Below are 57671 nucleotides of genomic sequence, written 5' to 3' on the forward strand. Positions count from 1 at the left end.
TGTACTTGGTAGAATGGATACGAACTGACAAATACAATCCCAAGCGGAACAAGTTATGCTGCTACGGGGATCCGCGTGGTTGGAGGCAGTTCTGCAGGAACAGCAATTAGCAATGTCTCCGTTAGAAATTGTTATGTTCACGACGTCAATGGTGCGATCGATGGACAGACCAATTATAACAAAAGCTCTGGCGGGATTATCTTAGACGGTAAAATATACGGTGCTTTGGTACAAAGTTGCCACGTAGCCAATTGTTCCGTTGAAGGGATAAGGACCACTGGCGATAGGGCTATGGCAGCAAGATCAAAAGATATTATTATCGATAACAATTTGATTGAATATATCTACGGCGACGGAATCGTTATGTCCGGCGTGACGGGAGGAAGTAAAATCACACACAATACGGTCTATAAGGCATGTATGAACACAGGCTCTGAAAATTATGGGGGTATTTGGACAATTGGTAGCTTGAATACGCTGGTGGCTTATAATGAAGTTTACGGTATGACAGGCGGGGGCGCTAACGATGGAGTCGCGTTCGATGCCGATGGCTACGATACCAATTCAGTAACCGATGGAGATATTTTCGAATACAATTATTCGCATGACAACAACGGCGGATTTATGCTTTTTATGAACCAGTCTAAGAATATTAAAGTTCGCTATAACGTTTCTGTTAACGATATCGGTACAACACGGTTAAAAAAGCTCTTTTTGATCGAAAAAACGACATACGATTCCCGTGAGATTTATAATAATGTATTCTATATCAAAAATCCAACCGCCAGCCTGTTTAACGTCATGAATGGCGTAAGTTCAGGAAAGCCTTATGCAACATTTTCAAATAATATTTTTTACACGACCTCGACCATTAGTAGTTTGTCTACCCAAGCCGATAACGGACTGAAGTTTAACAATAATTGTTTATTCCCGTCGAGTACATTTACGTCATTGAACTGGGGAACTACCGTGCGGAACAACAATTTCTATGAAGATCCGGTATTTGTCAATCCAATCGGTGGAAACGGCCTTGACGCTGCAAAAGGTTATGATGTCGGTTCCAGTTCGGCCGCCCTTAATGCCGGTGTATTTATAAGTAAGAATGGAGGCGAGGATTTCGCTGGAAATGCGCTGCCATTGGGTAATCCAGACGTTGGAGCGTTTCAGCATGCTGTTGTAGCCAATGCCGGAAGCTCTCTTGCCGATGCCTATGTCCGCAACGGTACCTATGCAAGTACAAATTATGGAACTACAACTGATCTTGTCATCAAATCCGACGCTACATCTTACGCACGTAAAGCGTATACTAAATTTGATATTTCGATGATTACTAAACCTAAAGTGAGTTCGGCAAAATTAAAAATGTATGTTGCAGGAGTGAATACAGCACCACAACGTACTATTAATATTTATACAACCTCCACGACATCTTGGTTGGAAAATAGCATTAATTGGAACAATGCACCAATGTATACTGTACTTGTCGGTAAAATTCCTATTTCTGGGATAGGTTTACAGACCATCGACGTCACTTCGGCCATTAATAGATTGCTGACCGGCACTGATCGTAAAGCATCCTTTCTATTTTTAAATACAGCTGCGGCCTCTTCTACAAATGATATGTCTTTTAGTAGTAGGGAAGCTGCCGCCAATAAACCGACTTTGGAACTGCTCTATTAAGCTGGTACTTATTCAGGTAATTCTATCCTATTTGGAATAACCAAATCAAGAAGCCGCAGAGAATGCCAATTCTCTGTGGCTTTTTACGCTTTTCCAATAGCGCTTTATGCTATCACCCAAAAAAATCGGGCTAAGTAAACAAGACTGCTATTAATTTTAGTGTACCTTATTTTTGATGCGTCATACTATAGCCAGTTTTTGAAGTTAAATGGATGTACGGTGCTCACAAAAATTATTATTTCGTAAATTCATACTATGAAGCATCCGATACAGGAGTTGGATAGCTTCTTCATACTAATAAGAGGAATGCATGAAAAGCACGAAACGAAGGAAAGGTTTTCTTTTCAAACAATATGAAGAGCCGTTTCAAACGCCCTTTGATAAATTATTTGACATTTTCAAAGAACTGATTACCCATACCTCTGGTGATTTTGATGAAGCCATTGACTGGCTTAGGCAATTGGATAAAGAGTTCAAACTGACGACGCCAGCCTATACGATAGACGATTTCATTGCGGATCTGAAGAATAAAGGTTATATCAGGGAAAAAGTGGAGTTTGGTGGTGAAGGTGGCGTAGATATTACCTCAAAGCTGGAGAAAGCTTTGCGTCAGCATGCCTTGGACCAGATATTTGGGAAAATGAGGAAAGGGAAATCAGGCAATCATAAAACCAATCACCAGGGACGGAGTGACGAAAATATGGGCGATTTCAGAAACTATCAGTACGGAGATAGCCTGGAGAAAATAGTTTTGACGGAGAGCTTGAAAAACGCACAGATCAATCATGGGATAGGTGAGTTTGCCTTATCCGAAAATGATCTCGTCGTAGAAGATACACAGTTTAAGTCACAGATGAGTACAGTGTTGATGATCGATATCAGCCACAGTATGATTTTATACGGCGAGGATCGGATCACACCTGCAAAAAAAGTGGCGATGGCTTTATCAGAACTTATTTTGACCCGTTACCCGAAAGACTCACTTGACGTCATTGTTTTCGGAAACGATGCATGGCCTATCGCGATAAAAGACCTGCCTTATTTGCAAGTTGGACCATTTCATACCAATACCGTCGCGGGCTTAAAGCTAGCGATGGACTTGCTAAGGCGAAAACGGCATGCGAATAAGCAAATTTTTATGATAACCGACGGGAAACCGAGCTGTTTAAATATGCCGGACGGCACTTACTATAAGAATCCTATGGGTTTGGATCCTTTTATCACCAGCAAATGCTATAGTATGGCTGCGCAGGCTCGAAAGTTGGGAATACCAATTACAACCTTTATGATTGCTTCGGATCCTTATCTACAGCAATTTGTCGACGAGTTTACAGCTTCAAATCAAGGGAAGGCTTATTACACGGGACTTGGGGATCTAGGTGAAATGATCTTTGAGGATTACGAAGAAAATCGAAAAAAAAGAATACGATAAGAATATATGGATTACACGAAGATTACAACATTTGGTGCATTAAAAACTTCGGGTTATAAACCTAAAACAATAAAAGAAGAATTGCGTCAGAATCTGATTACAAAAATAAAGACGGGTGAAACCGTGTTCAATGGGGTACATGGTTATGAAGATACCGTAATTCCAGAACTTGAAAGAGCAATACTTTCCAAACACAACATTAATTTCTTGGGCCTTCGCGGTCAGGCGAAAACACGTCTCGCTAGGCTCATGGTCAACTTATTGGATGAATATGTGCCTGTGGTTCAAGGTTCAGAGATTAATGATGATCCGTTTAACCCCATATCGCGTTATGCGATAGAGTTGCTGAAGGAGAAAGGCGACGATACACCGATAAGCTGGCATGGTAGAGGTGATCGTTTTGCGGAGAAACTGGCTACGCCTGATGTGACAGTAGCTGATTTGATCGGTGATGTAGATCCCATCAAAGCCGCAAATTTAAAACTGAGCTATGCAGACGATCGGGTGATTCATTTTGGTATGATTCCTCGGGCAAACCGTTCTATATTTGTCATTAATGAGCTACCTGATCTTCAAGCTAGAATCCAGGTAGCCCTCTTCAATATATTACAGGAGGGAGATATTCAGATCCGCGGTTTTAAGTTACGCTTGCCGTTAGATGTACAATTTATATTCACAGCGAATCCGGAGGATTATACCAATAGAGGAAGTATTGTGACGCCGCTGAAAGATCGCATTGGATCGCAGATACTTACACATTACCCCGCATCGGTTGAGATAGCAAAGGCAATTACTGCGCAGGAGGCGAACTTGGAAGCGGCCCAGAAGGAGCAGATATATGTCCCGGAGCTGGCTAGGGAATTGATTGAGCAGATAAGCTTTGAAGCACGAAATAGTGAATATGTTGATGAAAAGAGCGGCGTGAGTGCGCGTATGAGCATTACAGCATTTCAAAACTTATTAAGTACCGCTGAATTACGCATGCTCCGAAGTGGGGAACAAGCAACTGCAGTACGGCTGAGTGATTTTATGGGTATTGTGCCTGCGATAACCGGCAAAGTTGAGCTCGTTTATGAAGGCGAGCAAGAAGGAGCGGGTATCGTTGCAGTGCAGCTGATAGAAAACGCGATTAAAAGCCTTTTCCCGATTTTATTCCCAAAAATTGAGAAACTGGAAAGAGAAAACGAGCGTTATCCCTACGATGATATTGTTCGTTGGTTTTCGGAATCAGAAGGAATCGAATTATCTGATGAACTCAACGATTTGGCGTACGGGCAGGTTTTGGATCAAGTGAAGCCTATCCATGCTTTAATTCAGCAATACCAACCGGAAACGAAACCCGAAGATCTCCATTTTCTGACTGAATTCGTTTTATGGGGACTTACCCTCAACAATAAATTAAGTAAATATAGACTGGGGTCCGGCCTTCAGTTTCAAGATAATTTTCAGGGATATCTGAGAAATAATCTGTAACAGGCAACGAGTAATAGGATGGGTAAGTTTACAGCGCAAACTTACCCATCATGTTATTTTAAAAGGTTTCACAAGGACGGAAAAAGGAGGATAACCTATCTTTTCATTAAAATTAAGTCTATCGATAGACCAATAATAACGACGACAACAGTAAATGACAGATAACCTAAAATATAAACAGCGAGCGCTTTTAAACAACTGGGTATTTTGTAGGGGTCGAAAAATTGTCCAATAGCCCAAACGCTATATACCATAGCGACGATGCTAGCCTGTTCCATAACACCTGTATGTGTTACACCTTCAACTAATGCAAAAATAGTATAGATCAACATCGTGATTCCCAAAATAAAACACAGCAGGATGACAATTTCAAAAAAATTAAAACCGTATTTATTAAAAAATAGTTTCGCCCAAAAAGCGAGAAACAATCCTATCATGATATTGGCGTAACCATAGTGATCCTGGATCCAGAGGTATATCGAACCCGTAGTAGAATGTTGGGATTCGTAATAGCTCACATATTTGTCGTTTACATGAAAAAAATGGCTTACTACAGAGTATATCAGCGAGGTGATGATGATAAAAATAATGGGTTTTACCAGGCGACTCCTGTTCTCGGCAATATATTTTTTTACATTTTTTCCGGGTGTGGTAATGAGTTCACGAATCGTGTACAAGATGCCGCGCTCGAAATGAAGGACATGTTCAATCTCGTGGACGATATAATGCGCATCAATTCTTTTAAGGACCGCTGGCTGTCCGCATTTCGGACAGAAATTCAGCGTTATATCTGTCCCACAGTTTTTGCAATTTGTCATGTTTATACTATGTTATAGGTAATAAATTTGTTAATATTTGAGGATTCTTTCCTTTCCATATTCTGAAAATCTTTGGCTTTAGCCTCCTATCGATTAGAATTTGTCCAAAAATATTATAGATTATGTCAATCAAGGCTACACCTAAGTGTAGTTTTATACCAACCAACTTCTCTCGTAAGGTAAATAGATTTATTGCGCTGTCGTGTAACCGCGCTGTTGGCAGAATCTTTTATTCTATTCGGCCATTTAAATAAAACTATTATATTTGCATAATACTTGAGTTGTCAAGTATTATGCAAATAACAAGAACAATAATATTATGAACGCGATTAATACGATTCTGAACATTGTAAAAGTTCAATCTGTCATCACCAAAAAGTTTGATGGGTTGAGCTTGCATGGACTAAGTCTGACAGACTTTCTGATCCTACATATTTTAAGCCAGGTTCCCGGTAACCGGCTACGGCGAATTGATCTGGCTGAAAGTACCGGTTTAACAGCCTCAGGAATTACACGGATTATTTCCCCCATGGAAAAGATGGGGCTTGTTGTAAAAGAGCACAATGATAGAGATGCCCGGGTCAGTTATGTGAAGCTTACGGCGGCTGGTGATCGAATTTTAAAGGAGGCGACTGTTACAGCTGAGCACATCGCCAATAAGCTATTGGACGGAATGGCCGTAACAGATCTCCTTATTTTTGCTGCGCAATTGAAGTCATTGGGCGGAGATTTATAATTTTAATTTAAAAACACATGAACAAAATAGATAAAAAGCAATTGAAAGCCGAATTCTTGGACAGTAAACCATTGATGGGAGTGTTAACAATTTACAATAGGGTCGAAAATAAAACATATATCGCAGATAGCCTGAATTTAACGGCTCTTTCCAACAGAATCAGATTTATGTTAAACATGGGGCAATTTGACAATAAAAACTTACAGGCGGATTGGAACCAATTGGGCGAGGGAAATTTCCTGTTTGAAAATGCAGTTATTATTCCATTTGAAAACGACAAAATCATTGATTATAAAAGAGTTGTACATCATGCTGCAACTGAGTTGAAGAGTAAAGTGAGTGAAACAACAAGTATCTATTGATATGGCAAGAAAGACGTATTTGTATCCGAGTTATGAAGCCGGAAGGAATCTGGCATTGAAAAATATCCAAGGCCCCATTGTCAATCTCAATTTAATTCAGTTGAGGAAAATCGCGGACTATACTAATTTTCCGGAGATTGCGCCAATCAAAGAAATTTCGGGATACGATGCTTTCATGAATTATATAAAGCTAGCCAAACCTTTTGTGGAAGAAAGCGGCGGTGAGCTACTTTTTGTTGGGCATGGTGACCAGTTTCTGATAGGCCCCGATCAGGAGCAGTGGGATATTTGTCTGCTGATCAAACAGCGAAGTGTGTCCGATTTTTTTTCATTTGAACAAAATCCAGCGTATATGAAGATTATAGGGCATCGTACTGCAGCAATCTTGGATTCAAGACTTTTACCCCTGGAAAATGTCCCGTTTTAAACGGTACTTACCATAAAAATATCGCCTATTTAAATAATAAATGTATATTTGACATTAATAAAAGTAAACCTCGTATCGTATTCTTCTACAGCTTCGTGGAAAAGTGTTTTTGAGCAAATTTAAATTTGTGTTGAATATCCCTTCGATCAAGATAATTTGGAATTTGTGCATTAAATAATCCATGGTTAAGGTGTAATAAAGAAGGTTTACTTGGCAAATGAGCATTTAGAAAAACCTAAAAATTGATCAAACATGAAACTAAAACAAATAGGGGTATTGAGTATTGCATTAATGAGTTTTACCAATGTCATAGCGCAAAAAATATACAATGCAGATAAGGAGGCGGGTTATCTTTTTGCATATTTTGAAGGTTCGGGGGATAAAAATACACAAGAGCAATTGCGATTTGCAGTCAGTCAGGATGCGCAAAACTGGGTTGCATTAAATAACAATAAACCTATTTTGTCATCGGCGGATATATCCCAAACGGGAGGGATTCGTGATCCGCACATCCTTAGGGGAGAGGACAAAAAGTCATTTTATATGGTCGCAACTGATATGTTTACGATAAAGAATGGGTGGGGAAGTAATCCGGGTATTATTTTGATGCGATCTGATAATCTGACGGACTGGAAACACAATACTGTTGACCTGGCAAAGTTATACCCTAAAAAATTTAAGAACGTAAAATGGGTATGGGCACCACAGACGATCTACGATCCGGCTGAAAAAAAATACCTGGTGTATTTTACGGTGAAATCGCATGAGAATGATAAACTTGATTTTTATGCGGCCTATGCGAATAAAGATTTTAGTGGCTTTGAAAAGGAACCTACTTTATTGTTCAGTCCAAAATTTGGCGGTATTGATGGCGACATTGTCTATAAAGATGGGCTATATCATTTTTTCTTTAAGGGTAATACAAAAGATGCTGCCGGAAAAGAAGTAAAAAATGGAATTCAGCAGGCGACAAGTAAATCCTTAAAAGGACCATGGAGAGAAGACTTCCGGTATCTCGATGCCTACGCAGACACGTCTGTTGTTGTCGAAGGATCTAGCCTTTTTAAGTTGAATGGAACAAACGATTATATCTTGATGTACGATTTGTATGCGAATGGAAGATACGAATTTCAGCGCACAGATGATCTCTTTAATTTCTCTTCAAAACCTGAACCTTTTCATAAGAATTTTAATCCGCGACATGGAAGTGTGATTTCAATCAGCAAGGAAGAGTCTCGTCTTCTGAACAATAAATGGGGCGGTGTACCTGGTGAATTGCTAGCTCCTGTGGCTGCGGATGACCGGTATCATTTTACCGCAAAGGGAAATCCGATTATTAAGCATCATTTTACGGCCGATCCGGCAGCATTAGTTAAGGGGGATACACTTTGGTTGTATGCAGGTCATGACTTTGCAGGAGGTCAGAAAGGCTATAAGATGAAAGACTGGATCGTTTATTCTACAACGGATTTAAAAAATTGGACGGAATATCCCGTGTCTTTGCGCATAAGTGATTTTACCTGGGCAAAAAGCGGCGATGCATTTGCGGGACATGTTACCGAACGTAATGGAAAATATTACTGGTACATCAGTTCCAATTGGTCCGGAATAGGGGTTGCTGTCGCAGACAGACCCGAAGGTCCCTTTAGCGATGCATTGGGAAAACCCTTATTGACCAACAAAGACTGTTTTGCTTCTTCCCATTCCTGGGCCTGTATCGATCCAGCTGTTTTTATTGATGATGATGGTCAAGCCTGGATTTTCTGGGGCAACCGCGAGTGTTACTACGCAAAGCTCAAAGAAAATATGGTTGAGATTGATGGCGAAATAAAACAGGTGAATTTTGAAGGACTAGCTTTTACGGAAGCACCATGGGTTCACAAGCGCAATGGAAAATACTATTTGAGTTATGCCACGGAATTTCCGGAGAAGATCGCTTATGCCATGGCCGATAAGATCGAAGGCCCCTATGTCTATAAAGGAATTCTGAATGAAATAGCAGGCAACAGCAATACGAACCATCAAGCAATTGTCCCTTTTAAAAACCAATGGTATTTCATTTACCATAATGGGGGAATTAATCCAGATGGAGGCAGTTTTAGCCGTTCGATATGCATAGACACCCTAAATTACCGTCCAGATGGTACAATCCATAAAATTAAAATGACAACGGAAGGAACTACCGGAGACTAAGCATGAAAAAGCCGGCGAGCAAGCTAAAGTGGCTGCCGTAGAAGGTGGGGTAAAGACCGGTTTAATAAATTAAAAATGTGGAACGACAGCGTCGTTCCACAAAATGTTTTTCAGTGTAGTATTGTAGGATTCTTTTTACAGTATTCTTATCGAATCAATTCAGAAATTTAAAATGATGAGATAGGCATCTCCATTCATTTCGGCAATTACTTCTCTTGAGTCAAGTTTACTTATGGAACAAATGTAGCTTAGAACAGCAGTAGAAAGAATATGAAAAAGATACTTTTTTATGTGAAAATGGGAATATTTGAGTTTTATATAAATACGGTTGTTGCAATATGATACATTGTATCAATTTTACGTCGATTTGTTCCACCATGCTTAATTGTCATAAAAATTCTGTTGATTAGGTCTTTGTTCCAGTTCTATTCCATATAACCACATGAAAAGACAACATCGTTACGTTTTTTTAAATTCTATTGTTTTAAGCAGCACAGCCTTTTTGGTTCTAGGTGTTCTTTTTTCCTGTTCGAGTAACCGCGGATTTTCTGGGAAGCAGGAGTCGATATATCAGCTTGAACTTGATCGTTTAAAGGAAGTGGCGAAAAATAATCTAACAGATAATATAAAGGAGTTCAATGCTTTCGAGCACCGGCCAAAATCGGACGGAGCTTTTGACGAATCCAACAACAAAGACTTTTTAGTCAATAATATTCCGTATTTTGAGAGTTCCAACGATACCCTAAATCGCGTGTATAATTATCGTTGGTGGATGATCAGCAAGCATCTTCGGGATTATTACGATCCACATGATTCAAAGAAATATTGGGTTATAACAGAATTTTTCGGGTATCCCGCCTGGGGATCCTTGAGTGGAGCGATTACCTGCCCAACAGCGCATCAGTTTTACGATGTACGTTGGCTTCGTGATCCAAAATACCTTCGATCTTATGCCGAATATTTTATGCTTGGATCAGCTTCCAAATTAAATCAACGGGAAAACGGTAATTTTTTGACCCATTTGAGCAGGCCCGAAAGTGTTCATTTTTCCAGCTGGATGGTCGATGGTATTGAATCATTTTTAAAAATTCATCCCGATCAGGCCTGGACGCAAAAGATGCTTCCCGCGATGGAGAACCATCAGTACCTTTTGGATAGCCTATTCACTGTGAAAAATCCCGATGCGAAGACCAACGGCATGTACAAAATTCTGGATCTGTACGATGGTATGGAATTCAGCCTTTCGGCGGTGCTTGGCTTGATTGAGAGTAAAGGGCCCTATGCTATTTATACCGATAGTACATGGAGAGATCTTTATTTAGGTTGGGGGACGACAGAAAAGGCTGCAAATACGACTGCGGCGAAAGACTTTCCATTGGCCTTTACCAAAGGTTATCCTGATTTTTATCTGGTGCGCCCATCCGTTGGAAGCTATTCCTTTGGGAATACCAACGCATTGTACAATCTCTATAGACAGGAAGAGCAACATCATCCTTCGATTAAGAATAAGGCGAAAGCAGATTACTATAAATTCAGAAGCCAGGAAATACAGCGGAAATTTCTCAGGACACTTTGGAATGCAGATGATGGTTTTTTTTATACCTTGACAGCCGGAGACAATGCCTATGGTGTACGGGATTACGAAGCGCGGGTGCGGGAATCCGTTGGTTATACCCCGTGGTATTTCAATATGATACCGCATGCGGATAATAAAATGTATGAGGTAGCTTGGGCGATGTTTACTTCCGAAAAAGGTTTCAATAACCATAAAGGAATGAGCACGGCCGAAAGACAACATCCCTATTATAATGAGCAGGCTTATGCCTGGAACGGCAGAGGATGGCCTTTTCAAAACTCAGTCGTCTATAAAGCATACAGCAACTATTTAAGAAATTATAAAAATCAAATCACTGCGCAGGACAAAGAGACCCTGTACGAACAAATTATGAAGCTTACACGGCTCCACGGTTATGCCCACCCAAATATCGGTGAATGGTATATACCAAGTGATGGTGAGCAATTTGGCGGGCAGAATGATTATTTTCATTCAACCTATCCAGACATAATCATAGCGGATCTCATTGGATTTGAGGCATCCCATCACAACAGCTTTCAGGTTCAGCCGCTGATACCTGCTGGCAAAATGGATTATTTTTACCTCGGAAACTTAGCCTATCACGGGAAAACAATAGACATTGTCTGGAAAGAAGACTGGGATCAAAACAAACCTGGAAAACAGTCTATGTTATGTATTTGGGTAGATCATGTTTTAAAGGCAAGCAGCAAAGATCTTGGTGTTAAAATAGACGTAAATTTAGACTAATATTAACAGGTGTTTAACGAATTTAAAATACATCGATTGGAAGAATCTATTTTAACGGAATTTTAAAAAATAAGACTCGATTGCACAACCGTCATTTTAAGTATACGGAACTCAATCGTTAAATTTGAGAAATTGAGCGGTACAATGGTAAATGATTACAAAAAATATGAGCTATTTGGAAGACCGATGATGCAGAAAATCGCATTGAAGGCACCATTTACGTTTGAATTTCCAGTAGCGGAACAGGCTTGCTTCCTCTATGTGCTGGAAGGGGAGATGCAATACCAGGCAAATGACGAAGAGCTAACTATTGCGAAACATTATTCCTTATTGCTGAATTGTATTAATTCTGGAAAGCGAATCCACGATGTGAATCCAACGCGTGATTGTCAGCTGTTAATCGTCACTTTTTATCCAGATACCTTGAAGAAAGTTTACGATAGAGAGTTGCCCTCGTTGCTGCTTGAACCTGAAAATACCATTTCAAACCAATCAAAAGAAAAAATTGACAATAATTTTCTGATCCAGAAATATGTGGAAGGCTTGCTGTTTTATTTTGAAAATCCTTCATTGATCAATGAATATATACTGGTGCTCAAATTAAAAGAAATTATATTGCTCCTGTCCCAAACGAGAAACGCGTCGGTCATACGGGTGATATTATCACAGCTTTTTTCTTCAAATACCTATTCGTTTAAACAGATCATTGAAGCCAATCTGTTTTCCCAATTAACCATTGAGCAGCTTGCGGAACAGAATAATCTGAGTGTTTCTTCATTTAAAAGAGAGTTTGCCAAATTATATCAGGATACACCTGCCAGTTATATCAAAAATAAGAAGCTCGAAAAGGCGGCAGAGCTCCTTTTAGTTTCCGATCAGCGTGTTTCCGAAATTGCCTTTAACTGTGGATTTAACGACCTCGCAACATTTACAAAGAGTTTTAGTGACAAATACCACATATCGCCAACAAATTATCGTCGACAGCTTAAAAGCAACTAAAAACCAATGGTGACTTGTATATAGTATTCCATTTTGATCGAGGGGACCAAGTTTTCTCCAAGAAGATTGTAGTCCTGTTTTTTGAACTAAAACATCAAATCTTTGAACGAAATCAAAAAACCATTTTCCTTATTCTATTGCAACTTTGTAGTGTTTCATTAAAGGGTAGTTATTCCATGGACTGTACCGTGAAAGCGTGACAACGACCTTACATTACAGGAACATTTATTTGAAATTATCAACGTTAAAAATAGAAAAAATGAATTTATCAGGTTTAGGAGTTTTCCACACAGTTATTGGTCTTACAGCACTTTTAGGCGCTGTATTAGGATTTATCAGCTATGGTAAGATCAATCTTACAGTATTATCGGGGAAGTTATATTTTTATGCGACAGCCATCACTTCTCTTACGGCATTAGGAATTTCGAAACAGGGCGGCTTCAATGCTGGACATGTTTTTTCACTCTTCATCTTGGTTCTTGTCACGGTAGCCTATTGGCTGCACGCAACGAAGAAAAGTAGTACGAAGTCTCAGTATTTTGAGAATTTTCTATGGTCATTTAGTTTCTTCTTGTCGCTGGTGCCTACTGTTAATGAGACCTTTACCAGAGTTCCGGTCGGACATCCCTTGGCAAAGGATATAAATGATCCAATTATTGGACAGACCCTTCTTGTCCTCTTTGTGCTTTTTATTATTGCGGTCATTTTTCAATACTTCAAACAAAAGAAAATTAACACTGAATTGGGGTCAGAACTAAAAAATCGAATCCAGTAGATCTATTTGATCCGGGCCGTTCCCGAACGATCATCTTTAGCGCTTTTCGATTCATGTGATGCTGTAATCTAGTTGTACACTATTTAAAATATGACAAACTAATCTTTTGCTTTTTTTGTTTGGTCTTGTAGAAGTTTAACAACATAATCATTTTGAAATATATGCTTAATTACGATTGTCTAAAGAATTTAAAGATGTGCAATGGAAAAAATAATTCAACGGGATTACTTCTCGCAATGGTGGCGGGAGCAGCAGTTGGTACATTGGTCGGTCTATTAGTGGCACCGAATAGTGGAAAAAAAACGCGGAAAAAAATCAAGGAAAAAACAAGAGACCTCAATGAACAGGCAAAACACACATTCGAAGAAGTAGCCGATAAAGTGAAAGAAGAGTATGATCATGTGTCATCCTCGATTAGCGAAACAGCAGGCCATGTGGCTGATAAGGTCTCAAATGAATTTGATAAGTATAAAGATCAAATAAGTGAAAAGACCGCCGAAGAAACGAAAGCGATTAAAGATACAATTAAAGATCATAAAGAAAAATAAGCTTTGTTGTTTCAAACAGCAGACCGGATAATAGCTATTGCTTGGTCTGCTGTTTATTTTTTGATCTCCGCCCCTAAAATTATAATGTCCATACCTAGATGGACCGTTTTACTGAATCCAACGGCCATTCGATGGTCACGGTTAGCTTTCACTAACTTAGTGAAAGCCCGCTCGAAATTCCAGGGGCGAAAGTTTGGTTTTTGTTTTAAACAAGATCGCCACGGATTACCTGAGCACCTAAATTGGTGATTATTTCTGCTGATTTTTCTGAGCGTGCTAAACCAGATACTTGATGTCCCGCATCGATCATTTCTTGAACAACTGCTGAACCTATGAAGCCCGAAGCTCCAGTTATAAATACTTTCATAATCTTTTTTTTCTTGAGACAAAGTTCTGTGTAAAGTTGACGGCAGATGTATCCAAATGTCAGAATGTTGTAGCCATCTTTCAGAAAATCGATGATCTCGTATTTTGCAAGCCGCTGTACCGTTCAAAAAAGATCCTCTGCCACGAAATAAATACAGTATTCACGAAATAAGTAGGGTGTTAAAGCTTCGGGATGATCAGTCAAACTGTCCCATATACAAACGATAGTATTTACCTTTTTGCTTTAGCAATTCTGTATGCGAACCGAACTCTGCGATTCTCCCTTTTTCGATCAGACAGATGACGTCGGCATTCTTGATGGTCGAGAGTCTATGGGCAATGACGAAGCTTGTTTTGTTTTGCATTAACCCGTCAATACCTTCCTGAATAGCGATTTCAGTTCGTGTATCGATCGAGCTGGTCGCTTCATCCAATATTAAGATTGGCGTATTGGCAATAGTTGCCCGGGCGATGTTAATTAACTGCCGTTGTCCCTGACTCAGATTGGCTCCATCATTGGTCAATTCGGTTTTATACCCTTGTGGCAATTGCATGATAAAGCTATCCGCTGCGGCAAGCTTCGCTGCCGCTATCACTTCATCATCTGTTGCGCTGAGCCGGCCATACCGGATGTTTTCCATAACCGTATCGGTAAACAAATGGGTGTCCTGAAATACAATAGATAGTTTTTTACGCAGTTCATTGCGGTCCAGCTTAAAAATCGATGTCTTATCTAACAGAATATCCCCGGATAGCAAAGGGTAGAAGCGAGGCAGCAAATTGATAATTGTCGACTTGCCAGCACCAGTTTCACCCACAAAAGCGATCTTTTGACCTGGTTTTACGTCGATGTCGATATCAAATAAAACCTGTTTTTCCGGTACATAACCAAAATTTACATGCGATAGTGTCACTTGGCCCTGCACCGGTGCCGGCATTGGCTGCGGATCGACGGTTTCACTTTCAGGAGCCGTGTCAATAACGGCAAAAATACGTTCTGCGCCCGCCAACGCTGCCTGTAGGCTATTGTATTGACTGGAAATCTCATTGACAGGCCGTCCAAATTGCCGTGCATACTGTAAAAATGCAGTTAATCCCCCTAAATCGAATCCACGTGTGATCACTAGAATACCACCTGCGATGGTAGTCAGCGCGTAGTTAATGGTGCTCATATTCGCCATCAAAGGCATCATCATGCCAGAATAAAACTGTGCCTTTGTTGCTTTTTCCCGGAGCACTTGATTAAGCTGTTCAAATTGTTCGATGGCGGCGTTTTCGTGCCCGAAGACCTTCACCACTTTTTGTCCGCTGATCATTTCCTCTACATAGCCATTGGCATTGCCGAGTGCAGCTTGGTTGGCGGCAAAAAAACGCTTGCTTTTGTTGATGATCAGTTTCGCCAGATATAACATAAGGGGGATCATGATCAATGCAATAATAGATAGGATAGGGCTGATATACAGCATGAGGGCGAGTGTCCCCAACAAGGTAATTGAGCTGATTAAAAGTTGTGTAATGCTATTATTTAGGGCGTCGCTTACGGTATCCATGTCATTGGTGAAGCGACTCATCAGATCACCATGTTGATGGGTATCGTAAAACTGCAAAGGTAGGTACTGCATGCGGTCGAACAGCTCATTTCGGAGGTTGGAAATCGTTTTCTGTGCAACTTTTATGGTCAGCCGGTATTGCAACATGTTGAAGATTCCTGTAGCGATATAAATTCCGATCATGACGAGGGCGATATGTCCTAGACCAACAATATCTTTTTTAAGTACATAATTGTTGATTGCAGGCCGTAAAAGGTAGTTGCCCGCTAGTGTTCCCGCAGTTCCCAGCAAAAGTGAAATTAAAATCAGCAGAAGCATCAGCCGTTGCAAAGACAGGTAGCGCATCAATCGCCATAAAGCCCTAAATCCCTGTTGGGGCTTTTCATTTTTAATGCGTCTTGAACTTCCGGGGCCGGGTAAACTCACGGGGATGGATTTGTTTGAGGTACTCATTAGGCTTCTTCTTTTTGCAGGTGTTGGGACTGATAAATTTCCTGATAGATGGTATTTGTTTGCAGAAGTATCTCGTGTGATCCGGAACCGACAATGCGGCCTTCTTCCATGACCAATATCTGGTCGGCGTGCATGACGCTTGAAATACGCTGTGCAATAATCAATTGTGTGGTATCCTGCAGATAATTTTTTAAACCTTCACGTATTTTTCGGTCGGTGTCGATGTCCACAGCACTTGTACTGTCGTCCATAATTAAGATTTTAGGTTTCTTCAATAAAGCCCTGGCAATACATATGCGTTGTTTTTGTCCTCCCGAAACATTGACGCCCCCTTGTCCTAGTAGCGTGTGATATCCGGTGGGGAAGGAGCGTATAAAATCGTCTGCACAGGCAGTCCTGGCAGCAGCATAAATATCCTCATCCGTTGCCTGCTCATTTCCCCATTTGAGATTTTCTAAAATAGTTCCTGAAAAAAGTTGATTTTGCTGCAAGACAATCGCAATCTCGCTGCGCAGTTCCTGTAGTTGGTAATTTCTGACATCGATGCCATCGACCAACACGCTACCTTCTGACACATCATACAGTCGTGGGATTAATTGTACCAACGTGCTCTTTCCGGAACCTGTGCCACCTATGATAGCTAAGGTACTCGCAGGCTTCACGTCGAAGCTAATGTTGTCGAGGTTGGGTTTCTCACTTTGTTTGTTGTACCGAAAAGTGACTTGCTGAAAGGCGATCCGTCCTGCTGTGATAGCGTATCTGTTTTGGAGACCTTCCACCGTATCCGATAAGGAAGGCTGTTTCTCTAAAACTTCTTCAATTCTATCACCCGAAGCGATTGCCCTTGAAATCATCATGAAAGTCAATGAGAGCAACATCAAAGAAATAAGGATCTGCGTGATATAACTTAGAAAGGACATCAGTCCACCAAGCGCAAGCGTTCCGGTCATTACTTTCTGTCCGCCAAACCAGGTCACGGCAACAAGCGACAAGCCCATCACCAATTGCATAACAGGCATAATAAGGACAACGATGCTTGAAGCTTTGGTCGCAACATCCATCAAGTCGAAATTGACTTTGTCGAATTTCTTTTTATCAAAATCCTGGCGGACAAAAGCTTTTACCACCCGCACATTGAGTAGATTTTCCTGCACAACACTATTGACACGATCGACCGCCTGCTGCATCTTGATAAAAAAGGGGAGCCCTTTGCGTAATAATATGAAAATGCTTAAGGCTAATATAGGCAACGCAATGGCCATTACGATCGACAGATCCTTATTTATAGAAACCGCAAAGATAATGGCAAAAACCATCATAAGGGGTGCCCTTAGGAGCATACGCAAGCACATCATCATGACTTGCTGCATCATATTGGTGTCGTTGGTGAGCCGCGTAGTAAGCGACGCCGAACTGAAATAATCGGTATCCGCAAAAGCAAAAGATTGTATTTTTCGAAACAGGGCAGTCCGGAGATTCGTCGCAAAACCCACAGATGCATGTGCAGAGTAATAGATGTTGCACAAATTGGCAACGATGGCAACGATGGCTAACCCGATCATGGCCAATCCAATTTTCAAAATGTAGTTGATATCTTTATGCAAGATTCCGTCATCGACAATAATAGACATTAGACGAGGTTGTACAATTTCGCAAAACACATCAATTACAACGAAAAAGGGAATAATCAAAAAAGCCTTTCTAAATGACTTGGTATAAGGGGTAAACGTGGAAAGCTTCATCTACTTGTATATCCATTAAATCATTTAGTCCAGTTTGTATGCCTGAACGCTGTTACTCCTAACGGTAGGCACATAAAGCATACCCGAAGATTTGTCGTAACCGATATCGGCAGCATTTATCTTCTTGTCCCGTGTATCAAGCAATACCGTATTGGAGCCGTCAGGTTTGACATGATAGATCAGTCCTTGCCAGCCCGAAATTACAAATTCGTTGGGTTTAATTTGTACGACACCGTCCAATCCACCTTCCATACCTTTCGATATTACAGTGGTATTTTTATCCTGATCTATCTTAACAAGAGCACCATCCGATAACACATACAAGTCTTTGCCGAAAGCCAGCAGTCCGTTTGCACCTTTGAGATTTTCGGCATATAGCATAGGGGTGTCATTTTCAATGCGATATACTTTTCCAAGTCGCGTATCACTCACATAAACAATACCCTTTGAGTCAACTGTAATGTCATTGAGCAGCTCAGCACCATCGATGGTAATTCTTTTAACGATGCTTGCTTTATCTATATCGATGACGGCAATCGATTTAGCGAATGCTTCCGCTGCATAGAGCCGGTTTTTGTAGATTCCTATGCCCAAAACAGCATTTAATCCTGTCACCCAATCTTTTTTGATAAATTTTCCGTCCATATCCAGTTTACTAATGAATGCCGTTGTGTTAGGTTCGAAGGCAATCGTATTTGAAACATAGAGTACTTTGTTTTTGGCATCTACCCAAACGGACTCTGGAGATCTTAGGGTAGTGTCCGATTGCCATTGAGGCGTTAAAGACTTCTGTCCAAACAGGACTTGTACAAACATGATAAGGGTTAATGTTAACGTAATTTTCATAGAAAATCGGATTGGTGTTTATATTAGTTTAATTTATTCGAGTTAAAAAACGACTACTCAAATGAACTTTTGGTCTTCTGTTAAAGAATAAATAGTTGTAGTCAAAAAAACCGACCATTGAGCTCCTTTAATATACAGCATTTAGATCGTATTGTTTTCTTTTTCGAAAGAAAACCCCATCAGATCGCTTAGATCAATACTTCTTTATAGATAAATTGCTGTAATATTTCTTTTCAATATACGGCAAAATTGCTTTAGGCCCACCAATATATTTATAAATAATTTTTCGTTTCATACCCATTTATAGAAGCTATTAATTTCTTGTTAATAGTTCATTAATGGTACCTCATAACTTTGATTTCGAGAATAAGCCCAATAAAATTTTTGGCCTTTCAAAACAGCGAAGCAGTATGGGCACCAGCATTGAAATAAACCAATATGTATAAACCAGTTTCAACCATTTATAAAAAAAATCACTTGATTATGAGTATTAAAAAGCAAACAAAATTATGTGCGGTCTTCTTGTTGGCAACTTTGCTGGCGTCCTGTTCGAAGAGCGAAAAGATGATGGAGCAACCGCTCCCGAAAGAGGAGGCCAAAAAGGCAAATGGCAATAATGGAGTTTCCGCGACAGGCGATGTTGTTGGCCAGATTACTGTGGGATACCAGGGCTGGTTTTCCTGCGCTGGCGACAATTCTCCCATGGGAACACATTGGTGGCACTGGACCGAGGCCTGGCAACAGACGCCGTCCCAGGGTAATTTCCATATTCCTTCTTGGCCCGACAATAGTGAATACCAAAAAAAATACAACAGCAATTTACCGGCGTTGGGCAATGGTTCACCTGCGTCTTTGTTTTCTTCATTTGACGATCGGACAGTCAATGTCCAGGTTAAATGGATGAAGGATTATGGTATCCACACGGCGGCATTGCAGCGATTTAATCCCACAGGGATAGAAGGTCCCATTCGCAATGCCATTACCGCTAAAGTTAAAACTGCCGCCGAGCAACACGGTGTCAAATTTTATATCATGTATGATGTGTCGGCCTGGGTTAATATGCAGGCTGAGATAAAAAATGATTGGCTAAATCTAATGAAACAATATACTCAGTCTCCAGCCTATGCCAAACAGAATGGCAAGCCTGTGGTCGGTATTTGGGGATTTGGTTTTAATGACAACAACCATCCCTGGTCGGCGGCCGTCTGTCTGGATGTGATCCAGTGGTTTCGCGACCAAGGCTGTTATGTCGTGGGCGGCACGCCAACACATTGGAGGCTGGCACAAGCAGGGGGAGATTCGAGGCAGGGCTACATCGACGTTTACAAAGCATTTGATATGTTGTCGCCTTGGATGGTAGGACGTATCGGAACCATTGCAGACGTGGATCATTATGCACAGCATATCCAAAATGCTGATCTACAGTTTTGTAATTTAAATAACATAGACTATCAGCCCTGTGTATTGCCGGGCTCACTGCAGGAGGGGCAAAGAAAACATGGTGATTTTATGTGGCGACAATTCTATAATCTGACTTCGCTCGGTGTCAAGAGTATGTATGTGTCTATGTTTGATGAGTACAACGAATCCAATCAGATCGCGAAGACTGCTGCAACCCAACAGGATGTTCCGGTTGGGCTGGGGATTAAATCCATGGATGAAGATGGGACTGCTTGTTCTTCGGATTACTATCTCCGGATCACAATGGACGGTGGAAAGATGCTAAAGGGACAGATACCGCTGAACCCAAATAGACCAACCTCCCCACAATAAGTCAACTTTTAACGAACACAATTGGTTTATATAGTTTAATAGTGCGGCCGAATCTTCGTTATGAAGATTCGGTTTTTTATAGGGTTTTATTATCCGATCAGAAAAGCACTTTTCATTTTCAATTCAGACTTTCTTTAGTAACTTTAATCTATGATGAACGTTGCGCTTACCGTTTATAAAACTTCGCAGCATACGTTTTGTCTTGTACAGCGTTGGTCGGCAAGGTTGTCATGTACCATCCTTGGTCCTAGGTCCAAGGGTATTCATCGACCTAAATTCAGACGATGTTGGGGTGGTTTCGTGTAGCTATAGATTGTCATGTTTCAAAAAAAAATAAAAAAAATGCTCTTTATAATTTTATTCATCGTGGCGGTAATCGCAGCAGGTGTAGCCTATTATTTATTCACCAATGGTAATGTTAAAGTAGATATGGCCTTGAAGTCAGCTACGCTATATGATTTTAAAGTGAAGGGGTTGGATGGCTCGTCCATCGATTTTGCGCAGTTTAAAGGTAAAAAGATACTTGTTGTAAACACCGCTTCTAAATGTGGATTTACACCACAGTACGAGGGACTCGAACGCTTGTATAAAAGATTTAGTGATAAGTTGGTCATTGTAGGTTTTCCATCAAATGATTTTTTAGACCAAGAACCTGGTAAAGATGCCGAAATAGCTGCTTTTTGTCAACGGAATTACGGCGTAACTTTTCCGATGGCAGCAAAGATTGATGTTAAAGGAAAGCGGCAAGCGCCTATTTATCAGTGGTTAACAAATAGAAGCTTGAACGGCGTAGAAAGTTCTGCTGTCCTGTGGAATTTTCAGAAATATCTGATCGATGAAAACGGCAGGCTTATCAAGCATTTTCCTCCAAAAACAGATCCCGAAGATCCAGCAATTGTAGCGCTGATCGATTAGTTAGACAGCGTTCATTCAACTTTCTTTAAACAGTTGAAAGTCCGCGGTAGTGGCTGGCTGCAGAATGGGAGAAATTCTTTTTTAACTTATTTCTTCACCGCCACTTGCTTACCTGCAGTACTTTTTCATCCAGCTGCGCAGCCAATGATTTCACCCGCGCTTTTAAGATCAATTTTCTACCAGCAATTGTTTGGGTAAAAATTAATTCACAATTCCCTACATGTGCTTCCCACTGCACGGTATCCGATTGAAGAAAAAGTTCACAAAACCGTTGTATCCATTGGTTACGGATTGCACGTGTCGGTGCGAGAATTAGCGTTGGTTTATTGATGCGTATAGCAACTTCAAGCCCCAGGACCGTCTTACCTGAGCCGGGAGGTGCCACCACATGTAAATGACCATCTTTAAGATGCTCCTGTAATTCTTCAAGTACCCGTAATTGGTATTTACGCCATGGATATTTGAATTTAATTGCTTTAGGGTACTCAGTCAATAGATTCGGATAATTTAAAATTTACACCATATTGCAGCGCAATATACCAATTTAGTTGAAATTACGATTTGTTGGAGAGGCTTGTGAAATTACCTCTATTGACCTCGAATTTAGGCGACGATATGGAGACTATGTTTTCTTTAAGTTAAATATTGTATATGCTCGCCGAGGGAAAAAAACAACCATTTTATCCACGATAGAGATACTTTCATAGTGCGTTTAAAGCACTTTCAAGGCACTAACCCCTTGTACCCGAACAGTGGTATATCCGTGCTTTATCTGTGCTTAGCATGTGCTTCATCTGTGCTTGATCTGTATAGCCTCCAAAAATGGGCTCTTTTTAAGCCCTGAATTTCAGCAGGTGGTTAATTAAAAGTTGAAAATAAGCAGGGTGGATTTTGGCTCCGTTTTGTCTGCTGTTAGGCTTATTAGATGGCATAATAATTACTATTCGCCGAGATTGACTTTATATTCGTGTATCAGTGCCAGAAAATAATTTGATATCTTTGTAAGCGTACTTGAAGGAGTTGTCAATGCATAAACAAAACGTTATCTCGGTTATATTATTCATAAAACCAAGAAATCAGCAACAGCAATTGTAAAATACGAAGTAATATGGGAAAAATTATATTCAGATTTTGGTTGGTTAATGTATTGATAAGTGTCGCGCTATTTATACTGTACCGACTTGTTATCGCAGAGACGGATACGGCTGCTACGGGATTTCTCGAGACAATCATCGTTATTCTGGATATTATTGTCAATTTGGGTTTTTCAACAATTTATCTTTTCGCGGTGATTTTATGTTCCTTACTATTTTTTCTAAATCATATCGAAAAAATTCGCCGTAATAAAGGATTATCGTTTTTGACATTTTCGGGAATACCGGCTGTTTGCCTGATCTTACTGATCATTTATATTTTGGTTGGATTTTATAGATATCATATGGTTCTTGACCCGTTAAAAATGCTGCTTCTGTTCTCCGTTATTTATCTAGCCAGCACCATCTTAGAATTTATCCTGTTCCGGAAAATAATCGAAAAACAGCAGGCTGACCCGAAAGTTCAGCAATAAATCGCGTTGTTGTCGTTGGTCGCACTAGTTCTTTAATCAAAATTGGCTGAGTTCAGATAACCCGATGATCTGAATGTTTCTAAGATGTGATTTGCTTCAGCTTGATCCATATCATTCGCGAACTTTATTGTTTTAAAACCATATTCAAATCGAATAGTACCTCTATTTTTAAAACGGTGATAAATCATTCCTGCGGCTTAAAAAAATGAACTCAAGAGGTTCTTCCTCAACATGAAAATGCTTTACTTCGCGTAGATCAAATGCCTTGTCCCTGAAGAATATATCATTTTTTCTGGCAATACTGATCTGCTCACGGTCTTACAAGATGATTTCTTTGCCAATTAAATACCACAATAAGGTTTTAATAACAAATAAACCGACAATGGTCCAACCGGCTAACCAGACTATCGTAAATAGACGATCAAATCCCAATCCCTTAGTTCCGTTATTAAAAAAGTCATTTAGGTAGGCTGAACCAACAAACATGAATCCAACAGCCCAGGCGACCAGCCACAAACTCAGGAACATCATGACAGGCACATGTTTTTTTGCCGGAATGGTAATCTGATATCCGTTTGGCGTTTGCTCAATGATTGCTATACCATCATAAGGTCTTTCCATGGTAGTAAGTTTTTACTTGTTTAAAATGGGTTAATTTATTCAGCGCTAATATGCGAAAAATAGAAGAATAAAGAATCAACTTTTTATCATTAAATCGGAGTTGAATCAGGAGAATTCTACTACTAATCAAGTAGGCTTAACTAACATATCATCAGTTTGTTGTATGGTTATTTTCAATAAATGCTAATGCTTCTTCTAACTGATTTTCATCAAAATAACGCTCTTCTAAAGCCGAGTTAAATAGATGGAGTATCTTGTTTTCAATATGGATTATTGACTTCATGAAATCTGAATGAGATACAACGGCACAGCGGCCGATTTTTCCGAAATGTTTAATTCCCCATAATTCACCTTCAAAAAATGCTTTTAATTTCATGTCTTTAATCACAGCCATACCTGTAACTTTAATCAAGATGTTAACATGCACATAACCTTCATTCAATTTTTCTTTGAAAAGCTGCTATATCAACAGCGCATCAGGTTCTGTAAATGATCCGAGTATTTCCAAGGCAAGCGCATTTCCCTTTAATTTTTTTATTTGATTGATCATATTGGTTTTTTATTTTTATGTAACTATCGGTAGCGAAGTTAACAGATTATAGCATGCAACTGGGTTATCCCTTCCTGGCGTATCTACTGTCCTTTACAAAAAAACGCAGGGGTAGGACTGCGTGCTCCTGAGCATAAGCGATACCGATTCGTGCTGCTTTTCCGATTTGTGCTGAACTGTATTTTATTCCCTGATCTTCAATCCATATGCTATCACCGGTCAATAATGCGCTATTAAATGAGGCGTCAATTCCCAAAGCTTTAGCTGTAGATCCCGGTCCGTTGGAGAAGGAGGGTTTTTCGGGTCGCACAGGTCTCCGCAATGCCATTACGTCAATGCCAACCAACGGTTCAATCCCTCTAATTAGAACGCATTGGGGATCGTCTGCTCCAGAAGTCACAATATTCAACAGATGGTGAATACCATAACAGAGGTATACATAGGCGACGCCACCTTCCTTGTACATCGGCTCGGTTCTCGATGTTCTCTTTCCGTTAAATGCATGGGATGCTTTATCCATAATGCCAAAGTAAGCTTCGGTCTCGACAATTCTACCCGCTGTTACCAGGCCATCTTTTTGCGTATAGAGAACTTTTCCTAACAGATCTTCCGCCAGGAATATGGTATTTGTATTAGTGTAATAAGATTGAGGTAGTTTAACCATTTTTTATCCTTCTAACTGTCAACGATTATGTTCGTCGCATGACGGTGATTAAATATAGAGAAAATCATTTGATTCGCTATTCATTAGCCAATCAAATGATTTCAGGGCTTATATTCAGGAGCAGATGAAAAGCCTGTTTATCTTAATTTTCGTGTTTCCTTAGCAGATGTTATTGGTAAGACGGCACAGTTTGACAAACAATAAGTACAGTGTATGCTGTGTGGATTATTTTAAAAAGCTATTCAGATAACCTAAAATGCTACCAGTTTGGCCTATCAGGCTGACGTGGCTTTGTCCTGGGATAATAGCTAATTGGGATTTCGGCATTTGTCCAAAGTCACCAACTACTTCACCGCCCAATAATTGATATGTTTTTACCAGCTCGATCTTGTCTAGACCGTCGTTGTCTCCAGCAATCAAGAGTACAGGTGAAGATATTTTGGCAATATTTGCGTCTCCCAGATCATATGGTTGCTGTGCCAATGAGATCATCTGTTCCAAAAATTTTGTCCACTTTGTTTTGTCGGGAGCAACGGTTTCATAGGCTTGCTGCATCGGACTATTTTCAAATAATGCTGGTTTCATGTTCTGGAAGGCTTTGTTAATTTCCGGCATCCATCCCTTACTTTTATAGGTAGCAGAAATAATGACTAATTCATCTAAGCGCTTCGGATACTGAATGGCAAATTGGTAGGCTACTGCCCCTCCAAAGCTGTAGCCAAGCACTGCAGCATGTTCAATTTTCAGATAATCCATCACTTTGGCGACATCAGCTGCAAGTATGGCGTGGTCAAATTTTCTATCAGAATAGGGTGAATGGCCATGGCCCTGCAACTCAATGGCGATGACTTTCCTGTTTTTTGACAGTTCGGGTATGAGCTGACTCCAGTTTGTGCTGATGGTCATAAAAGCGCCGTGTAATAATACAATCGGTTTTCCAGTACCATAAATTTCATAATATACCTTGCTGTCCTTAAGGTGTACTAAACCTTGAGCCGAGGGTTTAATTTGGGCATAAGATTGCATAATAGTAATCATCATAATGATATAAAGTAATGATTTAAAAATAGTATTGGTTTTGATACGTGTGTTCATAACGAATTTATTTAAAATGTACATGACAAATATCATTACGATTTCCCAGGAAAATACTGTGGAAATACGACAAATATAGGGGCGATTGCGTCAGAAACGCAAGCAGACAGTTCGGTAAAAAAAGATCGGAGCGCGATAATACCCGAGGAGAGGATTTCGTATCGCTGGGGCAGTTGAGGTGTAATTAAAAAAGACAGGGACCAATATCCTATACCAGCCCCTGTGTTTTGCTATTATTTCAACTTATCTTTTACACTTTTAGCATGATCTAAGTGGTTTCTAAGTGTTGGTAGAGTCTTATCTACAAACGCTTTCAGCTCGGTATCTTTAAGATTTTTACTAGCGTCCTCAAACAGCTTGATATCCTTTTCATGGTCTTTAACCATATCTTCGATATACGATTTATCGAAGTCTCCGGGCGACTTTTTGGACAATTCATCCTTCAAATTTTGCTCATCTGTACCCAAGGTGGCTGGTAGCGTGATATTTTTTGCTTGTGCAAGCGTTGCAAGTTCATCATTTGCTTTGGAATGATCTCTAATCATCATTTCGCCGAAGGCTTTTACATCCAGATGCTGGCCTTTTTCCTTTGCCAGTTTTCCAAGTTCTACCTCAGCCATGCCACCGTTCGCTGCTTCAGTAACGAATTTTGCATCGTCTTCACTGACAGCAACAGGCGTCGTTGCCGTATTATTATCGTCTATGTTTTCTGGTGCTTTTGTTTCGTTGATACTGTCCGCTGTTTTTTTGCTGTCGTTATTTGCATTGCCGCAACTTTGGACAGCAACAATAGAAAATGCAATTGCTAGGGTCAAAAATATTCTTTTCATGATCTTATGAGTTTTGATTTCTAGATAAACAGTGGTCAAAACAGTATCGTTTCAAAAAAATGACCAACGCAACTATCTCATATTACATTCACGTGTTTTTTAGCTTCAAAAATTTAATAGTGATACCCAGCTGACCCAGGTGGTAAAAATCGTGATGGATAAGGCCTGTCAGGAGATATTTAAGGTTATGCGGGAAATCAGGATTCGCATGTTTATAGGGTTGTTCGAGGAAGGAATCGTCTTTGCGGTTGAGAAAGTGAATAACGTGTCGCTGACTATCCCAGAAATCTTCCAACAGCTTTTTCCAGCCTGTTGTCTTCAGTTCGTCATTCGTTCGCCAATTCCTAGCTTCGTTCATTTCGAGTCCCCGTGGATTTCCCTTCAATCGGCTTAGAACCTCCTTACGCCATTCAATGAGATGCGACATCAGTTCCGCTACACTGTGCATTTCTGGGATAGGACGCTCATAAACAGATGATTCGGTCACCGTAGCTAATTTTTTTTCAAAATTTTCATCGATCCATAGATCGGCGTGCTCCACATCCTTTAATTGCTGAATGATATCTTTTATCAGAATAGTGCTCATAATGACTTAGTTTTAAAATGATTAAGTTTGAGATTTTAGAAAGTAAACCGAACTATACAGGAATTAGTTTTAACCAATTGTGTATTCGTTTAAAATGCTAACATCGTACTGAAGAATTCCAGCTAGCAACGCTGGAATAGTTGCGGAGTGAAAAGGTTCTATGGAGGATGTAATCAGTAGACAAACTATTATTTGCTGAATCTTGTCCTTCTATCGAGATTCCCTAGGAAAGGCAATCGCTTTATGATCCGGGCTCATACCCGCGTTTTATGGTCTCGAACAATCGTATTGAAATGGCTGATCAAAGATCCACAGCACGTCTGTCTATCAACGAATTAATGAAATAGGCTAAATTGTTAGAATCCGAAGGCAAATTGGAGGATGCTGTCAAAAACTATCATACAGTTATCGCAAAGGATAAGCTGTATACCGCTGCATATAATCGGCTCATGATTGTATATCATAGGCAGAAAATGTACAAGAAAGAGCTAAGTACCATAAAGAAGGCGCTCGCTGCCTATGAAAATGATCTGTTGAAAGATCAGCGCAAATGGAAGAAGCTGAACGGTGGGTCAGCGGACTTAAGTCAGCGTTTGGCCAAAGTACTGGGATTAATGCAGGAGGATGGCCTTCCAAGATATGAAGAACCGCAAGTCATGGCCTGGAGAAAGCGTTTGGGAAGGATAGAGCAATCTATCAAAAAGGCAAAAGGTGTAAAGACCTAGACGCTTTAAATTTGTTATAAAATCGTAAACGAAATTGTAGATGCTACTGTTCACTATAAAACTCATTAGTTTTAATAAGTCGATATTGAGCCGAAAACCATTTTAGAAATGACGATGAAATACATATTCTGCACGGTTGAAACACCCAAAAATTCAAATGCTAAATACAACTATGAGCCAAAATGTGGCGGATTTGTTCTAGCAAAATACCTTCCTTTGGGCTCAGTTTTCCCCTATGATTTCGGTTTTATCCCGGGCACGGTAGGAGAGGATGGTGACCCTTTGGATATTATCGTTATTTCGGAACAAGGGACGTTTCCTGGCTGTATATTGAAATGCAGAATAATTGGTGCAATAAGGGCGATACAGCAAAATAAAGATGGCGACACTGTAGAAAATGACCGGTTTTTGGTTGTGCCAGAGGCTTCAGCCGTCTTTGGTCACATTCATCGTGTCGCCCAATTGCCTGAAACCGTGCTCGATGAACTGCAACAGTTCTTCATAAATTATAATAAACAGGAAGGCAAAAATTTCCAGCCTTTGAAAATTCTAAGTGCTAAAGATGCATGTAAGGCAATAGAAAAAGCAAAAAGTAACAGTCAGCCCATCAAAAAAATTGAACTTTTTCTTCCACTCTACGATGCGTCGGGAACACCCTTCTCCGCTCAACTATTTCAGGATATTGGTAAGCAGCTCATTAAAGACTTTGGCGGGATAACAGCTTATACGCGTGCCCCTGCCATTGGTATATGGATCGATCCTAAAAAACAGCCAATTAAAGACGAGAATGTGGTTTATGAAATCATGGTTGCTGAAATCGACCATGCCTACTGGAAACAATTCAAGAAAAAACTTGAAATACAATTTGCCCAGAAAGAGTTAGTTATTAGACAAAGTGAGGTCGGGCTGCTCTAGTCGGTATATTAATACTGTAGATCTGCTGGAATGTAGATCTAGTAGGCTTATAGATTTATTTAGTTTGAAGCGTAGGTGAACGGAAAATCAAAATAGAAAATAGATCCCTTATCCTTGGCGCTTTGAACGTGTATCTGTGAACCATGTTTTCGCAGGATTTCTGCGACCAAATATAGGCCGATGCCAAATCCAGATATGTTAGAAGTATTTAGGTTATCCACCCGATAGAATGATTTAAAAATATTTTTTTGATGTTTGGGCTCGATTCCAATCCCTTCATCCTGAACATATATACGTACTTTTTCGCCTATTATCTGCGTGCCAATAATAATCGTTCCGCCGTGGGGAGAGTATTTTATGGCATTGTTAAGTAAGTTGGCAAAAACCTGATCCATTTTGGGCCAGTCAGCTAAAATATGAACGGTAGGATCGCAACGCAGTTCAATGCTGTGCCGATTCGTTTCCAAATCATTAATACAGTCTCGCATTAATTTGTCAAGCTGAAAAATGGTTTGGTGAAGTTGCAATTTTCCTTCGTCTACCTCCGTTATACTTAGAAAATCCGCAATCATGAGCATCATTTTTCTTACTTGGGATTCGATCTTAGTTCCTATCTGGGCACTTTTTTCACCAAATATAGTTGCATGCTGTTGCATCATCTGCGCACTCATCAAGACTGTGGTGAGCGGTGTTTTGAGTTCGTGGCTTGCTACGGATATAAACGTATTTTTTCGCTTCTCTTCCTGCTTTTTTTCGCTGATATCCCTTGCAATTTTTGATACACCAATGATCTCGCCGAGATCGTTTTTTATGGGGGATATCGTCAGCGACAAATCGACCAATTTGCCTGATTTTGTCTGCCGAACAGTTTCAAAATGCTTGATGGAATGTCCCATGCGCATTCGCCCCAGGATATAATCTTCTTCAGAATGCCTATCTCGTGGAATTAATTTTAGGATGGACTGACCGATCGTTTCCGCATTTGAATAGCCAAAAAGATTCGTCGCAGCGTCGTTCCAGCTGGTTATAATACCGTCTAGTGTCTTTCCGATAATCGCATCGTAGGATGAGTTAACAATGGCTGCGAGTTCGGCACTTTTTTCTGTCGCTTTTTTCTGATCTGTCACATCCATAAGCGCTCCGATAATCCTGCGCGATTCTTTGCTGCCGCTAAAGAAAGCCGATCCCGTGATTTTTACAAAGGCAATCCCATGTGTGATAGGTCTTATAATGCGGCAGGTAAACTCAAAATGGCCGTCCATTTTATTTTCGCTCAGCCCTTTCATTTGCTGGAAAATAGCGGGTTGATCTTCCGGATGGATGAGCGTTATCATCGCTTCTTTCTTTTGGATTGGGGCAGAAAGTTCCAAAATTTCTTGAGCCTGTGGGGAAAGTTGAACTATTCCTTTCGCAGCGTCCCAATCCCAGGTCCCTAGTCCGGTAGAGGCGATGGCAAGGCGAAGTCGCTCTTCCTTCTCCTGTAGGATTGCTGTGAGTTTATCTCTTCTTTTTTCTGCAAGTACGGCTTCCGTAACATCTTTGGTAAAACACATCGAATGGACAAATTCGTCATCCTTCATCAAAGCACTGGAATTTATAACAACATGCTTTATATCTCCATTTTTGCACCTCAGACTTGCTGGATAATCCTCCACACGTTGATTATTTAAAAGCATGTGTAGGATTTTCGAAATGGTATCCTGATCTGTGTGAAAGTCTGCAATGGGGAAACCAATATATTCTTCCTTACGATAACCAAGAAGGTCAAGTTCAGCTTGATTGGCCCAAATAATAACCCCTTCCCGGTTAACCCAATGTAGTGCTAGAGATGCACTGTCGATAAAGTCAGTTAGTTCAGTAATCCGGTTGTTGAGCTCGAGATTTTCAATTCGTAATTGTTCTCTTTGTTCGGAGCTGTTCATAAAGATGTCGTATGGTGTTATAAAGACAATTATATGGATATAAAACTACTTTAAAAAAGGTAAAAGTACGGGTCATCTTAATGATAAATAACAAAAATCGCACTGAACTATGTTTGAAGGTATTTAAAGTAAACAAAAATTGGGTGACGGCAGTTTGAAAGTAATAATATCGAATAATTTTAAGTATAATATTTCATGGCGGACAGCAAAAAATAGAGGCTATTATATCATGGACAATAATAAAACATCAATTTACAGTGCCCTTGCTGCCAATCTTCTGATAGCGCTGACCAAATTTATCGCCGGATCTTTTACCAACAGTTCTTCTATGATTTCTGAAGGAATTCATTCCACAGTTGATACGGCTAATCAGCTGTTGATATTATATGGATTGAAACGTAGTAAAAAGGCGCCCGACCAGTCTCATCCCTTTGGTTATGGAAAAGAGCTTTATTTTTGGTCCTTTGTCGTTTCTATTCTCATATTCGGTTTGGGGGGGAGCGCTGTCCATCTATCAGGGATTGATGCATATACTGGAGCCCGAATTGATGAAAGATCCTTTCTGGAATTATATCGTCTTGATTCTCTCGCTTATTTTTGAGGGTACTTCTTTTATTATTGCTGTAAAAGCATTCAACAAAACCCGAAAGGGGGTTGGCTGGTGGGATGCGATCATTAAAAGCAAAGACCCCTCCAGTTTTCTTGTTGTTTTTGAGGATGGAGCAGCAGTGGCGGGACTATTGATTGTCATGATCCTCATGTCGCTAAGCCATTCCCTGCAGATTCCCGAATTGGATGGATTAGCTTCTGTAATTGTTGGGGTGCTGTTGGTTTTTGTTTCGTTTATTCTCGCCAGGGAAAGTCGGAGCTTGCTGTCTACCTATCAGCCTCCTGAAGACGTTATATTGATGCTTATCATTGATTTTAAGGATGATCTTGATACAGAAGATATTACCGAAGCAATTGCCCGCATCCGTACACGCATTAAAACCGAATTTCAATTTATCCATTATGTCATTATCCAACCAGAATAAATATTAACCGCCAATTAACCTTGATAGCTATTTTAATAGCAGCTGCTTCGTTTTGAAAGTGAGCTTTTGCAAGGACATCGCGGGGGACTTATGCCAAGATTGCAAAGAACACAGCGTTGGCTAGCACAGTAAAATGTAGCGTTGGCCTATCTTTAGGATGGATAACCGAGTTTCGGAACTTTATCGAAAAATTATGTAAGAAGTAGAAGAATGAGAATGTAAACGTGTAAGTTTGTAGATCACCAATATTAAATTTAAGGTTATGCTATATTTAGGAATTTTGGTCTTTTTTGGACTTATTACATTATTTGCTTCATTTTATACGGTAAAGCAAGAGTCTGCAGCCGTGATAGAAAGGCTGGGTAAATTTTTAAAAGTAAGTCATGCAGGTTTGCATTTAAAAATTCCATTTTTGGATCAGATCGCTAAGCGGCTGAATCTTAGGATAAAGCAATTGGATGTCATAATTGATACCAAAACATTGGATAATGTTTTCATTAAGATGAAAGTTTCTGTTCAGTATCAGGTAATCAGAGATAATGTAAAAGACGCGTATTATCGTCTGGAGAATCCCGAAAATCAGATTACATCGTATGTTTTTGATGTTGTGCGTGCTGAAGTTCCAAAAACAAAATTAGATGATGTTTTTGTAAGAAAAGACGATATAGCCATTGCTGTAAAAAGTGAATTGCAGGATGCGATGCAAAGCTACGGTTACGATATTATCAAAGCATTGGTGACAGATATTGATCCTGATGAACAGGTGAAACATGCTATGAACAGGATCAACGCTGCTGAACGCGAAAAAACTGCCGCAGAATATGAGTCTGAGGCGCAAAGAATACGAATTGTTGCCGTTGCAAAAGCTGAAGCAGAATCTAAAAAATTACAGGGGCAGGGGATTGCAGACCAGCGAAGAGAGATTGCGAAGGGATTGGAAGAATCGGTAAAAATGCTGAATGCGGCCAATATCAATGCACAGGAAGCTTCTGCCTTAATTGTAGTGACGCAACATTATGATACGCTGAATGCCATTGGAGCCAATAGCAGAAGCAATTTGGTCTTGCTTCCAAATTCGCCAACAGCAGCAAGCACTATGCTGAATGATTTGGTAGTTTCAATGGCTGCAGCACAAAAAATTGATGGGCATACTAGTGCGCAATTGCCTGAAATTCCTAAAGATAGCAGTCGGCAGGAATAAAACAAAGGTAGCGTGGTATAAGCGCTACCCTTGTTTTATTGTTTCATTAGTATCCCGGGTTTTGGATCAGATTGGGTTCGACTTGAAAGCTACTTTCGTGGAAAGGCCAGAGGTATTGATGTTTCAAAAATTTTCTATCTTCAATTTTAAGCACCTCAGATTTCCCGTCCGCACTTTGTCGCATATGACCCAATGCAGGTTGATTAAGAACTACTTCTGCTGTTTTCCATCGAAGAATATCACTATAGCGCAGCCCCTCACCGGCAAATTCGACTCTTCGTTCATTGCGAATTAAGTCAATCCATTCTTGTTGAGATCTCACCGTAAGATTGACATCTGCTACATTCATATCGAGTCCTGCACGTTGTCGAATCTGATTGATACAGCTTTTCGCTAATTCATCTACGTTATTCAACATAATTTTGGCTTCGGCATAGGTCAATAACACTTCTGCGTAGCGTGCCAAAGCAAAGTACATATTACCTCCCGTCCGAAATGCATCAGCTTCATCGACAAATTTCTTAAACCAATAGCCCGATCGGCTGCTTCGTAAGTTTTGATAATAGAATAGACTCTTTGAATCATAAATATCTATTTTTTCTTTGTTGAATAGGTCGCCCTGCCCAAAAATACTTGCTGTGTAACGTGGATCGCGATTTAATTTGGGGTTGAGCTCATATTCCTGCTTGCTGTGTAAGGGGCATTTGTCAATCGAACGTCCTTGTAGTGTCCAATAACTATCAACCAAAGACTTCAAAGGAACGACATAAGATTGCCCATTTCCGGTCTTATATTGTGGGGCAAGATGCTGAAAGGAATTTGTAGCAGAATTATTGTGGCTTTCCATGTCAAATTTGATGATAAACTCCTTATTGGTCTTGTCAGCTTGATAATTGAATAGGCTAGCATATTGGGGGTGAAGTTGATATTTGCCACTGTCCATTATTTCCTTCGCAAGGGTTGCGGCAAGCTCATAGCGTCCATTGTAAAGAGCATATCGCATGACCAACGTTTTGAAGGAGTATTTGTTGAACATATAGGCGTTTGTGGTACCTTCATTTTCAGGGAGCCTGTTTGCCACATCTTGGCTCATTTCAAATAGTTTGTTCAGTATTTCAGCTTTCGGCGTTACTGGAGGTATTGCTTCTTCAAGTGTAACCGGGACTAGGACAAAAGGTACGTCACCCCAAACTTCAGTGATCCTGAAATAATGCCAGATACGTAGTGCTTCTAAGATTGCTTTATATTTTTGTCTTATCGACTCATTTTCCACATAGGGAATGTCAATATTCGCGAGGTAAGTATTGATCCGCCCCACGTGTTTATTATATAATGTCCAATAGTACTCAGCCAAACGTGCGTTGCTTGTCATATTGCCATTGGCAATGATCATATGGTGGTCTGTCTCTATTCTAGCATAGGCGTTATCGCTACGACCATCTAACATATAGAAGAGCAGGCGACGTTCTCCTGGTCCCATAAAAACATCCAAATAACTACTGTAGACTACCCGACGTAAATCTTCTTCGGTATTGAAGAACTCGTCGAAGGATGTTGCGGTAGGATCTCGTTTATCAAGAAATTTTTCGCAGCTACTTAACGTTGCTAGCGCAATTATCAAGGTTAAAATTTTCTTTTTCATTAGCATAGTTTTAAAAAATACTCGCACTCAGTCCAACACTGTAGGTTGCCATACGTGGATAATTTCCGTTCCCATCATTTGTTCCAGGACTATCGACATCAATACGTTCGGGGTCAAGACCTTCCCATTTCGTGAACGTGAATACATCCTGCGCATTAACATATATTCTAAAATTTTTGATGCTTTTGCCGATTTTAGGAAATGTATAACCAAGCTGAAGAGACTTGATACGGAAAAAGGCAGCATTGCTAAGCCAAACATCACTAAGTAGGGTATTGGGGCTTGGCCCCGTCCAAAGACGTGGAAAACGGCTATTCGGATTGTCGGGGCTCCAATGGTTTGCTACATATTCGACACGCGGTGCGCCGAGATCGTTACTGTTTCCATCAACATACACCGGATAGGCCTCTTGTCCGATCAAGCGGCCCGTGCGCTTTCCGATCCCCTGACCCAATGCTGAGAAATCCCAGCCTTTATAGCGAAAGTCCAGATTTATAGCATAGTTATAATGGGGAAGAGGGTCTGCCAGATAGCTGCGGTCCTCATCGTTGATTATACCATCCTGATTTTTATCCACGTAGCGGATGTCGCCAGGTTTTGAATTTGGCATTTTAGCGGGCGTTGCGTCAACTTCCGCCTGCGTTTGGAAATAGCCATCAGACTGGAAGCCATAATAATTGTTGATTGGGACACCTTTGTACCAGATTCGGTTATTATCGCCTTTAAAGATCAATCTATCGTTTTCATTGTAGCCCGCTTTGAGCATTCGGTTGCGGTTATCAAAAATCATTCCACCAATCGTATACGAAAAATCGTCCTTTTTGTCGGACCAGCTTGCTGACAGCTCCCAACCGTTATTTTCCACGGCACCGATGTTGACCGCAGATTCCAGACTATTTGATCCCGTGAGCGGAGGGACGGCAAATTGGTCATAAATAAGATCGTATGAATTTTTATGATAAAGCTCTGCCGTAAAGGATAGTCTATTTTTAAATGCATTGACGTCTAGGCCCAGATTCCATTGCTTCTGTTTCTCCCAGGAGAAATTTGGATTGGGAACACGTATTGTCCAGCCCCAGGTATTAACAGATTCCTGCCAGAGGTATGGCGCTACATTTTCGTTTCCGATAAGTCCATAGGAAGCTCGTATCTTAATGTTATTAACTGTTCCCGATTCGAGAATAGGTTTAAAAAAATGTTCGTTATGTAAGTTCCAGGCGAAAGCTCCCGAGGGAAAAAATCCCCAGCGATGACCGGGGGCAAACTTGCTACTCCCGTCTGAACGTCCAGTCAACTCTAAAATATAGCGGTTGTTAAAGGAATAATTTAATTTACCGAAAAAAGAAGCTTTGCTGATTTCTCTAAAATCGGTGAAGGTGTAATTCATGACTTCTGAACCTGCGGTTAGATAGATCTTGTCTTTGTGCTGGCGGAGCTCTTTGTTAAAGTTAATCAGCATCCGAGCGGTGAGCTGGCTTTCACTAACACCTTGCGAGGCATTGACATCATTTCCCCAAATTGCTGCCGGAGCACCATTTTCATCAAAGAACTTATAGGTCAACCTTTTTTGTTTATTGGCCGATTTGTTAATCATGTAGGAGACATTTCCCTCAATATTGAAATTGCTGTTGATGTTATATTTGGGACGTAAGTTGATGGTACTACGATCGTACATATTGTTTTTTGTGCCACCGTGTTTTATTGAAGCAATTGGGTTGATGTTATTATGCAGGATATAGTGTTCGGGGAGGTCAGAATCATAAAAAATTTGTTGCGTTGGGTTCAGGCGCCAGGCCTGTTTATAAAGGCCGTGCCCATCATCGTTTGCCAAAAGACGATCTACCTGTAGACGGTGCGCATAGAAATCGGCCATTAATACAAATTTATCGGCAATGTTGATATTTGTATTGAAACGTGCCGAAAACTTTTGAGTACCTTCAATCTTATTGAGGCCATTTTCTTTTATATGGCCAAGCATTAAATTAAAAGTACCAACCCCACCACCGCCAGATATACTTGCGTTATTATTCATTGCTGTCGACGTTCGTTCCATGACTTGATCGAGCCAATTGACTTCTTTTAATTCTCCGGAAGCATATTTGTTGATTGTTTCTTCGGGGTAGATCGCAGATTGTCCCTGTTGGATTAAGGTTTCGTTCCGCAATTTCATAAAATCAACGGCTCCGACAAATTTTGGAAGATCAATGGGTTTATTGACTGCAAACCAGTTGTTGGTAACGACTTTAAACTGTCCTGTCTGTCCGCGTTCTGTTTCGATGATGATAACGCCATTTGCGCCACGGGAACCATACATAGAAGCGGAGGCGGCATCTTTTAAGACGGTAATGCTTTTAACCTGATTCGGGTCAATATCATGTATGCTCTGTTCCATACCGTCTACGATGACCAAAGGATCTGCATTTTGTAAGGTACTGATTCCGCGAATAGAGATGGTGCCCGGAACACTTCCTGGCATACTGTTTCCGCGCATCATTGTGACTCCTGGAATCGTTCCTGAAAAAGCATCCTGCATTTTAAAAATTGGACGATTTTTTATTTTCTCCATATCCATTTGTGATACGGAAGATGCAACGTGCTTTTTGTCTACTTCGGAGAAGCCGACGACCACCACTTCATCAAGCCCCACTTCATCTGCATCCATAATAACATTTAGCTCCGATTTATTGTTAATCGGGATTTCAAGCTGTTTGAATCCGACTGCACTAAAAATCAGGGTTCCTTTTTTGCCATCGGGCAGTGTCAGTTGGAACTCTCCTTTCGTATTTGACGAAGTTCCTGTATTGGAACCTTTTAGCAGGATGCTGACAGCAGACAATAGATTTCCCTTGGTATCATGTACTTTTCCTTTTATGACTTGTTGCTGCAGATTGGATATGCCGGAGGTACTTTGTTCTGGCAAAGAAATATCTTCATTTTTACGCTTGATAACAACAGTACCACGATGTAACATGTAATAGAAAGCGCTGCTTTTGAAAATTTTATCTAAAGCCTTATCGAGTGATACATCTGTGATTTCAACCGTTGCTTTTTCGTTTTTTAGTAATCCTTCTTTAAAGATAAAATGTATACCAGTCTGTTTGGTAATGCTTTCCAGGACAGTCTCAATCTTGGTATTTTGGGCATGTAAAGTTATCTGAGCGGAGCTTGAAGCGTAGGCGCCCATCATGGATGTCGCTAATAAGATTCCTGTCAGTTTCATTTTTAATAAATGGTTCAGAGTTTTCCCTTTGTCAACGGGACATAAGGTCCCTTTTGAATAAAATAAATTATTCATAAATTGGTATAGAATTAATGGTTTATGATCAGTGTTAATTCAATTTTGATGCAGGAGTATTTGCCGTACTTCTGCATTTTTATCATCTTAATTTAGGTTTTTAGCTTTTTTACATACAAAGTCCTCCTCAATAAGTTTATCTGTTTATAATTAGTTTATCTGTTTACAATTAGTTTATCATTGTCAATGGTCAATTTATAACCTGTCAAATCTTTTAGTACATTACAAAGTTCCGCCAGCGTTACATCTCTTTTCATGCTACCTTCATACCGTTCATTATTTAATGGGATCTTACAATCGACCTGAATTCCGTACCAACGGCTTAATTCATCAAGTATCTGTTGCATATCTTTATTTTTAAAATAGAAATATCCGTCTTTGAAGGCTGTGGCTTCAGCCTTACTGGCTAATGGAAAAGTCTTTAGCTTTTTATCGACAATCTCCGTTTCGCTGCCAGCATTCATATAGATTTCGTTTTCATAGTTGCTAACTTTAAGTTTTCCTTCTGTCAATGATACTCTCGTATTTGCATGATAGGAATTTACATTGAAAGCTGTTCCGATCGCCTGTATATTGATATGATTTGTTTCAACAATAAAGGGCCTATGTGCATCTTTTGCAACTTCAAAATAGGCTTCACCTTTTAGTGTCACTCTTCGCTCTTTTTTATCAAAATTTGCTTTATAGCTGAGCTCAGAGGCAGCATTTACCCACACTTTAGTCCCATCGCTAAGGGTTAATACCATGGTAGATCGTTTAGGAACTATTAAAGTATTTTTTAGGTTTTCTGCTAAGCTAGCGGGGTATATAAGCCGTCCTTCTTTTAATTCGATACCTTGCGCAAAATATTGGATTGCCTTTTTTTCGGTTAATCGTATTTCTTCTTTGCCCTCAATTTTTAAAACGGCACCTGCTCCTCCTGGAAGAACATCATTTTTATGTCCGTATATCTTGTCCGGAATTAAATAGTTTATAGGGTTTTCTGGCTGTTGTCTTTGCCATAACAGCGTTAGGACAAGTAATAGGGCGGCAGCAATCCCAATAGCCTTGTACCATGGTTTATTTAAGAAGAGATACTTCTTTCTTGATTGTAAAATCGTTTCCTTCGCCGTAAATTTACGTTGTGTGATGAGCCATTCTTGTTTTACATCAGTACTGCGAAGATCAAAAGGAACATATATGTCGGTCTGTGATAACCGACGAGATAAGCTATCCCTTGCGCTTGGATATTTTTGTAAGAGATTTTTTAATTGGTTTTCTTTGTCGGATGGTAACTCACCATCCTTCAAAAGAAGAGCAATCAGTTCTGCTAATAGTATTTTGTCGGTTTCTATCATAATTCAGAAGCTAAATAACTTGAACGGTTGAAATGGGTGATCCGTTTATGGAAATAAGTGGAGGTTTAGTTATAAGGTGCTGATTGTTAGAGTGTAAAAAATGTAAGAAGTAGGCTTAGAAATTTTCTTTTAAGCAGGTTTATCGCACGCATCCGTTGTGTTTTAACCGTGTTTACTGAAACATTGAGTTCCTGTGCGACCTCGTCATACTTCATTCCGTCCAGATAGATTAAACGGCAGATTCGTTGACAACCTTCGGGCAATTCATTGAGTTCCCGATGTAGAGCTCCAATCAGTTCGGCGTTTATTAAATTATCCAGGATATCATTGTCATCCGGTTGGTCAGGGTTAAATTGGCTCCGTACACGATCAAATACCACATTTCTCCGTTTGATATTCATCGCTATATTTTTTACAGCGCTATAAAGGAAGCTCTTAATGACGGGCTCTCCCTTTTGCAGTAAGTCCTGTCTACCCATTAGAACGATAAATGCGTCCTGCACGATGTCTTTTGCAATTTCTTCGGAACCAACCCATGGAAATGCAAATACACTGAGTTGCAGAAAATATTTGTTAAAATAATATTCTGTGGATAACATTTCGTTTGCTTTTTTTTAAAATATAAATTTCAAAAGTGAAATAAAGAAAAATATTAGAGATTTTATGTAGGTAAAACGTCTTAAAATTTTGAAGCTTTATAAAGCTACTATTAAATGCTGTTTTTAGTGATAGTTTACTGTAATTTAATATAAATATGATATAACAGAAGGTTTTCTGTGTGAACATCTTGGTTTTTCGGAATCTTTCATATGTTGTTTCTATCGATTTTTTTTCAGATAGGCTACTTTACAGTAAGGCTTTGTACGTTTTTATCTCATAGCGATTTTCCCCATAATTTTAGTTATTCAGTGAACAAGCCCATTGCGAATAGTAACGGATCAGCTACGTATTCTAAGTGACCATTTACAAATATTTAATCATCATTTAAATAATTAAATGTGTCTTTATTTTTACCGTCATATACAAGGGTATGCCATCAAATCATACCATGGTTTAACAAGTAAATTTAAAAACAATGAAAAGATTAATGATGAGTTTGGTAGCAGTGGTTATGCTATCATCTGTTGCTTCGGCTAAGACAGCGACAACACCGGTCAACGGAAATGCATCTATGAAAACAACTTCCCAGCGCCTGGCCAACAATACGCTCCGGGTAACCGAGGAAACCACGGAAACGAATGCAGCCTTTGTACGCTGTAATTTTAAGGTAAGCATATATAGCAGCGACGGCGTTTTGCTAGGCAGCGCAGTCTATACAGATTATGCTTCTTCAGCTGGCGGTTGTGCGGGTTTCTTTGCTGCAATGCATGACTGGGTTGCAAACAACTAACTTTTTATTCATTATCACAAAAAACAAAAGCGGGGCTTTGACCCCGTCTTTCTAAACTAAATTATCATGTGTAAATATTATATATTCTTTTTATTTCTGTTCCTTTCCAGATTATCTTCTGCACAGCGGCTTCATGCCGCATATGAATACATTCCATCGGCAATGGCTACTTTTAAAGAAGCGGTCTATTATGATGGAACAGTGAAGATTGCTGTTCGTGATTCGATGCCAATTCGTAAGCAAGAGCTTAACAAAGATGCCGACGATGAAGAAGTAGCATCTTCATTTTCGATAACAATCGGTTCTGGCAAGAGGTATAACAGGGTCGTGATCCATCAAAATAAGACTGACCAACAGTTAGAAACCCGTTCCATTCAAGGTGTTAACTATTTGGTGACGGACAAATTTCCGGCGCTGGTCTGGAATACGGATTACACCGATGTGGATACATTGGGCAAACATGTATGCCATAAGGCAACGGCCTCTTATCGAGGGACTACGTTGGTAGCTTATTATACGAATGATATTCCCGTGCCTGTTGGACCATCAAAATTTGGCGGCTTGCCAGGCCTTATCGTGATGCTCTATAACGAAAGTGCTAATCCGAACTATTGGTACTTGAAGGAGGTAAATTATCCCTATACTGGCGATATTCCCGTAAATGATAAATATATTCAGTCTTTACCCAAATTGAGCCTGGAAGAGTTTGTCAAGAAAGACGACCAATTCAATGAAGAGCAAATGCGCATTATGTACAGCAAAATGCCAATGATGGAAGGCGTAAGCGTTGAGAAGCAAAAAGTTAGGGGCAGTGTAGAGCAAGTGTATGAATGGGAACATCAATAAGCGGATAGCGGTCTTACTCAGCTTTTGTCTGTTGTGTATGGCCGTATATGGACAAGTTGCTATTCATGGAAGCGTCAGTACTGAAGGAAAACCTTTAGGAGGGGTGCGTATTGATTTACGGCGTGATGGCGATAACAAAATGCTGGCTTATACGTTTAGCGACGGTCAGGGGAAATATCATGTGCAAACGGCCCAAAGTGGATCATTTACGTTGCTATTCAAGGCGCTGAGCTTTAAGTCTGTTTCCCTTTCCATCACACCAATGCAGGTCGATACGCTAATTGATGTGCAGTTATCAGCTGGGGGAGTGGAACAATTGCAGGAAGTGATTGTCCACTCCAAAGGGGCTTATCGTCGGGGCAGAGATACCATTGAGCTTGCTGTGAAATCCTTTTTGCAGGGCGACGAGCGTACGGTAGAAGATCTACTTCGAAAGATCCCAGGTATTCAGGTGGGTACCGACGGCAGTATCAAAATAGGTAATAAAGAAGTGGAAAAAGTGATGGTGGAAGGGGATGATTTTTTCGAAAAGGGCTACCGCTTGCTGACGCAAAGCATGTCTGTTCGTCCCTTGGAAAAAATTCAGATATTGCAGCGGTATTCCAATAATAAGCAGCTGAAAGGTATCGAAAATTCGGACAAGATTGCACTAAATCTGCAACTTAAGGAGGAAAGTAGGGCACAGTGGCTTGGCTCTGTTGATGCGCAGGTGGTTCCCATAGGCCCCAAATATTCTCAGGCGAGTGCTAACCTGATGAATTTTGGGAAGAAGAACAAATATTATCTCTTGGGTGCTGCTAACAATAACGGAGTGGATGCCGTAAGCAGCATCAACCACCTCATTCAGTCTGGTTCTCCAGATGAACCAGGTCAGATTGGTGTGGGGGTAACAACACCCACTTTGATAGATAATACACCAAATCTGCCTGGTTTTGATTATAAAAGAACCAATTTCAATAACGACAAGTTGTTGTCATTGAATACCATTTTAAATCCGACCCCACAGTTAAAAATCAAATGGCTGGGTTTTGCAAATCCTACTAAAAAATCATTTTACCGAAATACCGTGCAGAACTATCATTTGGAGGATATCCAATTTACCAACACCGAAGATTATCAGTTTACCAGAAACATCGATAACTACTTCACGAAATTGGAGCTGCAGTTGGAGCCCAATAAGCGTACATTGTTGAGCTATTCAGGTACACTAGGTTCTTTGAGGAAAAATGATTTGGGCGCATTATTGTTCAATGGTGTACAAAGTGAGGAACTGACCAAAAGCAAGGGGTATTTGACCAACCACAATCTGAGTTATAGCTACAAATTTTCGGAGCGGGATGTACTGGTCAGCTCACTACGTTGGCTAAACCAGCAATCGCCAGTAGATTACAGTATCGATCAATATTATTATAAAGACTTGTTTGGGGGGGAAGATATCCGTGCGGTAAAACAACATATTGAAAATAATCTACAGTATTTGGGTGCCACTACGCATTATGTAAGCCGGAAAAAAAATGGTGACTTCTTTGAGTTGGCTTTCAATATGGCCTATCAGCAGCAACAGCTTAATACCGAATTAGATTTGCTGTCAAATCCAGATGAGTTAGGGGGAAAAGCAGTCTCTCCCTCGGGATTTTCTAATGCGATGGACTTAAACGTATTCCAGACAAACTTTACTTCCAAGTACACTTTTAAACGAAATAAATGGGAATTAACACCTCGTTTGCAGGTAGGTCTCGTACAGAATAGGTTAACAGATTTTGGGAAAACCATGCCTAAAAATAACCTCTTGCTTTCGCCTGGATTATCGGGGAAATGGGTTATCCACCCAAAAGGGCGCCTGGAAACCGACCTCTATTTTCAGCAACAGAATACCTCGCTTACCGAGCTCATTCCCCATTATTATACGACAGGAGTTCGAAACTTTATTCGAGGAATGGATAAGCTAGCGACGCTAAGCAGTTCTGGTGGCACGCTGATGTATACCTATGGCAGTATGACAGATCGTTTTTTTGCGAACCTCTCGGTCGGACATCAGATTTTGTTTGATTATATGGGTACAGAAAGCAGTTTAGACCCCAATTTTAGCCTTGTGCAACAGGTATTGCTCAAAAACAAAAAGAGCAGCAATTATAAGGCGGATCTTAATTACTACCTGAAGGCTGTAGGAGGAAATTTTCGTTTGGACTTAGGTGCAAATACAGCAGATTACGAAACATTGGTGATGGGCGTGGGCAATCGTCGCATCCATACAGAGACATACGATTATGGACTATCGTTTAGAAGTGCATGGAAATCCAGGTTGAATATTTACACAGGTTACGCCCTGCAGTCGGTCACTTATCGCTCAGATAGCAAAACTACACTACATAATAGCCGCGGGTTTCTGAATGTATTTTTGAATATGGGAAAAAACATACAGTGTAATCTAAAGAATGAATCCTATCGCTTTGGCAGTTTCCTTGGCCAGGATTCTAAGACCTATTATTTCTCGGATTTCTCCTTAGCTTATGAACTGCGGCAGCATAGGACAAGATTTACCATGACAGCAAAAAATATTTTCAATACTCGCTTTTTCAGAAATGCTGAATTGACAGACCTTTATAATACCAGCACCGAATATAAGCTTTTGCCTGGTTATATCAGTTTTGGGGTAGATTATAGCTTTTAAGTTTTTATTTTGAAACTAGGACAGTACTATCCCCAAAGCTGAAAATCCTACGCGGATAGCCAACACAATCGTTGCTGGTTGATTACAAGTTGATTTCGTCTGAAATTAGATCGTCAATAAAAACTCTTTGATCAATTCGGCAGTTTCGATAGGTTTTTCGGCAAGAATAAAATGGCCACAGTTTTCAATTTTTTTAAGTGTTAGATTACAGGTGATTTCCGGTAAAGAATGATGCAATAGGTCATAACCACTCGCACCAATCGCTAGGACTGGCATTTCTAATTTATCATAGCTCCCGTAATCTTTAATATCTTGTGGAAAGGCCTGATACCATGCATTGGAACTACGAATGGCATCCTGGTTGTCATACGCTTTACTATACACCGATATATCAAATTGGCTTATGCTATCTTTATTAATCAGCAGGTTGTCGAATAACCAAGAGATGACGATTGACATGCGTCCCTCAAGCAACTTTTCTGGCAATTCTTTGACTTGGTTGAAAGCTAGCCACCACGGATATAAATAACTGCTCCCTAAAATAGGTAACATCGGAAGCTGATACATGCTTGGGTCTGGATGTGGTGTATCCAGCAGTATCAATTTGCTTGTTGCTTGTGGATAATTACAAGCAAAACTAAAAGCGACATGTGCACCGATATCATGACCTGCAATACAAACGCTGTCGAAGCCTAAATGCTTGACTAATTCGTAGATATCCTTGGCCATGTTCTTTTTATCGTAACCATTTTCCGGTTTATCCGAGCTACCCATCCCTCTAATTTCAACAACAAATACTTGGTTGTCTTCTGCTAATATTGGCATGACATGATGGTAAGCCCACCATGTTTCTGGATAACCCGGAATAAGAATTATGGGGTCTCCTTTGCCCCCTTGAACATAATGGATTGATAGGCCATTTATTACAATAAAATTGTTTGTGAAGCCGGGTACAAGTTTAATAAGTTCTTTGTCGGAATATCCTATTTTCATGATAAAAGATAATTGATAGTTACCATTGATTTTCAATAGACAAATTTAAACTGTATTTTTACAACCCACAAGTATGAAGTATACTATATACTTTTATTATTTTTTTAAACTATTGATTATCAAGTGAAATTAATTAGTCAACTAGCGAAGGAAGCGAACATGCCTATTGGAACTATACGCTTTTATGAAAAGAGCGGACTCATTTCTGGCATGACAAAAAAGGATGTAACTTCCAACAAGTACGTGTATTATGACGATGAAGTAACCGAAAAACTGAGGTTCATAAAGATGGCGAAAGCTGTAGGCTTTACCTTAGCTGAAATTAAACAGGTTATTGATGCATGGTATCAAAAAGAGCTGACTCAGGCAAGTAAAATGGAAGTGCTTGATCTTAAATTGCAACAGATAGACACTAAGATAAAGGAACTTAAGCTAATGAAAAAACAAATTGTACGATGTAAAAGCAATATCGAAAATGGTTTAAGTCGATAACCTATAAAAAACTTTGCGAAAAAGAAAATGATGAAGGAATACAGCATTGCTATTGGACTGTCAATCGTATTGTGTCTAATTGCCTTTTTTATTAGAGATCGGTTTTTGGTGTTTTTTACCACCGAAATAATAGGTGAAAGCCCTTTGCTTAATAATAGTTGGCGCCTACCCGGTCAGGTTTTGCCTGCACTGATTTTTATTTTCTCTTTTGGGATTCTTCCTTTTCTGTATCTGTCAGTCAAAAATTATTGTAAAATATCTTCGGTAAGAAATCAATTGTTTACTATACTATTGATCTGTACGTCAGGATCTATATTTTGTGGAATACGCGTGATTTATTTAAAATTTAAAGTTGCTCAGATACGTGACCTATTAAAAAGGGCCGAGTTTTCTTCGGATAGTGATATACCTAGTGTTAGTTTTCAGGATATGCACCTGGAGTCTTATCTCTTGGCAGGTTTACTTGTGTATGATTATTTTTAGAAAATCTACATATCCTAAACTTTAGCTTTTAAACCCACCCTGAATGTTTAACGAACGGGGCATTTCATACTACGAACTGCATGAAAGTGTAGAACATCCTGCGGTGTCGTCATAGCTTGAAGGACGCTTGACGGAAAATTCCGGAAATAATTCCTGGTAAGGATTTTCTAATGCTTGCGTTAGCTTCATTAACAGTGCTGTTTTTCCGGCACTAATTTCTTCAATACATTGGTAAAGAAGATAGTTCCGCAATATAAATTTGGGGTTTGTTTTTTTCATTAATTCCACGGACTCAGCTTTTGAAATAGCATTTGAATTCAGACGGGATCGATAGTTTTCCATGAAGTCTTTCAGTCTGCTGAGCTTTTCTTCATTTAAAGCGCCGTAAGCTACCGGGCTGAAATGTTCCTGTAAATCAGTTTCTGGTGTTGTTTTCTCCAGTTGATTGAAGAATAAGGTATGATCCAATGCGAGGTCCTGCATTAAGCTCTGCCAGTTATTAAAAAACACCTCATCCTCTTCTTTTAGTTCATCAAATCCGAATTTTTTGCAGAGCATTCTGTCATGAGTTTCCCAAAAATAAACGCCAAAATTATTTAGGGTGTTTTCAAGAAACTTTTCATCGTTGATGATGGGCTGGAGGGTATTTGCGAGTTTCCATAGATTCCATTGGGCAATCTGTGCCTGCTTTCCAAATGCATATCTTCTTCCCGGTAGATCCGTAGTATTCGGGGTGAAATTTAAATTATATTCATCCAGCATTGAATAGGGACCATAATCGATCGTTAGGCCTAAGATGGACATGTTGTCTGTATTCATTACCCCATGTACAAAACCTACTCTGAACCATTCTACCATTAAGTCTGCTGTGCGGATACATACATTCTCAAAAAAATCTTTGTATTTCTGCTGATCGGATGAAACAATTTCAGGGAAGTAATTTTCAATTGTAAAATCAAGCAGATCCTGTAATAACGTATGTTCACCCTGAGCAAACATCAGTTCAAAATGCCCAAAGCGAAGGAAGCTTTCGGCAGTTCTGATCACTACGGCTCCTTTTTCGTATTGTGGATTGCCGTTATACATGATATCCCGAAGAACATCTTCTCCTGTAAAGGCCAGGCTTAAGGCCCTGGTGGTAGGTATGCCTAAGTGATACATGGCTTCACTCATAAGGTATTCACGTACAGAAGACCGCAATACGGCTCTTCCGTCTGCACGCCTTGAATAGGGTGTTGCACCGGCTCCTTTCCATTGTATTTCGGTCTTCTTACCAGCAGCATTAGTAATTTCTCCCGCCAGAATGGCCCTGCCGTCGCCCAGTTGCCCGGCCCAATTACCAAATTGATGTCCGGCATAAGCTGTAGCGTAGGTCTGAATATTGTCGGGTAGGTGAGAGCCTACCAGAAAGTTAAGATCCTTTTCTTCAAATTTACCCAGCCCTATTTCCTCAGCAAGAGCTTCGTTAAAAGCAATCCGTTGAGGCTGTTCAAACCCTGCAGGTTCAATCGTAGCAAATAGCACTTTTGGCGTGCCTCGCTGTGTAGGGTTATTGGAAAAATCTCCAGGGAATTTTTTGAGGAAAGGTTGTTTGATCTGTTCAATATTCATACAGCAAAGATATTAAATCTAAAAGATAAAGACCTTCCTTTTTTATACCTAGATGGTGTCTTCATAATGAGTACATAGATAGCCAAAATAAAGAGCCGATAGCTAATTATTGCAGTGAATGAACATTTTATGAAGACAAAGCCTGTCTAAAAGAATATAGCATGCTGTTTTTATCTAGCACGATCGTAAGCCTTTTTCAAGAGATAACAGGCATAGGCAACATCTTGCTTATTGTGAAGATAAAAACTGATCCAGCCTGAATTTTTAAACACATGGTGGTCCTTAATTTTTCCCTCCATCATCAATGATTTTTTTAGCTCTTTATTTAATAAAATGTCCACTAAACCATTGCTATGGACATGTGCAAATTCCTTTCCTAAATAATTGAACGCAGTCCCACCATATTTATGTATCCCAATCGTCGTCCCGGGCATTCCTTTTACATTTTCTTCCAGGTCATCGATCCAATTTAGCAGTTCAGGCTTGGCAATGAACATCCAAAATCTCATGAGACTATCAAATAGAATGGCTAATAAGGGGATATCCTTTAAAAAGCCAACTCTTTTTACCACAAAAGAAAACATAGTTTATCGCTCGCTTAAAAGTTTAATATGCTCCATGACTCGGAAATGGACATTCCTAGTGATACTTTCTGCCCAAAGGTCATAGTACCAAGTCGGGAAAACATGGAGATTATACCAACTGTTCCCAATAAGGGTAGTGGTACCATTTCCATTGTCTTTCAATATAAATTGACCTCTTTTGATATCGATATGTCCCATGATTTCAGGGTCTTTGGGTTGATCAATGATATCAAAAATTAAGTTTTCATTGACGTCAAATTTTACAATCTTCTCATCGAAAACATACCCGTTGCTAAAAATACATTTTCGGTTTGCGCCCAGTTTATGTTCACTTACCGTTGTAGCCATGGGGCTCGGCATTCCTATACTAAAAAGCCAATAGTTTTCCTTCTGAGATATGGGATCGAAGGCGACCACGTGTTGCCATACTTGCGTTGGACTCGCATGAATTAAGATCTCATCGGAGACCATATTTTCATGATGGTGATCAGTCAGGGAGTCGACAATAAAAATTCCAAGTAAGAGGCTAACAATGCTTATATTCAATTTTTGATTACTCTTTTTAAACATTGACCTTCCAATAAAGGCACCTGCGATAACAAAGCCAAAGATAAGAGGTGAAACAATTAAGAGGCAAATAATGCCCTCACCTAGGAATATAAAGCTGAGTAAGATAGCCATAAGGCCACCCAAGATAGAACATGCGGTTATTTGTTTACCTCTCATGTCAGTATCTTTCCAACACCAAGCCATGATAATACCCATCAACAGTGGAATAATCACAAACTCAGAAAAAACAAGTACCCCTGCATCCTTGGGCAGCAATGAAGATTGCATACCAATAATTAGAAATGCAAAAATGTTGGCGATTAGAATTCCCTGAACTGTTTTAGAACTTCGTACTTTATAAAACGTTTGTTTCAAACTCATGATACTTGATTTTTATGTTCATAAACCGGTTGTGCTAAAACTTTGTGTGGCTAAGGTATTAAATAATTCGCTATTTAATAAATCGTGGAATGCTGATTAATATGATGCTATTCAATTGAAGCTGATCAAAATGTTACAAATACAAAAATGCCGTTGCGTTGGATGTATCCTACTGCTGAATTCGATACAAATCGCGAAAAAGTTGATGAAGCAAGTCAACGACAATGTGTTGGAGTTGATAATGTGGATAAAATTATTTGGTTATTACAGAAATAAGTAAGAAACTCGCTCATATGATAATGGTAGAAACCGCTCTCGGCAAGAACGTTGCGGTAACACTTTCCAGTAGAAATAGACAACTCCAATGAAATTAAGAAAGATGATATTGCTTTTAGTGATAGCCCTTTTGGGGCATACACTCTTCGCTCAGGCAAAAAATGAGGTAAAAGTACTGCAGATCAACATTTGGCAGGAGGGGACTGTTGTGCCCAATGGGTTTCCTGCGATTGCAGACGAAATTATTGCCAAGCATGCAGATGTCGTTCTCTTTAGTGAAGTCCGCAATTACAAGGGAACAGATTTTATTCAGCGTATACTAATGGAACTCAAATCTAAAGGGGCTATCTATTTTGGCCAGTCCAGTGATGCAAAACTGGATGTCGGTTTTATTTCCAAATATCCGATCGAATCACAGCATGCGCTTTATGAAAAAGATAGTACCATGGGCGGTGTTTTAAAAAGTAAGATCAAGATTGGGAAGCGTTCTTTTGTATGCTATTCTTTACATTTGGACTACACAAATTATGCATGCTACTTGCCGCGTGGTTACGATGGTTTGACCTGGGAGAAGTTAGATCGTCCTGTTTCAGATGTAGGTACCATTATTGAGGCTAATCGGAAAAGCAAACGTGATGAAGCTATCCAAGATATCCTGAGCGACGTAGAAAAAGAGGATCAATCACAATCGTTTATTATTGCAGGTGATTTTAATGAGCCTTCACATTTGGATTGGACATTGGCTACAAAAGATCTTTTCGACCATCGTGGGGCAGTGGTTCCTTGGGACTGTTCGGTTTTATTAGAAAAAGCCGGATTTATAGATAGTTTCCGTCAATTATATCCCAACCCGGTCAGTCATCCTGGTTTTACCTATCCTGCTTTTAACAAGGATGTTCCCATTGGGAAATTGGCATGGGCACCCACAGCGGATGATCGAGATCGGATCGATTATGTTTATTACCGCAGCAAAAAACCGTTGAAACCAGTAAAAGCTAACATTGTCGGTCCTGTAGAAACCGTAAAGTATGGACAGAAGCAGGAAAAAGATAGTGAATATAACTTCCTGCTGCCCGAAGGCGTGTGGCCAACCGATCATAAAGCGATGTTGGTTATGTTTAAATTCTAGAGCATTAATAGCCAAATGAAATATACCGAAAAGACTGTAAGTGGCTACGAATGATAATTTATCTGCAGCGAATTATAATTGGTTCGATTTTCAATAGGTTGTACTATTAAATTTGTGTTTAAAATGATAAGTTTATCATGAACAAATCAAGCTAATGAAAAAGATTAAAAGGTTCGTTTTAGTGGTTGTCGTTCTATGCGTAGTAGCCCTGGTTGTTGTGGTGATAACCAATAGCAATGTAACGGCTAAAACAGATTCGGTGATTTTCACTGAACTTAAGGATGTGCCAAGAACCAAGGTAGCCATCATTTTTGGCGCTGGCATCAATGGTGATCAGCCAAGTAGGTATTTGAAAGATAGACTCGATGCCGGGATTTCGTTGTACAAAAACCACAAAGTGGATAAAATATTGTTGTCAGGAGACAATGGAAGAGACGAGTACGATGAGCTTAGCGTAATGAAGTTGTACTGTCAGAAAAATGGCATCGATACCGCTAAAATTTACATTGACTATGCTGGGTTCGATAGCTACTCGACCATGTACCGGGCAAAATATATATTTAATGTTGATACGGCAATTTTGGTATCTCAAAAATATCATCTAAATAGATGTGTTTATCTGGGTGATAAATTAGGCATAAAATCATTCGGTTATAGTGCCGATCGAGGAGTTTACCCTGGATATAAATATTATGCATTTAGAGAAAAACTATCGGTAACGAAAGCGGTTTTGGATGTAATGAGAAATAGAAAACCAAAGTATTTAGGTAAGCAGGTGGATGTAAACGGAAAGTCGAATTATACGAAAGAATAATTTAGGAGATTTTACGGATTGATAGACCAGTTATTATCGTAAAATTCAGCAACCTCCTAAGAACAACCAGGAATAAAAAAATTAAAGGCAATGTCTCCAGTAGTTTGCGGGAATCATGTTGAATAAGTATTTTCGTATATATTCCAATTTGATATGAAATTCCTTTTAACCTTTATTTTTTGTTCCTGGTTTTCTTTTTCACTATTTTCTCAGGTTGGGAAAGTAGGTGGGCAGAAAGATCAATTTAAAGCAATTGATTCTGTTCTCGGCCAAGTTTTAAAAGATCATCATGTGGCGGGTTTTGCCGTTGCTGTTGTAAAAGGCGATAAAATAATTTATAATAAGGGATTTGGCTATCGTGATTTCGCGAATAAAAAACCTGTTACACCGAATACGCTTTTTGCAATCGGTTCGAGCTCCAAAGCTTTTACCGCTTCATTGTTAGGTTTGTTGAGAGCGGATGGCAAACTGACATTCGAGGACAGAGTGGTATCTTTACTGCCTGCGTTACGGTTTTACAATGATGAGATGGATAATCAAATCGTGGTTAAAGACCTAATGGCGCATAGGACAGGCTTGTCCCGCTATGATTTATCTTGGTTTCTGTTCAATAGCAAAAATAGAGATAGTCTGATTTCACGGGTCAGATTTATGAAACCCAGTTCAGGCCTGCGCATGAAATGGTTCTATAATAACTTTATGTACCTTGCTCAAGGAATGATTGTGGAGCGATTGAGTGGTAAGACATGGGAACAAAATATACAGGAAAAGTTTTTTACCCCTCTACAAATGACCCGTTCTAACACCAATCTCTTAGCCTTCCAACGGGATAGCGATGCATCTTTGCCTTATACACTTTCCAAAGATAACACGATAAAACTAATTGATTATTATAATATTAGTGGCATGGGGCCGGCAGGAAGCATAAATAGCAGTGCTAATGACATGTCTAATTGGCTCAAGGTTTGGCTCAACCGAGGTTATTTCAATGGGAAAGAAATACTCCCTGCAAATTACATAAAGGAGGCTGCGAGCTCCCAAATGGTGATGGATGCCGCTTTACCGGACAAACACAAAGATGTTTTCCTTTCCAATTATGGATTAGGCTGGATGATTGGCTCCTATAGAGGACATTATCAAGTAGAACATGGTGGAAATATTAACGGATTTTCTGCGAATGTGGCATTTTTTCCAACAGATACACTCGGAATTGTCGTATTAACCAATCAAAACGTATCTAAAGTTCCTACGGTGGTCAGAAATTCTATAGCGGATATACTTCTTGGTTTGAATCCAATCGACTGGAATGGTGAAAAAAAGGCTGAAATCGATTCGCTGCGTCATGTTAAAAAAGAAGAAGAAAAGTTGCCCATTCCAGCGACGAACCCTTCCCATTCCTTAAAACAGTACACTGGTTCTTTTGAGAATCCTGCATATGGAATTATTGAGGTAAGGCTTAAGGATAACAAGCTATACAGTGAACTCGGTTATGAGAAGGTTGTCCTTATCCACCGACATTATGATGTTTTTGACCCACGGTCTGTCGATAAAGATGGCGCAGCGGATCCTGAACCAAGTAATCTTCTCTTTAACTTCTTTAGCGATGTGGACGGTCAGATTCAAGGTATAGGAATTCTGTTGGACGGTAGTGAAAAACCGGTTATGTTTGATCGTAAACCCAGTCCTGTTACTGCATCCCAGTAACCGACCAATCGTATGGAGCAATAACATGAAAAGGAGGTGCCCCGACGGCACTCCTAAGCCAGCTGCCACAGAAAAGATTAGCTGTCAAATTGTATTTGAACATACGAAAGCAGAAGATTGGGAGAATTTAAAAATGGGGACTTTAATGAATCTTAAGTATTTGAGATTTAATCCCTGATAATTTATAGACGCATTATGAGATATTCACCTGTAAAAATAATACTAATTGAGGTCGTACTTTTGATGGGGTGTAATTTCGATAGGGAAAAACAGTATTTTCTGGAATTCAGAGAAGAAAAGACAATAGAATCCATGCCCAATGATATTTATTTCAACGATCAAAAAATAGGAACGGTGGATCGGGTATTATTAAAATCAAAGGTTCCAACTTTCAAGGTGAACTTATCTGATCCAATACCTATACATTCAACTATTGAATTAACTGAAATGGATCTGCTTGGTAATCACAGATTATTATTGAAAAAGAGTAGTGCTGAAAGAATATATCATCATAATGACACCATTACAGGTTTTTTAAAATACATTAAACAAAAAAACATAGATCCAAAACTGCGGGATAGTATTTATAAATCAATTCGCGAGGGGAAGGGGATCCTTCAATTTGATACTGAGTAGTTTCCCCCCCTTTGAATATTTAAGCTTTTATACCTATTTTTATTACTTGTATAAGGCGTTTATCTCCGTGATATCTCAGTAACCCAAGTGAAAAAATCAGATCTTATTGTAACCTAAATGACTTCTTTACCGAAGCTCTTATTGATTGGAAAATTCTTCTTATGGAGGGGAGGTCTTTATGATTATGTCCAGAACAGCATAGGCGCTCCGAATATAAAGGTAACCGAGTTAAATACTCGCAAAATCTAGCAGGATTGCTTTCGTCAAGTTATGGGTACTACGAATCAAGACAGGTACGTCTGAGCTTCAACTAATAGGTTCATTTATGGCGCGAATAAGGATCAACGTAATCGCAAAGCGACTCTCGAAAGCGAATGCGGTCGGATACAATAAGATAGAGTCCGGCTATGTCGACTTTGTGTTTATACCTTTCTATATAAGAGCGTAATTGTGATGAGCGCTCAAATGATTAAATCCTGATCCTGGCGTATAGTTTACCAAGTGAGCGGAGAGCAATACTGTTTTTGCATTTTTTTAAAATTAATAATTATAGAGTTTTGTAAGTATAAACGGCAGATCATGAAAAAAAACACGTTTTTACTAATCGCTATATTCTTTTGGATACCCATTGTTGCTCAGGTTAGCAGCAAAGGCGAACAATATTCAATAGACAAAAAGGTAGAATATTATTTAGGGAGTATAGATATTGCAGGAATAAGCATCGGTGCCTCCTTCGATAGCCTAAGTAAAATTAGGAGCTATGCAAACAGGTTTCCCAACATAAGCAACCAAGCGCTGACTTATATCAATAATGGAAATAGGGTACAATTCAAAATTCGTACTAAACTACTTTCAGGCATAAAGAACTATCGCTTTGCTGTTGTCGATGATTTAAAAAATACGTTGTAATCCGGACGCTTAGAGGACCTGACCTTTAACAAACACGGCTTATTTGGTTATATAGCAGAATTGCCAATAACGGAGATCCGAAATAAGACCATTTCTGTAACCTTATATAACGAAAAAGATCCTTCAGAACAGGGAAGCGTGATTATATATAACACAGCGATCCCAAAAACTGATATTATCTTTCTTGGAAGGGAGCTAATTGATAGATCAAATCGATCTGCGGTTGAAATGAAAACAGATGCGTCGAAAATTATCTTGGACAATGATGTTACAGGTCTGAAGGTTGCAGTTAGAAAAAATGATTACAGTTCCATTTACTCGTTATTGGTAAAAGAAAAGGAAACTGGCAACATTGTATTTAAAAGTAATTCTTGGAATTACAGTTTTTACACTGTAGATGGAATAGAGCAACCGAATATTTCAATAGGTCGGGAGAATTTCAAAAATTCTGGAGAATATGAAATCATTATTCGACCACAATTAGAGAATATGACGGAGCAAGAGATGGAATCGTCTAGTTTTAGACAAAATGTCAAAATACAAATTGATAGAACTTTCTCTATGCAAGATATGATCATGTGGTCTCTATCATTAATTATTATCTTTAGCATTATAAGCTTTCTTCTAATTTATGTACTGCGTAGAAGAAATAGAAAAAAAATCCGAGAAGAGAGTTTAAATAAAAAAATATCGGAAACTAAACTGATCTCGATTCAGGCGCAACTCAATCCTCATTTTCTTTTCAATTCGCTCGCTAGCATTCAGAGTTTTATAAATAACAATGATGTGGACAATGCAAATAGGTATTTAAGCAAATTTGCCCGTCTCACCCGAAATGTGCTGGATAGTGAATCGGTAAATACACTCACGGATGAGCGCAATCTTTTAACCGATTATCTTCAGATGGAACAGCTACGATTTGGTTTTGAATATGCGATTGATGTTAGCGATCTTGATCCTAATAACATCGAAATACCAACAATGCTCCTACAACCATTGGTTGAAAATGCCATAAAACATGGGATATCAGAATTGAAGGAACGTGGAAAGGTTAGCTTATATTTTGAGAGGAAGGAGAGTGATATGGTAATAACTATATTTGATAATGGTCGAGGGTATGATATAGCACATACACCATTCGGATTAGGAATCAGGTTAACCAATGAGCGTATACAGCTTTGGAATGAATTGCATCCAGAGACAAATATTTTCATAGATACAGAATCTAAAAGTACGGGGACATGCGTATCTTTAATTTTTAAAAACTGGTTATTATGATACGTGCTATTTTAGTGGACGATGAAATTTCAAATACCAAAAATTTAAAGGCGCTATTGGCTAAGTATTGTCCACATGTTGAAGTTGTGGCAATCGCAAATACGATTACTGAAGCAGCGAGCTTAATTAAAAATAATAGACCCAATTTGGTATTTCTTGATATAGAAATGGGGAGTCAGACAGGTTTTGACCTGCTTAAGGATTTTGAAACAATAGACTTTCAGGTCATTTTTGTTACAGCATACAACCAATATGGTATACAAGCCATAAAACATGCGGCATTAGATTATCTTCTAAAACCCATTGATATAGACGAGCTCAAATTGGCCGTTGAAAAGGCTTGCAAAAATGTAAGTACAATAGTGCAGAATCCCGGGGTAGAATTTCTGATTCAGCAGTTGACATCGAAACAGAGGGTGCCTCAGAAGATAGCTCTTGCTTTTCAAAACGAAACTCGATACTTACTCATTAGCGATATTATACGTTGCGAAGCAGACGATACATATACCGTTTTTCACTTACTAAATGAAGAGAAAATAATTTCTTCAAAACCGTTAAGAGAATACAGCGAAATACTAATTCCACACAACTTTATTCGAACACACCAAAGTCACCTTATAAACCCTTTTTATATCCAAAGTTGGCTTAAGGAAGACGGCGGGACTTTACTATTGGCAAACCGTGAGAAAATACCAGTATCTAAACCAAACCGTGAGCGCGTAAAAAACGCTTTGGCACAATTGTAAAACAACTTGGACCTGCAAAAATGGGAAACGGGTATGCATGAATTACGCTCAGTATACGACAGTTTACCCCCGAATGAAAAAGCAAGTTGTCTTATTTGGGGCAAACATTACTCGCAGGAGGGTGCAGTCGAACTGATGAAGAGTACATATGGGCTTCCGAACGCCTTTTGTTATCACGGTAGCTTCTATAACTGGGCACCGACAGGCCGGATGCCCCAAACGGTGATTGCCATTTGTTATAACGATACCGGTGACAATTTCTTCTGTCCTTTTTTCGAAAAAGTTGTTCCTGTGCGAAAATTATATAGTCCCTATGCAAGTAGCGAAGATTGGGTGCTGCAAACGATCTATCGCTGTAAAAAACCTAAGCAGGACTTTAACAAAATGAAAGATTTGTTTAAAAGTTGAATATTTGAATACTCATGCTGCTTACTTTATTTGACTGGGCTGCAAGAAGTATAAAATTGTATTAAGAAGGGGCTATCTAACCTTTAGATAACCCCTCGCACGTTAAGTTCTTCGTTGCTACCGCACTAAATCGATTGAATTTGTCTGATCATTTGGTTGGTAAATCCCCATTCATTGTCATACCAAGCCATCACTTTCACCAGGTCGCCATCGACAACTCGAGTCATTTCTAGATCTACTGTCGCTGCAAATGGACTTTTGATAATATCGGTAGATACCAAGGGCTCGTCGGTTACCGTTAGCACCTTTTTATAGCGATCAGTTTTTGACTCTTCGATCAAAATTTGGTTGATCTCTTCGATTGTGGTGGACCTTT

Annotated in this window: 53 protein-coding genes (1 of these 53 running past the window's edge); 31 read left to right on the top strand and 22 right to left on the bottom strand. The window is 39.6% G+C overall.

Going from position 1 to position 57671, the window contains the following annotated elements:
• The first annotated feature begins 69 nt into the window (after positions 1 to 69).
• The 3 genes from B2O97_RS20030 to B2O97_RS20040 all read left to right on the top strand — a co-directional run bounded on the left by B2O97_RS20030 (position 70) and on the right by B2O97_RS20040 (position 4585).
• A complete protein-coding gene (locus B2O97_RS20030; protein ID WP_349675902.1) occupies positions 70 to 1680 on the top strand; it encodes a DUF7594 domain-containing protein in 1611 nt (536 codons plus the stop codon).
• 310 nt (positions 1681 to 1990) lie between these two features.
• Positions 1991 to 3112, top strand: coding sequence for a vWA domain-containing protein (locus B2O97_RS20035; RefSeq protein ID WP_286709500.1), 1122 nt, complete (start codon positions 1991 to 1993; stop codon positions 3110 to 3112).
• Between the two features lie 6 nt (positions 3113 to 3118).
• Positions 3119 to 4585 carry a sigma 54-interacting transcriptional regulator gene (locus B2O97_RS20040; RefSeq protein ID WP_286768014.1) on the top strand — a complete coding sequence of 489 codons (1467 nt, stop codon included), beginning with the start codon at positions 3119 to 3121 and terminating at the stop codon, positions 4583 to 4585.
• Positions 4586 to 4680: 95 nt separating this feature from the next.
• Here the strand turns inward: B2O97_RS20040 and B2O97_RS20045 are convergent, their stop codons facing one another.
• Entirely contained in the window at positions 4681 to 5403 is a 723-nt protein-coding gene (locus B2O97_RS20045) for a DUF3667 domain-containing protein (protein WP_286768015.1), read from the bottom strand.
• Positions 5404 to 5722: 319 nt separating this feature from the next.
• Here B2O97_RS20045 and B2O97_RS20050 point away from each other — a divergent pair, with 319 nt between their 5' ends.
• From B2O97_RS20050 to B2O97_RS20085, 8 genes are all read left to right on the top strand, one after another.
• Positions 5723 to 6139, top strand: coding sequence for a MarR family winged helix-turn-helix transcriptional regulator (locus tag B2O97_RS20050; RefSeq protein ID WP_070568640.1), 417 nt, complete (start codon positions 5723 to 5725; stop codon positions 6137 to 6139).
• Between the two features lie 17 nt (positions 6140 to 6156).
• The gene (locus B2O97_RS20055; protein WP_070568637.1) at positions 6157 to 6501 is read left to right on the top strand and encodes a GIY-YIG nuclease family protein; all 345 of its coding nucleotides are present in this window, start codon (positions 6157 to 6159) and stop codon (positions 6499 to 6501) included.
• 1 nt (position 6502) lies between these two features.
• Complete coding sequence (locus tag B2O97_RS20060) at positions 6503 to 6928, top strand: DUF1330 domain-containing protein (RefSeq protein ID WP_070568634.1); 426 nt, start codon at positions 6503 to 6505, stop codon at positions 6926 to 6928.
• 252 nt (positions 6929 to 7180) lie between these two features.
• A complete protein-coding gene (locus B2O97_RS20065; protein ID WP_286768016.1) occupies positions 7181 to 9121 on the top strand; it encodes a family 43 glycosylhydrolase in 1941 nt (646 codons plus the stop codon).
• Between the two features lie 442 nt (positions 9122 to 9563).
• Positions 9564 to 11444 carry an MGH1-like glycoside hydrolase domain-containing protein gene (locus B2O97_RS20070; protein WP_286768017.1) on the top strand — a complete coding sequence of 627 codons (1881 nt, stop codon included), beginning with the start codon at positions 9564 to 9566 and terminating at the stop codon, positions 11442 to 11444.
• A gap of 132 nt (positions 11445 to 11576) precedes the next feature.
• Positions 11577 to 12443 (top strand): AraC family transcriptional regulator, encoded by an 867-nt coding sequence (locus B2O97_RS20075; RefSeq protein WP_286768018.1) that lies wholly within the window; start codon positions 11577 to 11579, stop codon positions 12441 to 12443.
• 259 nt (positions 12444 to 12702) lie between these two features.
• Positions 12703 to 13218 (top strand): hypothetical protein, encoded by a 516-nt coding sequence (locus B2O97_RS20080; protein ID WP_070568619.1) that lies wholly within the window; start codon positions 12703 to 12705, stop codon positions 13216 to 13218.
• 194 nt (positions 13219 to 13412) lie between these two features.
• The gene (locus B2O97_RS20085) at positions 13413 to 13766 is read left to right on the top strand and encodes a YtxH domain-containing protein (RefSeq protein WP_286754488.1); all 354 of its coding nucleotides are present in this window, start codon (positions 13413 to 13415) and stop codon (positions 13764 to 13766) included.
• A 205-nt stretch (positions 13767 to 13971) separates the two neighbouring features.
• Here B2O97_RS20085 and B2O97_RS20090 read toward each other — a convergent pair whose 3' ends face one another.
• The 4 genes from B2O97_RS20090 to B2O97_RS20105 form a co-directional block, all read right to left on the bottom strand.
• Complete coding sequence (locus tag B2O97_RS20090) at positions 13972 to 14133, bottom strand: NAD-dependent epimerase/dehydratase family protein (RefSeq protein WP_115048126.1); 162 nt, start codon at positions 14131 to 14133, stop codon at positions 13972 to 13974.
• A 196-nt stretch (positions 14134 to 14329) separates the two neighbouring features.
• Positions 14330 to 16135 (bottom strand): ABC transporter ATP-binding protein, encoded by a 1806-nt coding sequence (locus tag B2O97_RS20095; protein ID WP_286768019.1) that lies wholly within the window; start codon positions 16133 to 16135, stop codon positions 14330 to 14332.
• Positions 16135 to 17877: an ABC transporter ATP-binding protein gene (locus tag B2O97_RS20100; RefSeq protein WP_286709497.1), complete on the bottom strand. Its 1743-nt coding sequence runs from the start codon at positions 17875 to 17877 to the stop codon at positions 16135 to 16137. The genes B2O97_RS20095 and B2O97_RS20100 overlap by 1 nt, the downstream gene beginning before the upstream one ends.
• Before the next feature lie 24 nt (positions 17878 to 17901).
• The gene (locus tag B2O97_RS20105; protein WP_070568602.1) at positions 17902 to 18723 is read right to left on the bottom strand and encodes a hypothetical protein; all 822 of its coding nucleotides are present in this window, start codon (positions 18721 to 18723) and stop codon (positions 17902 to 17904) included.
• Positions 18724 to 19206: 483 nt separating this feature from the next.
• On the opposite strand from B2O97_RS20105, the gene B2O97_RS20110 reads away from it, so the two are divergent.
• Positions 19207 to 20496 carry a glycoside hydrolase family 71/99-like protein gene (locus tag B2O97_RS20110; RefSeq protein WP_070568815.1) on the top strand — a complete coding sequence of 430 codons (1290 nt, stop codon included), beginning with the start codon at positions 19207 to 19209 and terminating at the stop codon, positions 20494 to 20496.
• Between the two features lie 342 nt (positions 20497 to 20838).
• Positions 20839 to 21411 (top strand): glutathione peroxidase, encoded by a 573-nt coding sequence (locus tag B2O97_RS20115; protein WP_115049519.1) that lies wholly within the window; start codon positions 20839 to 20841, stop codon positions 21409 to 21411.
• 94 nt (positions 21412 to 21505) lie between these two features.
• Here the strand turns inward: B2O97_RS20115 and B2O97_RS20120 are convergent, their stop codons facing one another.
• Positions 21506 to 21904 (bottom strand): DEAD/DEAH box helicase family protein, encoded by a 399-nt coding sequence (locus tag B2O97_RS20120; protein ID WP_070568598.1) that lies wholly within the window; start codon positions 21902 to 21904, stop codon positions 21506 to 21508.
• 615 nt (positions 21905 to 22519) lie between these two features.
• On the opposite strand from B2O97_RS20120, the gene B2O97_RS20125 reads away from it, so the two are divergent.
• The gene (locus B2O97_RS20125; RefSeq protein ID WP_070568595.1) at positions 22520 to 22978 is read left to right on the top strand and encodes a hypothetical protein; all 459 of its coding nucleotides are present in this window, start codon (positions 22520 to 22522) and stop codon (positions 22976 to 22978) included.
• A 318-nt stretch (positions 22979 to 23296) separates the two neighbouring features.
• Here the strand turns inward: B2O97_RS20125 and B2O97_RS20130 are convergent, their stop codons facing one another.
• From B2O97_RS20130 to B2O97_RS20155, 6 genes are all read right to left on the bottom strand, one after another.
• A complete protein-coding gene (locus B2O97_RS20130; protein WP_070568592.1) occupies positions 23297 to 23599 on the bottom strand; it encodes a hypothetical protein in 303 nt (100 codons plus the stop codon).
• A gap of 151 nt (positions 23600 to 23750) precedes the next feature.
• A complete protein-coding gene (locus tag B2O97_RS20135) occupies positions 23751 to 24041 on the bottom strand; it encodes an STAS/SEC14 domain-containing protein (protein ID WP_070568589.1) in 291 nt (96 codons plus the stop codon).
• 172 nt (positions 24042 to 24213) lie between these two features.
• A complete protein-coding gene (locus tag B2O97_RS20140) occupies positions 24214 to 24813 on the bottom strand; it encodes a DNA-3-methyladenine glycosylase (RefSeq protein WP_070568586.1) in 600 nt (199 codons plus the stop codon).
• Positions 24814 to 25038: 225 nt separating this feature from the next.
• Positions 25039 to 25908: an alpha/beta fold hydrolase gene (locus B2O97_RS20145; RefSeq protein ID WP_070568807.1), complete on the bottom strand. Its 870-nt coding sequence runs from the start codon at positions 25906 to 25908 to the stop codon at positions 25039 to 25041.
• Positions 25909 to 26141: 233 nt separating this feature from the next.
• Positions 26142 to 26738 carry a DUF4142 domain-containing protein gene (locus tag B2O97_RS20150; protein ID WP_070568583.1) on the bottom strand — a complete coding sequence of 199 codons (597 nt, stop codon included), beginning with the start codon at positions 26736 to 26738 and terminating at the stop codon, positions 26142 to 26144.
• A gap of 88 nt (positions 26739 to 26826) precedes the next feature.
• A complete protein-coding gene (locus tag B2O97_RS20155) occupies positions 26827 to 27324 on the bottom strand; it encodes a DinB family protein (protein WP_070568579.1) in 498 nt (165 codons plus the stop codon).
• Between the two features lie 353 nt (positions 27325 to 27677).
• Here B2O97_RS20155 and B2O97_RS20160 point away from each other — a divergent pair, with 353 nt between their 5' ends.
• Positions 27678 to 28049, top strand: a complete 372-nt coding sequence (locus tag B2O97_RS20160) for a hypothetical protein (RefSeq protein WP_070568576.1) — start codon at positions 27678 to 27680, stop codon at positions 28047 to 28049.
• A gap of 114 nt (positions 28050 to 28163) precedes the next feature.
• Positions 28164 to 28964: an inorganic diphosphatase gene (locus tag B2O97_RS20165; protein ID WP_286768020.1), complete on the top strand. Its 801-nt coding sequence runs from the start codon at positions 28164 to 28166 to the stop codon at positions 28962 to 28964.
• A 59-nt stretch (positions 28965 to 29023) separates the two neighbouring features.
• Here B2O97_RS20165 and B2O97_RS20170 read toward each other — a convergent pair whose 3' ends face one another.
• Positions 29024 to 30886: a PAS domain-containing sensor histidine kinase gene (locus B2O97_RS20170; RefSeq protein ID WP_286768021.1), complete on the bottom strand. Its 1863-nt coding sequence runs from the start codon at positions 30884 to 30886 to the stop codon at positions 29024 to 29026.
• Positions 30887 to 31040: 154 nt separating this feature from the next.
• Here B2O97_RS20170 and B2O97_RS20175 point away from each other — a divergent pair, with 154 nt between their 5' ends.
• The 3 genes from B2O97_RS20175 to B2O97_RS20185 all read left to right on the top strand — a co-directional run bounded on the left by B2O97_RS20175 (position 31041) and on the right by B2O97_RS20185 (position 33121).
• Positions 31041 to 31487 carry a cation diffusion facilitator family transporter gene (locus B2O97_RS20175; protein WP_286768022.1) on the top strand — a complete coding sequence of 149 codons (447 nt, stop codon included), beginning with the start codon at positions 31041 to 31043 and terminating at the stop codon, positions 31485 to 31487.
• Positions 31435 to 31920, top strand: coding sequence for a cation transporter (locus tag B2O97_RS20180; RefSeq protein ID WP_254667752.1), 486 nt, complete (start codon positions 31435 to 31437; stop codon positions 31918 to 31920). The genes B2O97_RS20175 and B2O97_RS20180 overlap by 53 nt, the downstream gene beginning before the upstream one ends.
• A 262-nt stretch (positions 31921 to 32182) precedes the next feature.
• Complete coding sequence (locus B2O97_RS20185; protein WP_070568567.1) at positions 32183 to 33121, top strand: SPFH domain-containing protein; 939 nt, start codon at positions 32183 to 32185, stop codon at positions 33119 to 33121.
• A 46-nt stretch (positions 33122 to 33167) separates the two neighbouring features.
• Here B2O97_RS20185 and B2O97_RS20190 read toward each other — a convergent pair whose 3' ends face one another.
• The 4 genes from B2O97_RS20190 to B2O97_RS20205 form a co-directional block, all read right to left on the bottom strand.
• Positions 33168 to 34763: a RagB/SusD family nutrient uptake outer membrane protein gene (locus B2O97_RS20190; RefSeq protein WP_286768023.1), complete on the bottom strand. Its 1596-nt coding sequence runs from the start codon at positions 34761 to 34763 to the stop codon at positions 33168 to 33170.
• A 10-nt stretch (positions 34764 to 34773) separates the two neighbouring features.
• Positions 34774 to 37983, bottom strand: a complete 3210-nt coding sequence (locus B2O97_RS20195; protein WP_115049525.1) for a SusC/RagA family TonB-linked outer membrane protein — start codon at positions 37981 to 37983, stop codon at positions 34774 to 34776.
• Between the two features lie 230 nt (positions 37984 to 38213).
• The gene (locus tag B2O97_RS20200) at positions 38214 to 39395 is read right to left on the bottom strand and encodes a FecR family protein (protein WP_070568559.1); all 1182 of its coding nucleotides are present in this window, start codon (positions 39393 to 39395) and stop codon (positions 38214 to 38216) included.
• 86 nt (positions 39396 to 39481) lie between these two features.
• Complete coding sequence (locus B2O97_RS20205) at positions 39482 to 39994, bottom strand: sigma-70 family RNA polymerase sigma factor (protein ID WP_070568551.1); 513 nt, start codon at positions 39992 to 39994, stop codon at positions 39482 to 39484.
• A gap of 476 nt (positions 39995 to 40470) precedes the next feature.
• Between B2O97_RS20205 and B2O97_RS20210 the strand changes: the two genes are divergently transcribed.
• The 3 genes from B2O97_RS20210 to B2O97_RS20220 all read left to right on the top strand — a co-directional run bounded on the left by B2O97_RS20210 (position 40471) and on the right by B2O97_RS20220 (position 44302).
• On the top strand, positions 40471 to 40785 hold the full coding sequence (locus tag B2O97_RS20210) for a hypothetical protein (protein WP_139145066.1): 315 nt from the start codon (positions 40471 to 40473) through the stop codon (positions 40783 to 40785).
• A gap of 66 nt (positions 40786 to 40851) precedes the next feature.
• The gene (locus B2O97_RS20215) at positions 40852 to 41631 is read left to right on the top strand and encodes a GLPGLI family protein (RefSeq protein ID WP_070568541.1); all 780 of its coding nucleotides are present in this window, start codon (positions 40852 to 40854) and stop codon (positions 41629 to 41631) included.
• Positions 41612 to 44302 (top strand): carboxypeptidase-like regulatory domain-containing protein, encoded by a 2691-nt coding sequence (locus B2O97_RS20220; RefSeq protein WP_139145065.1) that lies wholly within the window; start codon positions 41612 to 41614, stop codon positions 44300 to 44302. The genes B2O97_RS20215 and B2O97_RS20220 overlap by 20 nt, the downstream gene beginning before the upstream one ends.
• A gap of 105 nt (positions 44303 to 44407) precedes the next feature.
• On the opposite strand, the gene B2O97_RS20225 is transcribed toward B2O97_RS20220, so the two are convergent.
• Positions 44408 to 45295, bottom strand: a complete 888-nt coding sequence (locus B2O97_RS20225) for an alpha/beta fold hydrolase (RefSeq protein ID WP_070568803.1) — start codon at positions 45293 to 45295, stop codon at positions 44408 to 44410.
• 123 nt (positions 45296 to 45418) lie between these two features.
• Between B2O97_RS20225 and B2O97_RS20230 the strand changes: the two genes are divergently transcribed.
• Positions 45419 to 45787 carry a MerR family DNA-binding protein gene (locus B2O97_RS20230; RefSeq protein ID WP_070568534.1) on the top strand — a complete coding sequence of 123 codons (369 nt, stop codon included), beginning with the start codon at positions 45419 to 45421 and terminating at the stop codon, positions 45785 to 45787.
• Positions 45788 to 46339: 552 nt separating this feature from the next.
• On the opposite strand, the gene B2O97_RS20235 is transcribed toward B2O97_RS20230, so the two are convergent.
• The 3 genes from B2O97_RS20235 to B2O97_RS20245 all read right to left on the bottom strand — a co-directional run bounded on the left by B2O97_RS20235 (position 46340) and on the right by B2O97_RS20245 (position 49395).
• A complete protein-coding gene (locus tag B2O97_RS20235; protein ID WP_070568529.1) occupies positions 46340 to 47881 on the bottom strand; it encodes a protein adenylyltransferase SelO in 1542 nt (513 codons plus the stop codon).
• A gap of 170 nt (positions 47882 to 48051) precedes the next feature.
• Positions 48052 to 48453 carry a luciferase family protein gene (locus B2O97_RS20240; protein WP_139145064.1) on the bottom strand — a complete coding sequence of 134 codons (402 nt, stop codon included), beginning with the start codon at positions 48451 to 48453 and terminating at the stop codon, positions 48052 to 48054.
• A gap of 15 nt (positions 48454 to 48468) precedes the next feature.
• Positions 48469 to 49395 (bottom strand): hypothetical protein, encoded by a 927-nt coding sequence (locus B2O97_RS20245; RefSeq protein WP_070568525.1) that lies wholly within the window; start codon positions 49393 to 49395, stop codon positions 48469 to 48471.
• A 364-nt stretch (positions 49396 to 49759) separates the two neighbouring features.
• Here B2O97_RS20245 and B2O97_RS20250 point away from each other — a divergent pair, with 364 nt between their 5' ends.
• The 8 genes from B2O97_RS20250 to B2O97_RS20285 all read left to right on the top strand — a co-directional run bounded on the left by B2O97_RS20250 (position 49760) and on the right by B2O97_RS20285 (position 57295).
• Positions 49760 to 50800 carry an endonuclease/exonuclease/phosphatase family protein gene (locus B2O97_RS20250; protein WP_070568522.1) on the top strand — a complete coding sequence of 347 codons (1041 nt, stop codon included), beginning with the start codon at positions 49760 to 49762 and terminating at the stop codon, positions 50798 to 50800.
• Positions 50801 to 50954: 154 nt separating this feature from the next.
• On the top strand, positions 50955 to 51614 hold the full coding sequence (locus tag B2O97_RS20255; RefSeq protein ID WP_201303515.1) for a SanA/YdcF family protein: 660 nt from the start codon (positions 50955 to 50957) through the stop codon (positions 51612 to 51614).
• A 153-nt stretch (positions 51615 to 51767) separates the two neighbouring features.
• Complete coding sequence (locus tag B2O97_RS20260) at positions 51768 to 53318, top strand: serine hydrolase (RefSeq protein WP_070568512.1); 1551 nt, start codon at positions 51768 to 51770, stop codon at positions 53316 to 53318.
• A 195-nt stretch (positions 53319 to 53513) separates the two neighbouring features.
• A complete protein-coding gene (locus B2O97_RS20265) occupies positions 53514 to 53954 on the top strand; it encodes a hypothetical protein (RefSeq protein ID WP_070568506.1) in 441 nt (146 codons plus the stop codon).
• A gap of 579 nt (positions 53955 to 54533) precedes the next feature.
• Positions 54534 to 54863 (top strand): hypothetical protein, encoded by a 330-nt coding sequence (locus tag B2O97_RS20270; protein ID WP_286768024.1) that lies wholly within the window; start codon positions 54534 to 54536, stop codon positions 54861 to 54863.
• A gap of 228 nt (positions 54864 to 55091) precedes the next feature.
• Positions 55092 to 56141 carry a sensor histidine kinase gene (locus B2O97_RS20275; RefSeq protein ID WP_286768025.1) on the top strand — a complete coding sequence of 350 codons (1050 nt, stop codon included), beginning with the start codon at positions 55092 to 55094 and terminating at the stop codon, positions 56139 to 56141.
• Positions 56138 to 56887 carry a LytR/AlgR family response regulator transcription factor gene (locus B2O97_RS20280; protein WP_286768026.1) on the top strand — a complete coding sequence of 250 codons (750 nt, stop codon included), beginning with the start codon at positions 56138 to 56140 and terminating at the stop codon, positions 56885 to 56887. The genes B2O97_RS20275 and B2O97_RS20280 overlap by 4 nt, the downstream gene beginning before the upstream one ends.
• A 33-nt stretch (positions 56888 to 56920) precedes the next feature.
• The gene (locus B2O97_RS20285; RefSeq protein WP_070568498.1) at positions 56921 to 57295 is read left to right on the top strand and encodes a hypothetical protein; all 375 of its coding nucleotides are present in this window, start codon (positions 56921 to 56923) and stop codon (positions 57293 to 57295) included.
• A 125-nt stretch (positions 57296 to 57420) separates the two neighbouring features.
• Here the strand turns inward: B2O97_RS20285 and B2O97_RS20290 are convergent, their stop codons facing one another.
• On the bottom strand, positions 57421 to 57671 hold the 3' portion of the coding sequence (locus tag B2O97_RS20290; protein ID WP_286768027.1) for a type I glyceraldehyde-3-phosphate dehydrogenase. The gene runs 733 nt beyond the window's last position; 251 of the gene's 984 nt are visible here — the last part of the coding sequence; the start codon falls outside the window, past its right edge; the stop codon is at positions 57421 to 57423.

It is taken from the genome of Sphingobacterium sp. UBA865, assembly GCF_002295765.1.
Taxonomy (GTDB): Bacteria; Bacteroidota; Bacteroidia; order Sphingobacteriales; family Sphingobacteriaceae; genus Sphingobacterium; species Sphingobacterium multivorum.

What these genes read in the sequence shown, in the direction of transcription:
- B2O97_RS20140 (WP_070568586.1), bottom strand. Translation starts at nt 24,813, where the DNA reads ATGGTTAAACTACCTCAATCTTATTACACTAATACAAATACCATATTC.
- B2O97_RS20045 (WP_286768015.1), bottom strand. Translation starts at nt 5,403, where the DNA reads ATGACAAATTGCAAAAACTGTGGGACAGATATAACGCTGAATTTCTGT.
- B2O97_RS20255 (WP_201303515.1), top strand. Translation starts at nt 50,955, where the DNA reads ATGAAAAAGATTAAAAGGTTCGTTTTAGTGGTTGTCGTTCTATGCGTA.
- B2O97_RS20180 (WP_254667752.1), top strand. Translation starts at nt 31,435, where the DNA reads ATGAAAGATCCTTTCTGGAATTATATCGTCTTGATTCTCTCGCTTATT.
- B2O97_RS20090 (WP_115048126.1), bottom strand. Translation starts at nt 14,133, where the DNA reads ATGAAAGTATTTATAACTGGAGCTTCGGGCTTCATAGGTTCAGCAGTT.
- B2O97_RS20265 (WP_070568506.1), top strand. Translation starts at nt 53,514, where the DNA reads ATGAGATATTCACCTGTAAAAATAATACTAATTGAGGTCGTACTTTTG.
- B2O97_RS20235 (WP_070568529.1), bottom strand. Translation starts at nt 47,881, where the DNA reads ATGAATATTGAACAGATCAAACAACCTTTCCTCAAAAAATTCCCTGGA.
- B2O97_RS20220 (WP_139145065.1), top strand. Translation starts at nt 41,612, where the DNA reads ATGAATGGGAACATCAATAAGCGGATAGCGGTCTTACTCAGCTTTTGT.
- B2O97_RS20200 (WP_070568559.1), bottom strand. Translation starts at nt 39,395, where the DNA reads ATGATAGAAACCGACAAAATACTATTAGCAGAACTGATTGCTCTTCTT.
- B2O97_RS20155 (WP_070568579.1), bottom strand. Translation starts at nt 27,324, where the DNA reads ATGAGCACTATTCTGATAAAAGATATCATTCAGCAATTAAAGGATGTG.
- B2O97_RS20210 (WP_139145066.1), top strand. Translation starts at nt 40,471, where the DNA reads ATGAAAAGATTAATGATGAGTTTGGTAGCAGTGGTTATGCTATCATCT.
- B2O97_RS20115 (WP_115049519.1), top strand. Translation starts at nt 20,839, where the DNA reads ATGCTCTTTATAATTTTATTCATCGTGGCGGTAATCGCAGCAGGTGTA.
- B2O97_RS20065 (WP_286768016.1), top strand. Translation starts at nt 7,181, where the DNA reads ATGAAACTAAAACAAATAGGGGTATTGAGTATTGCATTAATGAGTTTT.
- B2O97_RS20070 (WP_286768017.1), top strand. Translation starts at nt 9,564, where the DNA reads ATGAAAAGACAACATCGTTACGTTTTTTTAAATTCTATTGTTTTAAGC.
- B2O97_RS20225 (WP_070568803.1), bottom strand. Translation starts at nt 45,295, where the DNA reads ATGAAAATAGGATATTCCGACAAAGAACTTATTAAACTTGTACCCGGC.
- B2O97_RS20285 (WP_070568498.1), top strand. Translation starts at nt 56,921, where the DNA reads ATGCATGAATTACGCTCAGTATACGACAGTTTACCCCCGAATGAAAAA.
- B2O97_RS20040 (WP_286768014.1), top strand. Translation starts at nt 3,119, where the DNA reads ATGGATTACACGAAGATTACAACATTTGGTGCATTAAAAACTTCGGGT.
- B2O97_RS20130 (WP_070568592.1), bottom strand. Translation starts at nt 23,599, where the DNA reads ATGGAAAGACCTTATGATGGTATAGCAATCATTGAGCAAACGCCAAAC.
- B2O97_RS20105 (WP_070568602.1), bottom strand. Translation starts at nt 18,723, where the DNA reads ATGAAAATTACGTTAACATTAACCCTTATCATGTTTGTACAAGTCCTG.
- B2O97_RS20165 (WP_286768020.1), top strand. Translation starts at nt 28,164, where the DNA reads ATGAAATACATATTCTGCACGGTTGAAACACCCAAAAATTCAAATGCT.
- B2O97_RS20060 (WP_070568634.1), top strand. Translation starts at nt 6,503, where the DNA reads ATGGCAAGAAAGACGTATTTGTATCCGAGTTATGAAGCCGGAAGGAAT.
- B2O97_RS20250 (WP_070568522.1), top strand. Translation starts at nt 49,760, where the DNA reads ATGAAATTAAGAAAGATGATATTGCTTTTAGTGATAGCCCTTTTGGGG.
- B2O97_RS20190 (WP_286768023.1), bottom strand. Translation starts at nt 34,763, where the DNA reads ATGAAAAAGAAAATTTTAACCTTGATAATTGCGCTAGCAACGTTAAGT.
- B2O97_RS20085 (WP_286754488.1), top strand. Translation starts at nt 13,413, where the DNA reads ATGTGCAATGGAAAAAATAATTCAACGGGATTACTTCTCGCAATGGTG.
- B2O97_RS20145 (WP_070568807.1), bottom strand. Translation starts at nt 25,908, where the DNA reads ATGAACACACGTATCAAAACCAATACTATTTTTAAATCATTACTTTAT.
- B2O97_RS20270 (WP_286768024.1), top strand. Translation starts at nt 54,534, where the DNA reads ATGAAAAAAAACACGTTTTTACTAATCGCTATATTCTTTTGGATACCC.
- B2O97_RS20280 (WP_286768026.1), top strand. Translation starts at nt 56,138, where the DNA reads ATGATACGTGCTATTTTAGTGGACGATGAAATTTCAAATACCAAAAAT.
- B2O97_RS20110 (WP_070568815.1), top strand. Translation starts at nt 19,207, where the DNA reads ATGAGTATTAAAAAGCAAACAAAATTATGTGCGGTCTTCTTGTTGGCA.
- B2O97_RS20185 (WP_070568567.1), top strand. Translation starts at nt 32,183, where the DNA reads ATGCTATATTTAGGAATTTTGGTCTTTTTTGGACTTATTACATTATTT.
- B2O97_RS20260 (WP_070568512.1), top strand. Translation starts at nt 51,768, where the DNA reads ATGAAATTCCTTTTAACCTTTATTTTTTGTTCCTGGTTTTCTTTTTCA.
- B2O97_RS20245 (WP_070568525.1), bottom strand. Translation starts at nt 49,395, where the DNA reads ATGAGTTTGAAACAAACGTTTTATAAAGTACGAAGTTCTAAAACAGTT.
- B2O97_RS20150 (WP_070568583.1), bottom strand. Translation starts at nt 26,738, where the DNA reads ATGAAAAGAATATTTTTGACCCTAGCAATTGCATTTTCTATTGTTGCT.
- B2O97_RS20125 (WP_070568595.1), top strand. Translation starts at nt 22,520, where the DNA reads ATGGGAAAAATTATATTCAGATTTTGGTTGGTTAATGTATTGATAAGT.
- B2O97_RS20215 (WP_070568541.1), top strand. Translation starts at nt 40,852, where the DNA reads ATGTGTAAATATTATATATTCTTTTTATTTCTGTTCCTTTCCAGATTA.
- B2O97_RS20170 (WP_286768021.1), bottom strand. Translation starts at nt 30,886, where the DNA reads ATGAACAGCTCCGAACAAAGAGAACAATTACGAATTGAAAATCTCGAG.
- B2O97_RS20095 (WP_286768019.1), bottom strand. Translation starts at nt 16,135, where the DNA reads ATGAGTACCTCAAACAAATCCATCCCCGTGAGTTTACCCGGCCCCGGA.
- B2O97_RS20205 (WP_070568551.1), bottom strand. Translation starts at nt 39,994, where the DNA reads ATGTTATCCACAGAATATTATTTTAACAAATATTTTCTGCAACTCAGT.
- B2O97_RS20100 (WP_286709497.1), bottom strand. Translation starts at nt 17,877, where the DNA reads ATGAAGCTTTCCACGTTTACCCCTTATACCAAGTCATTTAGAAAGGCT.
- B2O97_RS20050 (WP_070568640.1), top strand. Translation starts at nt 5,723, where the DNA reads ATGAACGCGATTAATACGATTCTGAACATTGTAAAAGTTCAATCTGTC.
- B2O97_RS20275 (WP_286768025.1), top strand. Translation starts at nt 55,092, where the DNA reads ATGAAAACAGATGCGTCGAAAATTATCTTGGACAATGATGTTACAGGT.
- B2O97_RS20035 (WP_286709500.1), top strand. Translation starts at nt 1,991, where the DNA reads ATGAAAAGCACGAAACGAAGGAAAGGTTTTCTTTTCAAACAATATGAA.
- B2O97_RS20080 (WP_070568619.1), top strand. Translation starts at nt 12,703, where the DNA reads ATGAATTTATCAGGTTTAGGAGTTTTCCACACAGTTATTGGTCTTACA.
- B2O97_RS20055 (WP_070568637.1), top strand. Translation starts at nt 6,157, where the DNA reads ATGAACAAAATAGATAAAAAGCAATTGAAAGCCGAATTCTTGGACAGT.
- B2O97_RS20195 (WP_115049525.1), bottom strand. Translation starts at nt 37,983, where the DNA reads ATGAAACTGACAGGAATCTTATTAGCGACATCCATGATGGGCGCCTAC.